This is a genomic window from Paraburkholderia sp. GAS448, assembly GCF_050435685.1.
Classification (GTDB): Bacteria; Pseudomonadota; Gammaproteobacteria; order Burkholderiales; family Burkholderiaceae; genus Paraburkholderia.
The window spans coordinates 1-56934 of record NZ_JBNDKT010000021.1; the positions used below are offsets into that span (position 1 = coordinate 1).

The window sequence follows — 56934 nt, forward strand, 5'->3', positions numbered from 1 at the left end:
CGCTGCTTCAGACGGATCGCCGCGGACAGGCCAGCCGGGCCGCCGCCGACGATCACCACGTCGTATTCCATCGACTCGCGCGGACCGTACTGCTCAATGAGACTTGCGGGGGTCATTGATGCTCCTCTTACCGTTAGAATGCTTTTTTCGGGATCGTATTGTCCGGGAAGCACCCAGACGCCGCAACCCGAGCTGTACATATTAGCACGATCGTTCTATTTCTATGATACGGTGTAACCCTTCATCGCGGCCTTTGGCGCAGCTAGCCGTCGCGACCACTGAAAACTGAACAAAGGAACGACAATGGGCCGGTCGATCAATCTGGAAGGCAAGGTTGCGCTGATCACAGGCGCATCGAGCGGGCTGGGCAAACGCTTCGCCCAGGTGCTGTCGCAGGCGGGCGCGAAAGTCGTGCTGGCGAGCCGACGTACCGAGCGCCTGAAGGAACTGCGCGCCGAAATCGAGGCCTCCGGAGGCGCTGCGCACGTCGTGTCGCTCGATGTTACCGATTATCAGAGTATCAAGTCGGCCGTGGCGCATGCAGAGACGGAAGCCGGCACGATCGATATTCTTGTGAACAATTCGGGCGTATCGACGACGCAGAAACTCTCCGAGGTTACGCCCGCCGACTTCGAATATGTGTTCGACACCAATACCCGCGGGGCATTCTTCGTCGCGCAGGAAGTGGCCAAACGCATGATGATGCGCGGCAACGGTGGCGGCCAGAAGCCGGCCTACCGGATCATCAATATCGCGTCCGTGGCGGGCCTGCGCGTGCTGCCGCAGATCGGCCTGTATTCGATGAGCAAGGCGGCAGTCGTCCACATGACGAAAGCGATGGCGCTGGAGTGGGGGCGCCACGGCATCAACGTGAACGCGATCTGTCCAGGTTACATCGATACCGAAATCAACCATCATCACTGGTCGACGGAGCAGGGGCAGAAGCTCGTGTCGATGCTGCCGCGCCATCGCGTCGGCAAACCGGAGGACCTGGACGGTCTGCTGTTGCTGCTCGCCGCCGACGAATCCCAGTTCATCAACGGCGCGGTCATTGCCGCCGACGACGGCTTCGGCCTCGCCTGAGCGGCGCCGTGTCCTGATGCCTTACCTGCGCGCCGGCCGCTGTTCGCGGCCCGGCCGGCGCGCGATCCAGTTTCAACCCGCAAAAGAAGTACGATGAGCGAATACCACGCAGTTTTTGAGATGTCCATGCCGATCCGTTGGGGCGACATGGACGCGTTTGGCCACGTCAACAACACGGTTTATTTCCGCTACATGGAGCAGGTGCGGATTTCCTGGTTCGAGAAACTCGGCATCGCGGGCGGCAATGGCGAGGGGCAGGGGCCGGTGATCGTCAACGCGTCGATGGAGTTTCTGAAGCAGTTGCACTATCCCGGCGACGTGATCGGCCGGATGACGGTTGGCACACCCGGCCGCAGCAGTTTCGATACTGGTTTCGAACTCACGCGCGCCGACGATCCCAATACGGTCTACGCGCGCGGCGCGGCGCGCTGTGTGTGGATCGACTATGCCGCCGGCAAATCGGTGCCGATTCCCGACCTGCTGCGCGCAACGATCGAGAACGCCACACTGGTGAAGGCCTGAGCATCGGGCTCGCCGCGCTGAGGACGCCCGTCGTGACCTGTCCCGCGGCGCGGCCCGTCAACTTCCTGTCGCTTCAATGGCCGAGCAGTCTCTGCAGCAGTTCGGTCGCATTCCCCGTATCGTATTTACGCATCAGCCGCGCACGGTAGACGTCGACCGTGCGCGAACTGATGTCGAGCGCCCGGCCAATCTGCTTGCTGGTCTTGCCTGTCACCAGCTGCGCTGCGATCTCGCGCTCGCGCGGCGTCAGTTCGATGGCGACCCGTCGCGTCGCGCTCAGATCTTCGAAAGTCCAGACGCCCGCCGCATGCGGGTCGGCGCGATCCAGCGAGCGTCCCGTCACGTGACACCAGAACAGCTCGCCATTTGCGCGCTTCATGATGCGGTCGTCCGCGTAGCTGCCCTGCGCGGTCATGATCGGTGGAATGCGGATGCCGATCCGCTCGAACTCGTCCGGCGACGGATACAGCACCTGAAACGACTGTCCGAGCAGCGATTCGCGCGGACAGCCGAAAATCGACGCGAGCTGATCGTTGCAGTCTTCGATGATCCGTTCGCGGGAAAGTACCAGGCCGATCGGCGCAAGGTGAAAAGCGGTTTGGTAATCCAGGGCAGGCATGGGTTGCAGTGGCAGGCGGTGGCTTGTTGTTGCGCGCGGCGGCAAATACTTATGTATTTTTGCGTATTGTGCAGTATGGGCGCAGCATCGTACCCTTTCGAACAAATCAAAGGTGGCGAAAATACAGGTGAAGGCAACGCGTGCAACGGCATTGCCGCTCGCGTATGACTAGAATGACGCATCGGGTCGCGCCCGATGCGCATCGCACCGATCCGGTTTTCGGGTTTCCAATCGAGGAAGGGACAAACTGATGAACAAGGTCTATCCAGGCGCAGCAGACGCGCTCAAGGACATCGTCAAGGACGGGCAGACATTCGCCGTCGGCGGCTTTGGCCTGTGTGGCATTCCTGAGGCGCTGATCGCAGCGCTGCGCGATTCGGGCGTGAAGGGCATCACGTGTATCAGCAACAACGCGGGCGTCGACGGTTTCGGCCTGGGTCTGCTGCTGGAAACGCGGCAGATCAAGAAGATGATTTCTTCGTACGTGGGCGAAAACAAGGAGTTCGAACGCCAGTACCTGGCCGGCGAACTCGAACTGGAATTCACGCCGCAGGGCACGCTCGCCGAGAAGCTGCGCGCAGGCGGCTCGGGTATTCCGGCCTTTTTCACGAACACGGGCTACGGCACGTTGATCGCCGAGGGCAAGGAAACCCGCCAGTTTGGCGACCGGCACTACGTGCTCGAGCCTTCGCTGACGGCTGACGTCGCGCTCGTCAAGGCGTGGAAGGCCGACAAGTCGGGCAACCTGATCTACCGCCGCACCGCGCGCAACTTCAATCCGATGTGCGCGATGGCCGGCAAGATCACGGTCGTGGAAGTCGAGGAGATCGTTGAGACAGGCGAACTCGATCCGGACGCGATCCACACACCGGGCATCTTCGTGCAGCGCATCGTGCTCAATGCCCACCCGGAAAAACGCATCGAACAACGCATCGTCCGCGCGAAAGGAGACTGATCATGGCATGGAATCGTGACCAAATGGCCGCGCGCGCGGCGCAGGAACTGCAGGACGGTTTTTACGTGAATCTCGGCATTGGCCTGCCGACGCTGGTGGCGAACCATGTCCCGGCGGGCGTCGAAGTATGGCTGCAGTCGGAAAATGGTCTGCTCGGCATCGGCCCGTCGCCGACCGAAGAGGAAGTCGACGCCGACCTGATCAACGCCGGCAAGCAAACTGTAACGACGCTGCCGGGCTCGTCGATCTTCTCGTCGGCGGACTCGTTCGCGATGATTCGCGGCGGCCATATCAATCTGGCGATCCTCGGCGCGATGCAGATCAGCAAGAAGGGCGATCTGGCCAACTGGATGATCCCGGGCAAGATGATCAAGGGGATGGGCGGCGCGATGGACCTCGTCGCGGGCGTCAAGCGTGTGGTCGTGCTGATGGAGCATGTCGCGAAGGGCGACCAGCACAAGATTCTCGAAGAGTGCACGCTGCCGCTGACGGGCGTCGGCGTGGTCAACCGGATCATCACTGACCTCGGCGTGATCGACGTGACGGATGGTGGGCTGAAGCTCGTCGAACTGGCGGACGGCGTCACCGTCGATGAAATCAAGGCGAAAACGGGCGCACCGCTTGACGTGAGCGCCGTCGGCAGATGATCGCTGGCTGAAGGAAAAGTGAGGATGTCGGTGCGATCAGGCGCCGATGCAAAAAGCGGGCGAAACGTGAGTTTCGCCCGTTTTGTTTTGGGCGCCCTCTTTGAACTCCTTTTCGAGGTGCCTTTGGCAGAGGGTGTCCGGGCTCGTCGTGCTGGCCATTCGGACGAGTCCGGCCTGAACGGCAAAGCGGTTTAAAATCGTCTGCATATCGAGTGCGTTCCATTAGCACGTCGCTTCCGTTGCCGAACAACGTCTCTGCTCAAGCAAAGGAAATCTCCGATGACTGCTACGCCTGTTGCCGCTCCTGATCCCGCCGGTAAGTCGTCGCCCCGTCAATATGATGTGCAATGCATAAGTCCGGGCGGACTGCATCGCGTCGCTTATACCGAGTGGGGCGACCCCGAGAATCCGCGTGTGCTGCTGTGTGTGCATGGATTGACGCGTTCAGGGCGCGACTTCGACCGGCTGGCCGTGGCGCTCGCGTCTACGTATCGCGTCGTGTGTCCGGATGTGGTCGGGCGGGGGTTGTCTTCATGGCTTGCCGACCCCAACTACTACGGCGTACCGCAGTACGTGGCCGACATGGTGACGTTGATCGCGCGCCTCGGCGTTCAGTCGGTCGACTGGTTCGGGACGTCGATGGGCGGCCTCATCGGGATGGCGCTGGCGGGCCTGCCGGACTCGCCGATCCGCAAGATGCTGCTCAACGACGTCGGTCCGCATCTCGAACCCGAAGCGGTGGCGCGTATCGGTGACTACCTGGGCAAGCCGGCGAGCTTCGAGACGTTGCAGCAGGGCATCGACTACGCTGCGCTGCTCGCCAGTACCTTCGGTCCGTTGACGCCTGAAGAATGGCGCGAGATCAATACACCGCTGCTTCATGAGCGGGACGGCGCCTGGCAGTTGCGCTACGACCCGCGCATCGCGCAGCCGTTCGCCGCGACAACACCGGAGCTCACCGCGCTAGGCGAGGCTGCGTTGTGGCGTTCGCTGGTTGCAACCGAGGGCCCGGTGCTCGTGGTGCGCGGCGAGCAATCGGACCTGCTGTCGCGTGAAACGGTTGCTCAAATGGTCGCGAACGGGCGGCATGTATCGAGCGTGGAAATCCCGGGCGTCGGGCATGCACCGGCTTTTCTCTCGAACGACCAGATCGACATCGCGCGACGCTTCTTCATCGGCGAGAACGCCGACGCGTCATAATATGAGATTCCGCGGCGCGCTCTGCGAGGCGCGCTGCGGGACGTTTCAACGACGAACATTTAACTTTCAACCACAGGATTCTTCATGGCAGTCATTCGTCACCACGTCGGCGCGCGCCTTTCGGAAATCGCCGTGCACAACGGCACCGTCTACCTTGCGGGCCAGATCGCCGAAGATACCAACCAGGACATCGCTGGCCAGACGCGCGAAGTGCTCGGCCACATCGACCGCCTGCTTGCCGAAGTAAACAGCGACAAGTCGCACCTGCTGTCCGTGCAGATCTATATCTCCGACATGGTGCATTTCGCAGGTATGAACGCAGTGTGGGACACGTGGGTCGCACCGGGCGCAACGCCCCCGCGCGCCACCGTCGAAGCGAAGCTGGCAAACCCGGCTTGCCTCGTCGAAGTCGTCGTCGTGGCGGCGCAACGTAGCTGATCGATCGCAACACTGTTTTCCGCCTCGCGAGGCGAGTCGCACCATGAACACCGAAACCGTCACGACCGCTCCTCAACCCGCTCCATCTATTGACGATGCGATGGCGTTCGTGCGTGAGTACGCAGGAGAGGTGCGGCTCTCATCGGGCGAACTGCTTGCCGATCACGCCGCGGGCACCGCGGCGATCATGGGCACACTCAACGTCGATCCGCCGGCAGTCCTGGCGGCGGCGCTCTTCGGGTTGACGCCGCATTTGAAGGACCCTGAACGCATCCTCGCCGACCGGTTCGGCGAAGAAGTCGCGCAACTGGTTGGCGATGTGCGCAAGCTGTTGCGTCTCGGCACCGTCAGCCTGCGCGCGGCGCAGAATGCAATCCCCGAGGCAGGGCGTGACGCACAGGCGGCGCGCCGTGCTCAGGTGGAGGCGCTGCGCAAGATGTTGCTCGCGTTTGCGCAGGACATCCGTGTCGTGCTGATCCGTCTCGCATCGCGGCTGCGGTCGCTGCGTTACTACGCAGCGGCGAAGATCACGCCGTCGCCGGACGTGGCGCGCGAGACGCTCGATATCTACGCGCCGCTCGCGAACCGGCTCGGCATCTGGCAACTGAAATGGGAACTCGAGGATCTCGCGTTTCGTTTCGAAGAGCCCGAAACCTACAAGCGCATCGCGAAGTTGCTCGACGAGAAGCGGGTCGAGCGCGAGACATACGTGTCCGAGGCGATCGCCCGGCTGCAACATGAGCTTGAGGTTGCGCAGATCCGTGCGGAAGTCAGCGGCAGGCCAAAGCACATCTATAGCATCTGGCGCAAGATGCGCGGCAAGGAACTGGACTTCGCCGAACTCTACGACGTGCGCGCGTTCCGTGTGATCGTGCCAGACATCAAGGACTGCTACACGGTGCTCGGCATCGTGCACAACCTGTGGCAACCGGTGCCGAAGGAATTCGACGATTACATTTCGCGACCCAAGCCGAATGGCTACAAATCGCTGCACACGGTTGTGATCGGCGACGATGGCCGGGCTTTCGAAGTCCAGATCCGCACGCAGGAGATGCATCAATTCGCGGAATACGGCATCGCGGCTCACTGGCGCTACAAGGAAGCAGGCGCGCGCGGCTACGGCGGCCAGTTCAGCGCCAGCGAGAAGTACGACGAGAAGATTGCGTGGCTGCGTCAGCTGCTCGCCTGGAAGGACGATGTGTCCGAAGGCGAGCATGGCGAAAAGCGTGCCGCGCAGCCGTGGGAGCAACTGCGCCAGGCAACGCTCGACGACGATCATATCTACGTGCTGACGCCCCAGGCGCGCGTGATCCCGTTGCCGCAAGGCGCAACGGCTATCGATTTTGCGTATCACCTGCATAGCGAGCTGGGGCACCGTTGCCGCGGTGCGCGCGTCGATGGCGCGATGGTGCCGCTCAACACGCCGTTGAAGAACGGGCAGACGGTCGAGATCGTCGCAGTGAAAGAGGGCGGCCCGTCCCGCGACTGGCTCAATCCGCAACTCGGCTATCTGCAAAGCCCGCGTGCGCGTCAGAAGGTGCGCGCCTGGTTCAACGCTGTGGAGTTGCAGGAGCACATCGCGACGGGCCGCGCGATGGTCGAAAAGACCTTGCAACGCGAAGGCAAGACTTCGGTCAATCTGGATCAGCTCGCTGCAAAGCTCGGCTTCAAGACCACAGACGATCTGTTCTCGGTCGTCGGCAAGGAAGAGTTCAGCCTGCGTCTGATCGAGCAGGCGTTGAACGATGCGCCGCCGCCGGAACCGGTCGTCGAGGCGCCTGAGCAATTCGAAAAACGCAGTAGCGGCGCGAGCGTGGCGCACGGGGCGTCGACCGGCGTGCTGGTTGTCGGCGTCGATGCGCTCCTTACGCAACTCGCGCGCTGCTGCCGTCCCGCGCCGCCCGACGATATCAGCGGCTTCGTTACGCGCGGCAAAGGCATGTCGATTCATCGCAGCGATTGTCCGACCTTCCTTCGTATGGCCGAGCGCGCGCCGGAGCGCGTTCTCGAGACAGCATGGTCGGCCGATGTGATGAGCGGCCACGGACACTCGGTATATCCCGTCGACCTGACGATCGAGGCGACAGATCGGCAGGGGTTGTTGCGCGACATCTCCGAAGTCTTTGCGCGTGAGAAGATGAATGTGATCGGCGTGAAGACGCAGACGCGTCGTAATGCGGCGTTCATGCAGTTCACGGTCGAAGTGTCGAGTGCGGCGCAGATTCAGCGCGCGTGCACGTTGCTCGGCGAAGTAACGGGCGTCGTGCGTGCATCGCGCAAGATATAAGGACGCGATGTCCGGCACGTCGAGATTTGGCGGACAGGATTTTTAATGCCGGCGCATAAAAGTACTTGCCAAGTTTCGGGACGCTTCATATAATCTCGTTTCTTCAGGCTCGTAGCTCAGCTGGTTAGAGCACCACCTTGACATGGTGGGGGTCGTTGGTTCGAGTCCAATCGAGCCTACCAACGAAATTGAAATTCCGATTTTCCGGGGTTTCGCAAACGTAGTAAGCGCCTCGGCGCACACAAGGCGAATACGGTTATGACACCGCGAACGTTGACCGAAACCACTTCGGATCGGCGCTAGTCGAGGACCAATTTCGCCCTTGTAGTTTGCTGAAAATGTGAATGCGGCCCCTCGAAAGCGGGGCCGCATTTTTTTTATCTCGATACTGGACGTGCCGCCGCCGGTTGGCACTACGGAGAGTGCAATGGTTTCGATTCGTCTGCCTGATGGTTCTGTTCGACAGTACGATCATCCGGTGACCGTCGCCGAAGTGGCGGCCTCGATTGGTGCGGGTCTCGCGAAAGCGGCCCTCGGCGGTAAGGTCGACGGTGAACTGGTCGACACGTCTACGGTGATCGATCGTGACGCATCGCTTGCGATCGTCACCGACAAGGACGCTGATGGCCTCGACATCATTCGCCACTCGACGGCCCACCTGCTGGCGTACGCGGTGAAGGATCTCTACCCGGAAGCACAGGTTACGATCGGACCGGTTATCGATAACGGCTTCTACTACGACTTCGCTTACAGCCGTCCTTTCACGCCCGAAGATCTTGAGAAGATCGAAAAGCGCATGCAGGAGCTCGCGAAGAAAGATGAGCCGGTGTCGCGTCGCGTGGTGTCGCGCGACGAAGCCGTCGAATACTTCAAGAGCATCGGCGAGAAGTACAAGGCCGAGATCATCGAATCGATTCCCGCCAGCGATGAAATCAAGCTGTACTCGCATGGCGGTTTTACGGATCTTTGCCGTGGCCCGCACGTGCCGTCGACGGGCAAGCTGAAGGTTTTCAAGCTGATGAAGGTCGCGGGCGCGTACTGGCGCGGCGATTCGAAGAACGAGCAGCTGCAGCGTATCTACGGTACAGCCTGGACGAAGAAGGAAGACCAGGAGGCGTATCTGCGCATGCTCGAGGAAGCGGAAAAGCGCGATCACCGCAAGCTTGGCAAGCAGCTCGACCTGTTTCACATGCAGGACGAGTCGCCGGGCATGGTGTTCTGGCACCCGCGTGGCTGGACGTTGTGGCAGCAGGTCGAGCAATACATGCGTCGCCGAGTGAATGATGCCGGCTATCTCGAAATCAAGACGCCGATGATCATGGACCGCTCGCTGTGGGAAGCGTCCGGTCACTGGCAGAACTATCGTGAAAACATGTTCACGACCGAATCGGAAAAGCGCGACTACGCGATCAAGCCGATGAATTGCCCGGGTCACGTGCAGGTGTTCAACCACGGTCTGCGTTCGTATCGCGACCTGCCGCTGCGGTACGCGGAGTTCGGTTCGTGCCACCGCAATGAGGCATCGGGCGCGTTGCATGGCCTGATGCGCGTGCGCGGCTTCGTGCAGGACGACGCGCACATTTTCTGTACCGAAGACGAGTTCATCAGCGAATCGATTGCGTTCAATACGCTGGCGATGAGCGTGTACAAGGACTTCGGCTTTGAGAACGTTGACATCAAGCTGTCGCTGCGCCCTGACGCGCGCGCCGGCACCGACGAAACATGGGATCGCGCGGAGCAGGGTTTGCGCGAAGCCCTGACGGCGTGCGGCGTGATGTGGGAAGAGCTGCCGGGCGAGGGCGCTTTTTACGGCCCAAAGGTCGAATATCACATCAAGGACGCCCTCGGTCGCTCGTGGCAATGCGGTACGCTGCAACTCGATATGGTGCTGCCGGAGCGCCTCGGCGCCGAATACGTGGCGGAAGACAACAGCCGTCGCCGGCCGATCATGCTGCACCGGGCAATCGTCGGATCAATGGAGCGTTTCCTCGGAATTCTCATCGAGCACCATGCTGGTGCAATGCCGTCGTGGCTCGCGCCGATGCAGGTTGTGGTGATGAATATCGCCGAAAGTCAGGCCGAATATGCACAATCTCTCGCCCAATCGTTGCAAAAACAAGGGGTTAGAGTGGAGGCTGATTTGCGCAACGAGAAAATTAGCTATAAAATACGGGAGCACACGCTGGAAAAGGTCCCATATTTGCTGGTTGTCGGCGACAAGGAGCGTGATGCACAAACGGTAGCCGTGCGTGCCCGTGGTGGTGTCGATCTGGGTGTAATGCCAGTCGATGCCTTCATTGAGCGTCTGCGTCAGGACGTGCAGTCGTTCAAGTAAGCCACCTGGCAGCGCGGCTCGTTTTTTTAATTTTTAGAGGAAACGTAACATCGCTACTGATAAGTCGTCGCATCGCATCAACGGTGAAATTACTGCGCCCGAGGTGCGTCTGGTCGGAGTCGAGAACGAACCGCTCGGCATCGTAAAACTCGCCGATGCTTTCCGCATGTCGGAACAGCAGGACGTGGATCTGGTTGAAATCGCCCCGCAGGCGGTCCCGCCAGTTTGCCGCTTGATGGATTACGGCAAGTTCAAGTACCAGGAAGCGAAAAAGCAGCACGAGGCCAAGCTCAAGCAGAAGGTCATCCAGGTTAAGGAAGTCAAATTCCGCCCGGGTACCGATGACGGCGATTACAACGTCAAACTGCGCAATCTGATTCGCTTCCTCGAAGACGGCGACAAGACAAAAATCACGTTGCGTTTCCGCGGCCGCGAAATGGCGCACCAGGAAATCGGTATGCGCATGCTCGAACGTCTGCGCACGGACCTGGATGAAGTCGGTGCGGTCGAGCAGATGCCGAAAATGGAAGGGCGCCAAATGATCATGGTGCTGGGCCCAAAGAAGAAGAAGTAAGCGGCAATTGCGTATCGTTCGGTGCGTGCCGTTCAGGTTGTGTCAGGAATTTGAAGTCTCCGTCGGCGCAGGGTTCTGGCTGTCGGCGGAAGTGGCAGGTTTCGGAAGCGCGTCTGCGTAGCGGGCGCGTCTCCTGAAAAAGCGGCGGCCAGCGTCATCGCGGCCGGCTGCATACCAAGTGGAATGGGTTTCGAAGGGCGGGTGAAGGGCTGTCAGGGCCGACCGCACACCCATATCCATCTAATAATGGAGTTGTTCGTCATGCCTAAGATGAAGACCAAGAAGAGTGCTGCAAAGCGCTTCGTGGTGCGTCCGGGTGGTACCGTCAAACGCGGTCAAGCCTTCAAGCGCCACATTCTTACCAAGAAGACCACCAAGAACAAGCGTCACCTGCGCGGTTCCACGGCAGTTCATGATTCCAATCTGAACTCCGTCCGTGCGATGCTGCCGTTCGCCTAACCCTTAACCGAAACTCATAGGAGCGAAACATGCCTCGAGTAAAACGTGGGGTTACCGCACGGGCCCGCCACAAGAAGATCATCAAGCTGGCCAAGGGTTACCGCGGCCGTCGCAACAACGTCTATCGTATCGCCAAGCAGGCGGTCATGCGCGCAGGCCAGTACGCCTACCGCGATCGCCGCAACAAGAAGCGTGTGTTCCGCGCATTGTGGATCACGCGTATCAACGCGGCGGTGCGTCAGCACGACATGACGTACAGCGTGTTCATCAACGGCCTGAAGAAGGCTTCGATCGAACTCGACCGCAAGGTGCTGGCCGACATGGCTGTGTTCGACAAGGCCGCTTTTGCTGCGATCGTTCAGCAGGTGAAAGCCGCCGTTGCAGCCTGATTGCGCCTTTGGCAAATCGCACTGCGTGGTTCGTTGCAGCGAAGATCCGGTAGTCTCGGTGACGCTGCAACAAAAACGGGGCTCCTCACCGAGCCCCTTTTTTGTTGGTCGAGCCACTTTTGCTCGCATTGAATACTGACGTTGAAAAGATGGGATCAATGGATCTGGACCAGATTGTCGCCGACGCGCAAAAAGCCTTCGAACACGCCTCTGACATCACGACGTTAGAAAACGAGAAAGCCCGTTTTCTCGGCAAGTCGGGTGCGCTGACCGAACTGTTGAAGGGCCTTGGCAAGCTCGATCCCGAGGCTCGCAAGACTGAAGGCGCGCGTATCAATGTCGCCAAGCAGCAGGTGGAAGCCGCACTGACGGCGCGTCGCCAGGCGCTGGCCGAGGCGCTGCTGAACCAGCGCCTCACCGCTGAAGCCATCGACGTCACGTTGCCCGGTCGCGGCATCGGTGCAGGCAGCCTGCATCCGGTCATGCGCACATGGGAACGCGTCGAACAGATTTTCCGTACGATCGGATTCGACGTGGCCGACGGCCCCGAAATCGAAACCGACTGGTACAACTTCACCGCACTGAACAGCCCGGAAAACCATCCGGCCCGTTCGATGCAGGACACCTTCTACATCGACGGTAAGGATGCGGACGGCCGCCAGCTTCTGCTGCGCACGCACACGAGCCCGATGCAGGTGCGCTACGCCCGCACCAACACGCCGCCGATCAAGGTGATCGTGCCGGGCCGCACCTACCGTGTCGACAGCGATGCTACCCACTCGCCGATGTTCAACCAGGTTGAAGGCCTGTGGATCGACGAGAACATCAGCTTCGCAGACCTGAAGGGCGTCTACACCGACTTCCTCAAGAAATTCTTCGAGCGCGACGACATACTCGTGCGCTTCCGCCCGTCTTACTTTCCATTCACGGAGCCATCGGCCGAAATCGACATGATGTTCGAGCAGGGCAAGAACGCGGGCAGATGGCTCGAGATTTCCGGCTCTGGCCAGGTTCACCCGACAGTGATCCGTAACATGGGCCTCGATCCTGAACGGTACATCGGCTTTGCATTCGGCAGCGGCCTGGAGCGGCTGACAATGCTGCGTTACGGCGTGCAGGACCTGCGTCTGTTCTTCGAAAACGACCTTCGTTTCCTGCGGCAATTCGCATAACGCACAACGTCACTCGCGACCGGAGCGGGCGCGCATGATCCACAGGACGTGCACGCCACAAGCGGCGCCGCCGGTGGACTCAAACGAAACCGCCGGACGAAGACCTAACCTGTTTAGAACGTAAAGAACCATGCTATTCCCTGAATCCTGGCTGAGAAGCTTTGCTGATCCGAAGATGACGACGGACGAGCTGTCGCACGCATTGACGATGGCGGGCCTCGAAGTCGAAGGGCTGAGCCCAGCGGCGCCGCCGACGTCGAAGATCGTGGTTGGCCGCGTGCTCGAAGTGGTCAAGCACCCTGACGCTGACAAGCTCAACGTGTGTCAGGTCGACGCGGGCACGGGCGCCACGCTCAATATCGTGTGCGGCGCGCCGAATGTCGCGCCGGGCGTCAAGGTGCCGGTCGCGCTGGTTGGCGCAAAGCTGCCGCCGGCCGAAGAGGGCGGCGCACAGTTCGAGATCAAGCTGTCGAAGCTGCGCGGCGTCGAGAGCCAGGGCATGCTGTGCTCTGCCCGCGAACTGAAGCTGTCGGAGGATCATAGCGGCCTCCTGATCCTGCCGGAAGATACGCCGATTGGCCAGGATATCCGCGAGACGCTCAATCTCGACGATACGATATTCGAAATCAAGCTGACGCCGAACAAGGCGGATTGTCTGTCGGTGTTCGGTGTCGCGCGCGAAACGTCGGCGATCACGGGCGCACCGTTGCGTCCGCTGGAGATCAAGCCGGTCGCCGTGAAGCGCAACGAAACGTTGCCCGTGAAGATCTCCGCGCCGGACCTGTGCGGCCGTTTCTCAGGCCGCGTGATTCGCGGCGTCAATGCGCACGCGAAGGCACCGCAATGGATGGTCGAGCGCCTCGAGCGTTCCGGCCAGCGCAGCATTTCCGCCCTCGTCGATATTTCGAACTATGTGATGCTCGAACTGGGTCGTCCGTCGCACGTGTTCGACCTCGACAAGATTCATGGCGGCATCGACGTCCGTTGGGGGCGTCGCGGCGAAACGCTGAAGCTGCTGAACGGCAACACAGTCCAACTCGATGAAACCGTCGGCGTCATCGCGGACGATCAACACGTCGAAAGTCTTGCCGGCATCATGGGCGGCGACAGCACGGCCGTCACGCTCGACACGACCAACATCTATCTCGAAGCCGCTTTCTGGTGGCCCGACAGCATCCGCGGCCGCGCACGCAAGTACAACTTCTCGACGGATGCAGCGCATCGCTTCGAGCGTGGCGTCGACTACTTGACCACTGTCGAGCATATCGAGCGCATCTCGCAACTGATCCTCGACATCTGCGGCGGCGAAGCCGGTCCGGTGGACGATCAGATCGTCAATATCCCACAGCGGGCGCCGGTAAAGATGCGTGTATCGCGGGCGAACCGGATCATCGGCGTCCAGATCAACACTGATGAAATCGCGGAGATCTTCACGCGTCTCGGCCTCGTATTTGAGCGCGATGGCGACGTGTTTTCGGTGACGCCGCCGTCGTACCGCTTCGATATCGAAATCGAAGAAGACCTGATCGAGGAAGTCGCACGCATTTACGGCTTCGAGCGGATTCCGGCGCGCCCGCCCGTTGCGACGAGCGAAATGCGCCGCACCAACGAAACGCAGCGGTCGATCCACGAGATCCGGCACGCGCTTGCTGCGCGTGACTACGCCGAGACCGTGAACTTCAGCTTCGTCGATGCCGAGTGGGAGCAGGACTTCGCCAGAAACGACAAGCCGGTGCGCCTGCTGAATCCGATTGCAAGCCAGATGTCAGTGATGCGCACGACGCTGTTCGGCAGTCTGATCAGCGTGTTGCGCTCCAACCTGAATCGTCGCGCGGACCGCGTTCGTGTGTTTGAGGCGGGCCGTGTGTTCCTGCACGATCCGTCGATCAAGGCCGGCGAGCTGACGGTCGAAGGATTCGCGCAGCCGAAGATGGTGGGCGGGCTGGCATACGGACCGGCTCTGGAAGAGCAGTGGGGCGCGCCGTCGCGTGCGGTCGACTTCTTCGACGTGAAGGGCGACCTGGATGCACTGTTTGCGCCGGCGGTGGCGCGGTTTGTCAAGACCGAGCATCCGGCACTGCATCCGGGGCGCAGCGCGCGCGTCGAACTGAATGGTCGGGCGGTGGGCTGGATTGGCGAATTGCATCCTCGCTGGATGCAGAAATACGATTTACCGAATGCGCCGATCCTGTTTGAAATTGAAGCTGACGCATTAATGCAGCGCGCTTTGCCGAGCCCGACAGAAGTGTCGAAGTTCCCGCCGGTGCGACGTGATATTGCGGTTGTCGTCGATCAGAAAATCGAGGTTCAGGCGCTTCTCGACGAGATGCAAAAGGCGCTTCCCGAGGATGCCTGCAAGACTGTCCAGAAGGTTGCGCTTTTCGATGAATTCCGTCCAAAATCAAATACTTCCGGTGGGTTGGCACCCAGCGAGAAAAGCCTTGCGTTCCGTGTGACCTTGCAAGATACTGGCGGGACCCTTCAGGATGAAACGGTCGATCTGGCCATTAAAACCCTGGTGGATCGTCTGGCTCGAGTATATGGCGCACGGCTGCGCGGATAACCTTAAAACGGCTGTTTCCGCATTACCCGTTTCTGGTTAGCGCGCCATTTTATAGATTATGAACGAAATGAACTCGAGTGATTTCGAAGCCCTTCTTACGGCGCAGCGTAGCGCCATGATTCGCGATATTCCGACATCACCCGCCAGTGCGTCGACCGAAACGCCGACGCTGACCAAGGCCGAGCTTGCCGAGTTGCTGTTCGACAATGTCGGACTCAACAAGCGCGAGGCGAAGGACATGGTCGAAGCGTTCTTCGAGGTGATTCGCGATGCGCTGGAGAGCGGCGACAGCGTGAAGCTGTCCGGGTTCGGCAACTTCCAGTTGCGCGACAAGCCGCAGCGTCCGGGGCGCAATCCGAAGACTGGCGAGGCGATTCCGATCGCCGCGCGTCGCGTCGTGACGTTCCATGCAAGTCAAAAGCTGAAGGCGCTGGTTGAGAGCGGCGCTGAGGCGAGCTTCGCGCGGTCCTAGCTATCTCGCGTTTCCTGCGTTTTCCTGCGCAACCCACCACGGCTAACTGACGATGACAGCGACGATCGAAAAAGTCGTCTTGCCTCCGATCCCGGCGAAGCGCTACTTCACGATCGGTGAAGTCAGCGAACTATGCGGTGTGAAACCGCATGTGCTGCGTTACTGGGAGCAGGAGTTCACGCAGTTAAGGCCGGTCAAGCGGCGCGGTAACCGACGGTATTATCAGCACCATGAAGTGCTGCTGATCCGACGGATTCGCGAGTTGCTATACGAGCAGGGCTTCACGATCAACGGCGCGCGCAACCGTCTCGACTCGCATGGTCCGGGACAGGGTGGGCCGGTGGAGATGGAGGAACAGGTGGCTGAGCCGGTGGCAGTGCAGCCGGCAACGGCGGTCGATGTCGATCAGTTGCGCAAGGAGTTGCTGCATGTGATTGATCTGCTGAGTCGCTGATGATGCTGTTTTGTTGGATGTCGGCGGTTCTAATCGGATGAAGGGTCTGTTATAATTTTGTGCTTTCGGGGCGTAGCGCAGCCTGGTAGCGTACCTGCATGGGGTGCAGGTGGTCGGAGGTTCAAATCCTCTCGCCCCGACCAATGAAATCAAGGGCTTACGGCACTGCGTCGTAAGCCCTTTTTCATTTGCCGCGCGTTCGGTCCGGTTTCGGTCCGGAAAAGTTTGAAGTCGCAGGCCTTTTGGGCTGCATGCTCCACATGAGGGCTTCATGACTCACGATGGTTCAGACGACGACTGGTCGAAATTTCTGGACGAGGACGCACTGATTGCCGACGCGGTTCCAAAAGCACAGCGCGGCGACCCGGACGCTCTACGTTTTCTCCTGGACCGCGCGCCTCACCAACTCATACGCGGTCACGTCTCTGAGCCGCTCGCATACTTTCTCGCGGATTTGATTGGCAGAGTTGTTGCCGGCTTTGACCCGCGCGAGGTGTTCGGCACCGAGAAAATGCCGAAGCCGAAGGGACGGCCCGCTTATGGCATTGAGCAGCAAAACAAAATCATCTTTCCGCTGGCTGCCGCAATCGTGCTCTTCGAACGGATCGGCGTTGCAAAAACAGAGGCCGTGAGCCTCATTGCCGATTTTTGCGGCCCGGCTGAATCCACGATATACGAGCATCTGCGTTACACGAACTACGCACCGATGCGCAATCTGCGGACGCCGGAACTTTGGCGCATCGCAAAGCCATACCGTAGAGCCCTGCTCCGAAAAAGGTCTTAGTTTTCCGCAGTGACTTTGGCGCAGCGTGTCGCCACTCTTTCTCCTGTAGCTCTTCATAGAACGCGGGAGAATGTCATGGAACAGGGCTGGTGCGATGGTCAGGCGCTTATGCGCCGTCGCGAAGTGGAGCGGGTGACGGGACTCAGCCGCGCAGGCATCTACAAAAAGATGAGGCTGGGCGACTTCCCCGAGCCCATCAAAATCGGCGCGTACGCCGTTGCTTGGCGTGTGCGTGACGTGCAGCGCTGGCTTCAGGATCCGACCGCCTGGCGCGCTGAGGGCCAGCGTATTCCGGAACCTGAGCCGGAACCGGCAAGGTGAGGTCGGCCATGAAAAAAGAGCCCAACCCACCTGACGGCGAACCGGACTCATCGTGCCTGAACAACAATCATACCGAAGTCCTGGCCGATACGCCGATGGAGCAGTACCGCGCCGTGCTCGCGCGCATGATTGTCCCGTCTGCGCCTGAGCCGTTCCGGCATGTGCTGTACTTCGTGAAGCTGGCAAGCGCCGAATTGCTGGCCGCCGCCTCATACGCGGAGGCTCATCTATGAACGGGCAGAACGTAACCCCGCACGCGTTGCGCGAACGCGTCGAAGCGCAGATAGAAAAGGAACTCGCCCGCTGCGAAGCCCGCATGACACCCGCGCAATGGGCGGAACATCGCGATTGGGTGCGTGATTACGTTGTCGTTGCCGCTCGCCAATGGCTGTGCAACAGGTCACGCGAGGGGCAGCTATGACCGCCTATCTCGACGACGACGAGTACGAACGTGCCGCCGCCCGCGATGCCTTCGTGAAGGGTGGGCGTGAACGTGCCCAGGCACGTCGCGCAAACGGACACGCTGACGGGGCAGACGACCTGTCTGGATGGCCCGATCCGCGCCCGCTGCCCGACGCGACGCTCGCGCCGGTCGAGCCGTTCGACTTCGCGCTGCTGCCCGAATCATTGCGTCCGTTTGCACAGGACATCGCGACCCGGATGCAATGCCCGCCCGACTTCGTGGGCATTACGCTCGTTGCCGCGCTCGGCATTGTGATCGGCAGGCGTGTTGGTATACGTCCGAAGCGGCGCGACGACTGGACCGAATATCCGAACCAGTGGGCATGCCTCATTGGCCGTCCCGGCACGATGAAAAGTCCTGCGATGGAGGAAGCGCTGACACCGCTGCGCTGGCTGGAAGCTCGATTTAACGAACGCTTCGCCGATGAAGTCGCCGCGCACGAAGCCCGCGCGGTGCTGCTGAAAATGCGCCGCGCCGCCGAAGACAAACGCATCGAGGGGGAACTCAAGAAAAATCCCGACGCGGCTGTACAGCGCCGCACCTTCGACGACGAAGATCCGCCCGCGCTGCGCAGGCTGCTGGTCCACGATACGAGCGTCGAGAAGCTACAGGTGATCCTTTCGGAAAATCCTGATGGTGTGGGCGTCGTGCGTGACGAATTGGTGAGCCTGTTCCGTTCGCTCGACAAGGAAGGCCAGGAAAGTTCAAGAGGTTTTTATCTGACCGGCTGGGCTGGCAAGCAAGGCTATTCGGTTGACCGCATCGGGCGTGGGCACGTGCATATCCCTGCGGTCTGTTTGTCGTTGATCGGCTCGACACAACCCGGACGCATTGCCGACTACTTGCGCGAGGCGGCGCTCGGGGGCGCGGGTGACGATGGCCTGATGCAGCGTTTCGGCCTGCTCGTATGGCCGGACGTGTCGCGTGAGCCGTGGCAGAACGTCGACGTCGAACCCGACGCGGCGATGAAGCGGCAGGCGTTCGACGTATTCGACCGCCTGATGACCGCCTCGCCCGTGCACGACTGGCGCGCGGAGTATCCGGTGAACCATGCAGGCGAACCCGACGAGACACAGCCGCCATTCCTGCGACTCGATGAAGAGGCCGTAGAGATATTTGTTGAATGGCGGCACGGGCACGAAGACGAACTGCGTTCCGGCGAACTGCCCGAAGCCATCGAGGCGCATCTGGTGAAATACCGCAAGCTGGTCCCGGCGCTCGCGCTGGTCTTCCATCTTGCGGACGGGGGACGCGGCCCGGTCAACGCGGCGTCGATGGAGCGCGCGATTGCATGGTCGCGCTATCTGCGCTCCCATGCGCAGCGGGCTTACGGCATGTGCCTTGTAACGCCGGTTGATCGTGCCCGCGCCCTGCTGGAAAAGATCACACGCGGGCGTATTGCACCCGGTGAGCAGTTCGCGTTGAAGCGAATTTACGACGCGGGCTGGTCCCGGCTGGCGACGAGGGAGCAAGCACAGGAGGCCGTAGACGTGCTGGTCGAGCATGGTTACCTCGCCGTCGATGACGCTGGCGGCAAGTCGGAATCGGGCGGCAGGCCGAAAGAGGCTCGCTATATCGTCAACCCCAAAGCGATGCAGTGACGCTAATGAAATTTCGTGGACACGCTAGGTAAGGTGCCAGCAAAACCCGCAAAACCCCTTTTGCTGGTTTTGCGGTGTCATCAGGTAGCGTATGTGCAAAAAACGCGGTGGACGTGAAGGAGTGCGGAACATGGGCTCGATGGAGCGGTGCAAAGGCGCACGCGGCGAACTGGAACTTGTCGGGTTGCTTCACGATGCGTTGGGCGTGAACGCGCAGCGTCGATGTCGGCAGCACGAAGGCGATTCCGACCTCGTAGGCATCGATGGCTGGACCGTTGAATGCAAGCGGCGCAAAGCGGCGGCGCGCGCTGACCTGATGGCGTGGTGGGCACAGACGGTCGAGCAGGCCCGCGCAAACGACGAACTGCCCGTGTTGTTCGTGCGCGTCGACCGGACGCCCTGGCGCGTTATCTGGCCGCTGGCGGTATTGCTCGACGTGCGACCGCGTGACGGCTGGTTCGATTTCGACCTGACCGTCGAAAGTTCGATTGCTGCCTGGGCAGCGGTGGCCCGCGAACATGCGGCGGCGTCATTGATGGCAGCGGAGGCGGAAACATGGTTGATGCCCTGATTGCAGGCCGCCTGCATGGCAAGCCGCAGCAGCGTACCGCGAGCAACGGCAGCGGCAAAACGTTCGTGACGGCGACGCTGCGCTGTGGCACGGGCGACGGCGAAGCGGTGTTCGTGAGCGTGATCGCGTTTTCCGACCGCGTGAAGGCCACGTTGCTGGGGCTGGACGATAACGATAGCGTGGCGTTATGCGGATCGCTGACAGTCGGTCTGTGGACGCCTGCGGACGGCGAGCCGAGGCCGCAGGTGAAGCTGACCGCGACGTCGGCGCTATCGCCCTACCATGTCACGAAGCGCCGCGCCGCCGTACAGGACGCGCGCCGGGCGGTGCGAGGCGAGCGCGCACCGGCTGCCGCTGGTGGAGGGTTTTTCGATGACGACCTTTGACCCTGAGCGCATGGTGGCGCATCGCGAACTGTTGAGGGCTGCAAACTTCAAACGGGTTTCGTTCTTTCTGTGCGATGAATCGCGCCGAATGCTGGCGGCGCAGCGACGTCGCGGCGAATCGTTATCCAACGCGCTCAACAGGCTGCTGAGCAACACCAGCGGTTGTGCACGCAACGAAAGCCCGGAGGACGCCCGCGAGTTTGCGCGTCGCGTACAGCACGCCAGAAACGAAATTCTCCACAGCTTGCGACCGAGCAACACGAACGGACCTTACACGCTTGCAGTGTGCGTTTTGCGCCCGGACGGCAGTGGCGTCCGCGTCACGCCGGACAGCATCGAACCATTCGACACGCTGCCGCCGTAAGGCGAAAGGCCGTCTCACGCGCGCGCGCGCGCGAGTGCTACACCTACCCCTCGCAAGCCGTTGCAGGGCCCGGCGTGGATCGCGTGAATTTTCAGTTTCGTATGCTCGGCCCATGAATGACCGGCAGCGGCTCCACGCCAACGCGCGCAGGCCGTCGATTACCGTGATGCTGGCAAGCGCGGCACCGGTGGATCTGCCGGCTCATCAGGGGGCAGTACTTCCCACTCTACAGGCGGGGCTGCCCGGATTTTTAGCCGCCGCCCGCGCCCGCGATGCCATGCAATAAGCGATTTAAGCCCGTGAATGGTCAACACAACCGTGCAGGTTGTGCATTGGGTCATTTGCCCGACCGTCAGTTGCGAGAATAGATAGTCCAGCACTCTGTCGCCATATAGTTGTTGATCAGAATCACCCGGTCTCGATTCTGCACCCACGCCCACGCCCCGGATGTCGGATTGACCACCATCGGGTAACTATCGACCATCGGTTATCCCCGCGTCTGTCTGTGCACTGCTCGCCGGCTGCTGGGGTGGTGACATAAGCCATAATCAGATAACCGCCCGCAGGGAGCGACACGAAGCGTGCGGCCTGACACGGCGGCAGCCCGGCTTGCTCGCCCGCGCGTTTCCCGATTGTGGCGCGCGGGCATTTTTTGCGACTGTTTGCCTTGGGCCGAGCGTCCTACGATTGCCGGGTCGCCAGCACGACCACGTTGTCGGCGTCGGTGCGGGTGAGCAGGACTAGCCGCTCGCCGAGCAGTCGCCACGCGTGGCGCATTTCCGGCTCGTAGCCGTACGTCTGGTACGTGCGCTTGATTCGATTTTCTTCGCGGTGGTTCAGGCATTTTTCGACGACGACGGGCAGCACGCCGAGGCCCTGCATCATCGTCGCCGCCGTGCGCCGCAAATCATGCAGCGTCCATTTCTCGTCGCCGAGAACGAGCGCGTTTTCGAGTTTCGTGCGCTTGCTGTGCGCCTTTCGTTCGTAGAATTTCAGTTGCCGGTCGCCAATCTGTTTCGCGAGTCCCTTGGGGTTGGCGTGCGTCTCGCTGCCGTCGCGCTTGCGGGCGGGCAGCAGCCATTCGTCGCTGTCCGAAGCGTCGAGCAGGACGCGCATATGGTCCGTTGCAAAGCCGGACAGGTAGACGACGTGTGCATCACTGTTCTTCGAATGCTCGGCTGGTATGCGCCACTCGCCCTTGTCGAGGTCGATATCGCAGCGGCGTGCCTTTGCCAGTTCGCCAACCCGCGCGCCCGTGGCGAGCAGAAGCCAGACGACATGCCGCGTGGACTGTTGCAGGCCACTGGCCGCCAGCACGCCGGGCAGCGCGCGGATTTCGCTTTCTGGCAGCGTGCGCTCGCGGGTGTCCTCGCGCCCGCCGACATGCCGCTTTTCAATTCCGGCAGTCGGGTCGGCGGTCACGATCTCGCGAACGAGCGCGAAGCCGAACATCTGGCGTAGTTCGGCCAGTATGCGGTTGGCCAGCCTTGCCGCGCCGCGCGCTTTCACGCCGTCGAGTATGGCCATGAGGTCGGCGCGTTTGACGTCGGCGGCGGCGCGCTCGCCTATGTTACTCAGGACGTCTTTTTCGAGACCGCGCACGGTTTCCGCGCCGCCATCCTTCCGGCCAGCCAGTTCGGCCAGTTTCCATTGCTCAAACAGCTTGCGCACGGTCAGGCGCTGTTCGCGTTTTGCGCGCGTGTCCGCCTCTGCCTGGCGCTCGTCTTCGAGGCGCTGCTGATAGTCGATGCCCTGTTTCCCTAGCGCTTTGATCTCGCTGGCCAGGCGTCGTGCATCTTCGAGCGACAGATGCCCCGCGTCTGTTTTCACGCCGAAAGGGCGCGGCAGGCAGTACTGACGCTCGCAACCGTTGACGTGGTATCGCACCAGCCAGGATTTGAGGCCGCTTGGTTCGATGCGTACCTGCAAGCCGCGACCGTCGGTGAGCTTGTAGCGCGCTGTGGCGGGTTTGGCGGCGACTATCGCGCGCACGGTGAGATTGCCCATCTGGTGTTACTCCATCTCTTCGGTCCGGCTAGGGTCCGGATTCGGTCCGGATTTTCCGTAGCTCGCGGTAGAACGCGGTAGAATCGTGAAGAACAGAGTTTAGACGTAAACCATTGTTTACGCTAGGTTTTTGTGTTCTACCGCGTTCTACCGGGTTCCACGCAGGATGAGGAAATACCTTTATGGGGTGCAGGTGGTCGGAGGTTCAAATCCTCTCGCCCCGACCAAGGAAATCAAGGACTTACGGTGTCATGCCGTAAGTCCTTTTTTCTTTTCTGGGGTTCGTGCCCGAACAGTGCCCGAAACGGATCGTAGTCAGGCGCATGCAGCCGATAGTCATTGAAGGTGTTACTACTTCGCCTTCGACGATTCCCGAAGGGCCTCGGCATTTGCCTGGCTGAACAACAGGTGGGCGGTTTTGCTCGTGTTCGGCCCGCTCTTCTTCGCGCGCAGCCCGCGCCCGATGCGCTGGCGGGCCTACTTCCCGAAAAACCAGAACATGTGATTGAACGAAGCCTGGACCACGCCGGTTACGCTGCCAGCCGCTCGAAATGGTGATGCAAGCCGCCAGCATCCGGGAACTCGACGACCGTGCCGCGTTCGGGCGGCTGCAGCGCCTCTGGTCACCATGGAAATCCCCTATGAAACATCGATCTCCATGAAAGCCGGGAGAAGGACTCGTTTCCCTAGAATCGCTCCATCGATGCAGACAGGCGACATTCCGCCGCCACAGACAAAAACGGAGACTATCGATGACCACGAGCTTTCGCACGCTGCGCCATATCGCCATCGCTTCCAGCCTGCTATTTGGCCTTGCCTCGCAACAAGCGATGGCGGCCGACGGCGGCAAGATCACGATCATGGTGGGCGGCATCACCAAGCTGATCTATCTGCCTGCACGCCTGACCGAACAACTCGGCTATTTCAAGGACGAAGGGCTCGACGTTGAACTGTTGTCGCAGCCGGCCGGCGTTGACGCTGAAAACGAATTGCTGGCTGGCGCTGTACAGGCTGTTGTCGGTTTCTATGACCACACGATCGATCTGCAAACCAAAGGCAAGGACGTCAAGGCGATCGTCGTGTTCGGTCAGGTACCGGGCGAGGTCGAAATGGTGTCGACCAAGGCCGCCGATACGGTCAAATCGATGGCCGATGTCAAGGGCAAGACGCTCGGCGTGACGGGCCTCGGCTCGTCGACAAGCTTCCTGACTCAATACCTTGCCGGACAGCACGGCATCCAGTCGACGGAATACACGATGCTGCCGGTGGGCGCCGACGCCAGCTTTATCGCGGCAATCAAGCAGGGCCGTATCGACGCTGGCATGACGACCGAGCCCACTGTATCCGCATTGCAGAAGTCCGGCGACGCGAAGGTGCTCGTCGATATGCGCTCGGTCGAGGGCACGAAGGCGGCGTTGGGCGGCACCTACCCGGCGTCGAGCCTCTATGTGCAAGCGGCGTGGGCTGATGCGCACAAGGCTGACGCAGCGAAGCTCGCGCATGCGTTCGTTCGCACGATGCAGTTCATCCACACGCATAGCGCCGAAGAAATCGCCGCAAAGATGCCCGACGACTACCAGAAGGACAAGCCGCTCTACGTGAGTGCACTGAAGGCGTCGCTGCCAATGTTCACGCCGGACGGCAAAATGCCGGCCGACGGTCCGGCGACCGTGTTGAAAGTGTTGTCGGCGTTCAACCCATCAGTCAAGGGCAAGCACATCGAGATGGCTAAAACCTATACCAACGAGTTTGTTGACGCGAAATAAGTCAGCACTCGCCGGTTGCGCTGCGTCTGTATCCGATGCGGCCGGATTTCGTTGCGCTTCCGGTGCCGCGTTCGCGGTACCGGCCACTTCCACGGATGTTCCTGATGAACCACGCTGTTTCCCAAGACACCCCTGTGATCGAGTTCCGCTCGGTCTCGTGCCGTTTCATTTCCCCGGACGGCAAGGCGACGATCGCGTTGCGCGATTTCAGCATGTCGGTGGCGAGAGGCGAATTCGTCGCCGTCGTCGGACCGACGGGCTGCGGCAAGTCGACGACGCTCAGCATGATCACGGGCCTCCTCAAGCCGACCACCGGTGAAGTGCGCGTAATGGGTGCGCCGGTGGATGGCATCGATCCGCGCATCGGCTTCGTGTTTCAGGCGGACGCCGTGTTTCCGTGGCGTTCGGTGCTCGATAACGTCGCGGCGGGTCCGCTGTATCGCGGGCGCTCGAAATCGGCGGCGTACGACGAGGCCGATGAATGGCTGCGCCGTGTCGGTCTCGACAAGTTCGGCAAGCACTATCCGCATCAACTGTCGGGCGGGATGCGCAAGCGCGTCGCGCTGGCGCAGACCTTCATCAACAAGCCGGAAATCCTGCTGATGGACGAGCCGTTCTCCGCGCTCGACATGCAGACCCGCACGCTGATGCAGGATGAGCTGCTGCAACTGTGGTCAGGCACGGGCTCGGTCGTGTTCGTCACGCACGATCTCGAAGAAGCGATTGCGCTCGCCGACCGTGTGTTCGTGCTGACTGCGCGGCCCGCGACGCTGAAGAAGGTCTATGAGATCGACCTGCCGCGTCCGCGCGTCACGTCGGAGATCCGCTACGACCCGCGCTTCATCGAGATCTCACGCGATATCTGGCACGACCTGCGCGAAGAAGTGCAGATCGGTTAATCAAGCAAAGCGGAGCACATCAGGCATGTCCACCCCTCAACAAACGATGCCGTCGGGCATTGACGCCACGTCGCTCGCGCAGGTCGAGCGCGTCGCACAAAAGCGTATCCGTCAGCGTCAGGCGCTGGTGATTTCGCTGCGCATTCTCGTGCTCATCGTCGTGCTCGGCGGCTGGGAACTGTCCGCGCGGCTCAAGTGGATCGATCCGTTCTTTTTCTCGATGCCCTCGGCGATCTTCAATCAGATCATCGACTGGTTCGTGAACGGCACCTCGCAAGGGCCGCTTCTCACGCAGGTCTGGGTGACGCTCGAAGAGACCGGTCTCGGTTTCATCATCGGCTCGGTGGCCGGCGTGTTTTGCGGCATCGTGCTCGGCCGCAACAAGCTGCTGTCCGACGTGTTCAGCCTCTACATCCAGATCGCGAATTCGATCCCGCGTGTCGTGCTCGGCTCGGTGTTCGTGATCGCGCTTGGCCTCGGGATGGCGTCGAAGGTCGCGCTGGCGGTCGTGATGGTGTTCTTCGTGGTGTTCGGTAACGCGTTTCAGGGCGTGCGCGAAGCCGACCGCTACATGATCGCGAACGCGCAGATCCTGGGGGCATCGCGCCGTCAGGTGACGACATCGGTGGTGATTCCGTCGGCGCTCAGCTGGATTCTGGCCAGCCTGCACGTGAGCTTTGGCTTCGCGCTGGTCGGTGCGGTGGTCGGCGAATTCCTGGGTTCGAAGCAGGGCATCGGGCTGCTGATCTCGACGGCGCAAGGCGCGTTCAACGCGAGCGGCGTGTTCGCGGCGATGATCGTGCTCGCGGTGGTGGCGCTTACTGCGGACTATCTGCTCACCGCACTGGAAAAGCGTCTGCTGAAGTGGAGACCAGCGGCATTCTGATCTTCAAGGGGGTGGAAGGATACCCCGCCGGTACGGGTGCCCTGGCATCGGGCGTTGACGTGTTGGCCTCGCCACCACAGTCCCCTTGCGCGTGTTGCGCGGTTGAGGAAAGCGATGAAGCTGCTGCTCGTGGAAGACAACGCTGAACTCGCGCACTGGATTGCTAACCTGCTGCGTTGTGAAAACTTCGCGGTTGATTGCGTGGGCGACGGAGAAAGCGCGGATAGAGTGCTGCGGACTCAACGCTACGACGTGGTCCTGCTTGACATTCGGCTGCCGGGGATGGACGGCAAGGAAGTGCTGGCGCGATTGCGCCGCCGCAGCGACAAGGTGCCGGTGTTGATGCTGACGGCCAATGGTTCGACTGACGACAAGGTCGACTGTTTCAGCGCCGGCGCCGACGACTATGTCGTTAAGCCATTTGATGCGCGAGAACTGGTGGCACGAATCAAGGCGCTGATCCGCCGGCAAGCAGGCGAAATGTCGGCCTGTCTCATGTGTGGCGACCTGCAGTACATATCCGATACGCGCGAATTCCTTCACAGTAGCCAGCTGATGGTGTTACGACCTCGTGAGCATACGATCCTCGAAACCCTGATGTTAAGACAGGGCAAGACAGTCTCGAAGACAACCTTGATGGAAAGCATGTTCAGTCTCAACGATGAACCGAGCGCGGACGCCATCGACATTTATATTCACCGCTTGCGCAGACACCTCTCCATGTCGAGCGCGCAGATCATTACATTGCGTGGGCTTGGCTACATTCTGCGCAGCAAGGATGCCACGTAGTTAATGCCGGTTCTGTGACGTATATAAGTAAATGCACTTAGTTGTACAGATGAGACAGGAAAGGTGGCTGAAGGATTGAGATAACTAGGATTACGCCCATCCGCTGACCTGGGCCGTCATGCGGGTATTTGGACTGCAGTTGCAGCGAGCAACAGAGACGAAAATTTTGTGTAGTATTCAGAGGAGACGATCTTGAAGAAAAAGTATCTGGCTCTGGCCGTTACGGCAGGGGCTTTTGCAGCAACCGGCGCGCACGCCCAGTCAAGCGTTCAGCTTTATGGCCTGATGGATCTGAGCGTACCAACCTATCAGTCGCACGCGAATGCGAACGGTGATCACGTGATCGGCATGGGTATTGGCGGCGAACCGTGGTTCAGCGGCAGCCGCTGGGGTCTGAAGGGGGTTGAGGACATCGGTGGGGGTTCGAAGATCATCTTCCGGCTGGAGAGTGAATATCGCGTGAGCGATGGCCAGATGGAAGACCCGGGCCAGCTCTTCGATCGTGACGCGTGGGTAGGCATCCAGAACGACACGTTCGGCAAGTTCACGGCGGGGTTCCAGAACACCATCGCTCGCGACGCATCGACAATTTATGGCGATCCGTATGGCACGGCCCAACTGACCACCGAAGAAGGTGGCTGGACCAATGCGAACAACTTCAAGCAGATGATTTTCTACGCGGCCAGCGCAACGGGCACGCGCTATGAAAATGGCGTCGCGTGGAAGAAACTGTTCAGCAACGGTATCTTCGCCAGTACGGGCTACGCGTTCGGCAACTCAACGAGTTTCGGTACCAACGCCAACTACCAGGCAGCGCTCGGGTACAACGGCGGCCCGTTCAATGTGTCGGGCTTCTATAGCCACGTGAACCGTCAAGGTTTCACCAACCAGTCGTTCTCGGTCGGTGGCAATTACACTTTCGGCATCTTGCGCACCAACGCCGGTTACTTCCGTTACCTGGGTAATCAGGGTACGCTCGGCCAGCGTCAGGACAACGCGTGGACAGTGTCGCTCAAGCTTTCGCCGAAGGGTCCGTTCGACTATCAACTCGGCTATCAGCAGATGCGCACGAAGAACGCCGCGTACAACATCGATGGCAATATCCCGAACGCGAACATTGGCGCTTTTGACCCGACGTCGGCCCTCCACAACGGCTGGAAGGAGACGCTGTACTGGTCGGCCTTCTATCACCTGTCGAAGCGCACGGAAGTGTATGTGGCGGGTGACTACATGAAGCTTCATGGCGGCTACACAGTCGGAACCACCTTTGGTGCGACCAACCAGCTCGAATTGACCACAGGCATCCGCACCCGTTTCTGATCCGGGAATCAGCTTCGCGCTGATCGTTTCATCGATGTGCTCCTACTTGCGGCGGCGGACTTATCCGGCCGCCGCATTTTTTCTGTCTAGCGGGTCGGGGAAAGCATGTTCAGAACTACCACTATCCGGACGGCTCTTACGATCACGATCGCCGGCTACACGGCCGCGCTGATGCTCGTGATCGCAACATCGATCGCCAGCCTGAACACGGCCAACACGGCGCTCGACAGGTTGTACAGCGAGGAGACGGCCGCGCTGCGACATCTTACCGCCAGCAGCGAAGCACTCCTGCAGGTGCGGGTCGATCTCGGTGTGTACGAAACGCTCGTCGCACAAGGAAAACCGACCGACGCCGTGCTCGCGCGAGTGCACGCCGGGCAGGCTGACAGCGATCGCGAACTGGCTGCCTATGCCGCGCAGCCGCCCTCGAATGAGGTTGAGAGGAAGCTGGGCGACGCGCTGCGCGCGAAGCGCGAGCTATTGATGAAACAGGCGCTTGCGCCTGAAATCGCGGCGCTCGACCAGAACGATTTCGCGTCGTTCCGGACGACGCAGCGGCAGGCACCCGACACATTGTTCAGTGACTACAGGAGCGCCGCGCTCGCGCTGGAGGATTTTCAGGCAGAGCAGCAAAAGTCGCGCTTTGCGTCGGCGCAACAGCATTTCCACATGCTGCTCTGGCTGTTCGGCGCAATTGGGTCCGCTGCGATCGTGCTGGGCCTGTTCGCACGCTTCATGCTGACGGCGTCGATCGTGCGGCCCATTAATCAGGCGATTTGTCATTTCGAGCGCATCGCCGCTGGAGATCTGACAAGCGCGATCGATACGCTGCGCGCCAACGAAATGGGCCGGTTGATGACTGCGCTTGCCCGGATGCAGGCAGCGCTCGCCGGTGCCGTGAACCAGGTGCGGCAAGGCACGGCGGCGATCACGCACGGCGTTCGCGAGATCGCGAGCGGCAATGCCGACCTGTCGACCCGCACCGAGCAGCAGGCGGCGACCCTGGAGGAGACCGCATCGAGCATGGAAGAGTTGACTGCCACGGTCCGGCAAAATGCCGACAACGCGCGGCAGGCCAGCGCGCTCGCGGAAAACGCGTCGGAGCTCGCGGCGCGCGGCGGCGACGTCGTCGGCCAGGTTGTCGACGTGATCGCGGACATGTCATCGAGTTCAAGCCGGATCGTCGATATCATTGGTGCGATCGAGGGCATCGCGTTCCAAACCAACATCCTCGCGTTGAATGCAGCCGTCGAAGCTGCGCGGGCCGGCGAGGAGGGACGCGGATTCGCAGTGGTCGCGAGCGAAGTGCGCGCGCTCGCGCAACGCTCGGCCGCTGCGGCGAAAGAGATCAGAGAGCTGATCGGCGATTCGGTTGCCAAGGTGCAGAACGGCAGCGAACTCGCGGCTCGCGCAGGCATGACAATGGCAGAAATCGTTGGGGCGGCACGCAACGTCACTGGCATTGTCCGCGAAATCAGCGTGGCCTCGGAGGAACAGTCGCGCGGCATCGACCAGATCAACCGTGCGGTGACGCAGATGGATAACGCGACCCAGCAGAACGCCGCATTGGTGGAGCAGGCAGCCGCGGCCGCTGCGTCGCTGGAAGAACAGGCGCGCGCTCTCGACGGCGCAGTGGCGGTTTTCCGGCTGGATGAAAAAGCAGAATCGTCTGCCGGGAAACCCGGGCAGCAGAACTGGACGGCGCTCAAGCCATCAACCGTAGACGCATGACGACAGCCGAGAGCAGCGAACACTATCTGATCAAGGGCCTCACGCACCACCGGAAGGTATTCCGCCCGGGCGACTGGGCCGAGCGTCTGATGGGCGTCATCGTTCTCTTCGTCGGGGAGCGTCGGCCCGGCATCCATATTGCCTCAACGCAGCTCGCCATGCCTCTCGTCGACGCCGGCGTTAAATGCCTGAGTGTTTCCAGTGAACTCCGGAGAGTTTGCCCTGAAGCGTTTGATTTCGTTGTCCGGTTTGCCGAAGACAATGATCTTCCGGTGGACAGTCGTTTGACGTCCAGCGACGGGGCTCGCCGGTCGGGTCCGGCGCCGGTTGACTGATTTGCGCCCTATTGGTACGGCGCTTCTTCCCGCGGGCCAGGCTATGCGATGGTCGAGTCCGCCACAGTCCAACCTGCCGCGTCGATTGGCGGTTCAGGCAATAGGGTTGCGTGCACGATGAACGCGCAAGCGGCAATGCGGCGCGTTTGCTCCGGTTTGCTCACATGCAGCCTTTTGTTCGGTCTCACCGGATGCAATGCGCTGGGCGGACCGCCGCCACCGGAATAACCAGGCCCCCGCGCCCCGTATCCTTTCCCGAACGACGTTCCACTTCGTACCGAATGAGCGATGTCCACTGGAATCAGCCGATCACTGGTGCGTACTATTTCCTGAGCAAGCGCACCCGCTTCTACGCGTCGGCGTCGTACCAGTTTGCGTCGGGCCCGCTTGTCGCGACTCAGGGTCAGGGCTTCTACAACGAGGCGTCGTCGAACAGGCGTCAGGCGTTGGCGCGCATAGCCATCATCCACAAGTTCTAACGGGAGGGTGTCGGGCGGTGACACACATCCGTGGTCAACGCCCGGCTGGTCGTGTGGAGTACGGCTGATCATTCCCTGCCGGGTGCCACCACTCACCCGACTGGTAATGTGCACGCCTTCGGTTCTGGAGCGACAATTGTCGTTCGTCGATTCCGAAGACAGAGGCTTTTCACCTCTGGGGACCTACCTGATTGAACGCCAACGGTAGCTCGCGAATCTTCACCTGCTGCGCTCGGCATGGCAGGCCTCACCGGAGCAACGCTTCTCTTTCAACTGCGCGGCGGCGTACCTGCCGCCGCCCTATGACAAGGATCATCAAGGTCATGCAGAACTTTCTCGCCGAAATCCATCCGAGCCGATGGACCTTCCTCTGGGATGCGCTCGCCGCCTTCTCGACGCAGTTGTGCGCGGCCGTATTGATACTGGCCATTGGCTGGTGGATATCGCGCCGCGTTTCGCTCTGGTTGGGCCGTCTGCTCGCACGTCAATCGCGTATGGACGCCACGTTGATCCCGATCCTCTGTGACACGAGCCTGTGGGGCCTTCGTGTCGTCGCAATCATCGGGGCGCTGTCGGAGCTGGGCATCCAGACGGCCAGCATGGTCGCGGTGCTCGGCGCCGCCGGCCTCGCGATCGGTCTCGCGTTGCAAGGCACGATGCAGAATATCGCGGCTGGCATCATGCTGCTGCTGTTAAGGCCGTTCAAGGTCGGCGACTATATCGACGGCGGAGCGGGCAATGTCGCGGGCACGGTCGAGGAAGTCAGCCTGTTCACGACGCGTCTCACCAAACCCGACGGCATCTGCGAATACGTGCCGAACAGTGCCCTGTGGAGCAATTCGATCCGCAATTACAGCCGCAATCCAACGCGCCGGCTCGATCTCGAAGTGGAGATCTCGGTGCGCGACGATGTGGATCGTGCGCTGCAGGCGCTGCGCACTCTCGCTGCAGCCGACCCGCGCGCGCTCAAAGAGCCCGCGCCACAGGTGATGGTCAGCCGCTTCGACGACAGCACGGCGGTGTTGAATATCCGCGTCTGGTCGAAGATCGACGTGTTCTGGGACATGCGCTGGGATCTCGCGCGCCAGGTGCGGCAGACACTGACCGACGCGCAATGTTCGTTGCCGTTGCGCACCCGCGAATTGCACATCGTGCAGAGCACGACGACTGGCGACGCGCCCGCCGCCGGCCAGGCAGGCCCGTCCGTCGCCGGATAACGGGGTAGAGGTTGTAAGCCTGCAGCAATGCTGGAAGTCTCTTTTGCAGGCAAAGGCAGTCTAGTCGCGATCGTTCTCGTCGCTACCCTGTCGAGGGACGACGTCCAGCCGATAGCCCACGCCGTAAATCGAGCGGATCATGTCGTGATCGGGGCGCACCGTCTGCAGCTTGCGCCGCAGATTCTTCACATGCGAGTCCACCGTGCGGTCCGCGACGACCCGATGGTCGTCGTATAGCTGGCGAAGCAGATGGTCGCGTGAATAGATCCGGCCGGGCGTCGAGTGCAACAGCGCGAGGAGCCGGATTTCGATTGGCGTGAGATTGAGATCCTTGCCGTCCAGCGACGCGGCGTGCCGCTCCAGGTCGATCGCCAGTCCGCTCGAGACCGGCTCCGCTCCCGCGCGCCCCGCGCCTCCCATGCCCGATAGCGACTCGATGCGCCGCATTATCGCCTTCACGCGCGCAACCACTTCGCGCGGACTGAACGGCTTGCACACATAGTCGTCCGCGCCCAGTTCCAGCCCGAGCAGCCGGTCGATTTCGTCGACCCGCGCCGTCAGGATGATCACGGGGATATCGGAAAACGTCCGCAGCTCGCGGCAGATCTCGAGCCCGCCTCGTCCCGGCAGCATGAGGTCGAGCAGGATCAGCGACGGCGGATTGGAGCGCACCGAGGCCATTACCTCGCGCCCGTCGGCGATTACGCGGGTTTCGAAGTTCTCGGCTCGCAGATAGTCGGTCAGCAGCGCCGACAGTTTCGGCTCGTCTTCGACGATCAGGATCGAAGCCGGAGACCGCGGAGAAGGGAAGTCAGTCATCTCTGGATTCTAGTGTGGCGAACCGGACCATGATCCACAGTCCGCCCAATGGAGAGCGCAGCGCGGCGATCGTGCCGCCATGCTCGTTCACGATGTGCTTGCACAATGCGAGCCCGAGGCCCGCGCCGCCGCTTTGACGGCTGCGCGATGCGTCAACGCGGAAGAGCCGGTCGAACAGATGCGGCAACAACGGCTCGGGCACGGCGGGGTAGGAATCCTGGACATCGATCTGGATCTCGTGTGCATTCTTCGTGACCGCGACGCGCACCGTGCCGCCTTCATCCGTGTAACGCATTGCGTTTTCGAGCAGGTTCTTCATCAGCTGCGTCAGGCGGTATGGGTCGCCGAGCATGATGACGCTTGCCTCGCCGGCTTCCGTCTGCAGCGCGATCTTCTTGTCGGCGAGACGGTCGCGGAACGATTCGGCTGCCGCCTCGACGACGGGCCCCACGTCGAGCCGCACTTTCTCGAAGGACAGTTCGCCGATGTCGGCGAGCGACAGTTCGAACAGATCGTCGATCAGCTGGCTCAGGAATGCGACTTCCGCCTGCAATGACGCCAGCGTCGCGCGGTCGGGCTTGCGCACGCCGTCTTCGATCGCTTCGAGTTCGCCGCGCAGGACGGCGAGCGGCGTGCGCAGTTCGTGCGAGATGTCGGCGATGAAATTGCGTCGCGAACGTTCAGCGGTGCCCAGCGACATGGCGAGCCGGTTGAAGTCGGACGCCAGTTCATGCAGTTCGTCGCTGCCGGAGTCGGGTACGCGAATCGTATAGTCGCCGCTCGCGAGGCGATGCGTCGCCTCGACGAGCCGGCGCACGGGCGCGAGCAGCACGCGCGCGAGCACGACCGCGACGCCGGCCGCAAGCAGCGCGGCGAAGCCGACGATGATCCACGTCGCGCGAATCTGCTGCGTCTGGAATTGCCGGTCGGCGGAATGCAGCAGCATGTCCGGGCCGCCGACGGCCAGCCAGCCGATCAGTTTGCCATCCGCGCTCAGCGCTTCACGCGGTTCATCGGGTGGTGGCGGTGGACCTTTCTGAAGCACGACCTTCAGGTTCGCGTCGTAGACCCGGAACGGCGGATGCCGGTTGCCCTGTGAACCGGGACCTGGACCGGGTGCGCCGCGCGCATCCGGTGGCGCGTCGAGGCCCGTCGGCGGCGGCCCCTGCTGTGCCGTGCTGCCGGGCGCGCCTTGCGGCGAAGGAAGACGCAGCCCGTCAGGCGGCGCGTTCATGTCGGGTGGCCCCGGCGGGCCGCCCGCGTCGTTCAGCTCGGGAATGGCCGCCGATGCAGCGGCCGTGTCTTTCGCGAAGTCCCAGCTCTTGTGTATTGCCCAGGCGGTTTCGAGTTCGCGCTTCAATTGCGCGGATTCCGAGTGCGACTGCGTCTGCAGATAGCCGATAAAACCGCGCTCGAAGCTCATGCGCACGGCAATGCCCATCGTCACGGCCACCAGGATGCAGGCGGCCGAGATCGCGACAAAAAGCTTCGACGTGATGCCGACTTTCATGGACATTCCCAACGGCCGCCACCTTTCATTCTTCGTTCCCTGATTTCCCCGCAATCGTGCCGCGTCCTGTCCGACAGGCCGATCATTCGGCGCGATCACCCGGCGCGACGCTGCCCGCCGGCGCCCGAGCCGCTATTTTGACGTGAGCGGCAACGCAGTGGACGATCGTTCGGCAATCTCCACGGATTCTCCTTTTTTTTCACCATCTTGCCTGCACAGTTGCTCTCTATGATGGGCATCGATCCGGGCGTGTCGCCACATCCGGACGGGCGTGCGGATCGTCGCGAATGCCGTCGGAAGGCAGGCGCTCTGCCCGTGCTCCAATCTTCACACCAGAGAAGGACGGGAACATCATGACAATCCATCTGCTCGTCGTCGAGCCTGATCAGGAAAGCCGCGACACGCTCCGGGCACATGTGCAGCAGCACAACATCGAGATGTCAGTCCTGTACAACACCGACTCGCTCGAGCGACGCCTCGAACAGGAAGTACCGTCGCTGATCGTCATACGCCACGGCCTGCCCGAGATGGACGGCCTGACGGCGCTGCGGCGGCTGCGTTCGCTGGGCTATGACTTGCCGGTGATCATCGTCAGTCAGTCGGACGACGTGGTGGACAAAGTTCTCGCTTTCGAACTGGGCGCGAACGACTATATCGTCGATCCGCACGACCCGCGCGAGCTGATTGTCCGCGTGCGTAACGCGTTGCGTTCGAGTCCGTCGTTCCCCGCGCCGACATGCATGGAGCAAGAGCGCATCACGTTTGACGATTTCGAACTCGATGTCGCCAACCGCGTTCTGTGCCGTGGCGGCGTCGAGGTGGGGCTACGCAACACCGAATTCGCGCTGCTCGTGGTGCTTGCGTCGCATCCGATGAAAGTGCTGTCGCGCATCCGCATTCTCAACCTGCTGCGGCGGCATTGCAGCGTCACGGAGCGCGGGCTCGATGTCGTCGTTTTCAGGCTTCGCGCCGCACTGAAAGTGTCGCCGGGTGGACGGCAATACATCAAGACGCTGCGCGGCGAGGGCTACATGTTTTCACCCGACGAGTCGCTCGCGCGCCCCGGCATCCCCGAACATCGCGATGGCGCATTCGCGCAGCCCGAGGGCATGCGCATGTCAGGCATTCCGGCGAATGTCCTGCCGGAAGAAAGCGTTCACTTCGAAGACCTGTCGAGGCGAATGCAACAGCACGCGTACTGACGACATGCCGCATCTTTTCCGGCATGCCACCCCTCCCGTGGATGACTACGACCAGGTCCGGATTTGCAACATGCTGAACCGACTCGCTGTCCATGATGGTCTCCTTGACCACTCGCGCCGCTTTCGCCTCAGCGGCCAGAATTCATCACGCGGGGCACGGCATCCTTTCGTTCGTCCGTCCGAGCGACATGATCGGCAGCATGTAAAGCGAATAAATCGGTGCGTTATGTGGGCGAGCACACATACATATGGCCGCATTCGCCAGACGAAGTGCCAACCAGAGGAGCGAGATGGACCTTGATCCCATCTCGCCCACTGAGCGCCTAGAAAGAAGTCCCAATCTGGAACTGGAACACCTGGTACTTGTCGTTCTGATGTCTGATCAGAGGGAAGCCGAGCGAGAGTTTCAACGGGCCGATTGGCGAAATCCATTCCAGACCTGCGCCATAGCTATACCTCAAGCCATTCGCGCCCGTGCTGTTGCCTTCATTGCCCCACACGTTTCCCGCGTCGAGGAATGTGAAGACGCGCAGCGTGCGGTCCCATCCGCTGCCGGGCAGCGGGAACGTCATCTCGACGTTCGCGACCACCATCTTCGACCCGCCGATTGAGTCACCCGTCGACGAATCGCGCGGACCCAGCGAACTCGTTTCATATCCCCGCACCGAGCCGATACCGCCAGCGTAGTAGTTCTTGAAAATCGGATAGGCCTTGCCCGCAAACCCATTGCCGTAGCCAGCCTGAAGATTCAGACCCAGAATGAAGCCGCGCGCGAACGAGTAGTAATACTGGCTCTGCACGTCGGCCTTGTAGTATTCGGTTTCTCCCGCCGGCGTGCCGACTTCGCCGTTCGCCTGCAGCAGATAGCCGCGGCTCGGCACGAGCACGCTGTCGCGCGCGTCGCGCGACCATCCCGCTGTGAGCGGGACGTTGTTGACCACGCGGCCAAACTCCTTCACGTAGTCGAGATAGCTTTGCGGTGTCGATGAATCGGTATTGAAGCGGTCCTGCTCGATACCCAGGCCAAAGTAGACGGTGTCGACCTCCGAGAAAGGAATGCCGAACTTCAGGTCCGCCCCGAGCGAGATAATGCGAAAGCTTTCGTCGTTGCTGTAGTAAAGCGGATAGCTGGTGCGATAGTAGACATCGGAAATCCGCTTGATGCCGTCGACGGTGAAGTACGGGTCCGTCTGCGTCACCGAAAGCGTGCGGTAGGTCTTCGCGGTGTTCACATTGAGGGCGAGGCTGGTGCCTGAGCCGAACACATTGTCCTGCGAGACGCCAGCGGAAAGCACTACCTTGTCCGATGACGAAAAGCCTGCGCCGAGCGTAATGGCGCCCGTCGGTTTTTCGTTGACCTTCACATCGATGTCGACCTGATCGTCCGAGCCTGCAACGGGAATGGTTGTCACGTCGACATCGGTGAAATAGCCCAGCCGGTTGACGCGGTCTTTCGAAAGCGCGAGGCGGTTGGAGTCGAACCACGCGCTTTCCAGCTGGCGCATCTCGCGCCGGATGACCTCATCGCGCGTGCGCGTGTTGCCCTCGACATTCACTTGCCGCACGTACACGCGACGTCCCGGATCGACCTGCAGTGTCAGCTCGACCGTGTGCTTGCCCTGATCGATCTGGGGGATCGCGTTGACGGCTGCGAACGCGTAGCCGTATTCGCCGAGCCGGTCCACGACCGCTTTCGTGACCGCTCTGAGGCGTTCTTCGGAGAAATTCTCGCCCGGCTTGATGCTGATCAGCTGCGTCAGTTCCGCTTCGCGATCGAGCAGATTGCCGCCAAGCCGGATACCCGTGATGGTGTACGGCTCGCCCTCGTGCAACACGAGCGTCAGATACATTTCCTTCCTGTCGGGCGTCAACGAAACCTGGGTCGAATCGATCCCGAACTCCAGGTAGCCGCGGTTCAGATAGTAACTACGCAGCCGGTCGAGATCGGCGCCAAGCTTCTCTTTCGAGTAGAGGTCGTTCCTGGTGTACCAGGAGAACCAGTTCGGCGTCGACAGTTCCATCTCATCGCGCAGATCGCTTTCCGAAAACACATGATTGCCGATGAAATTGATCTGCCTGATCTTTGCGTTCGGACCTTCGATCACCGAGAACAACACGGACACCCGGCCGTTATCGATCGGCGTGGTCGTGGTCCGCACTTCAGCGGCATAGAAACCGCGCGAAAGATATTGACGCTTGAGTTCCTGCTCGGCCTTGTCGATGAGCGCCTTGTCGAAAGGACGACCTCGCGAAAGACCGACCGCGCGCAATGCCTTGGTCAGATTGTCCTTCTCGAACTCGTGAATGCCCGCGAAATCGATGTCTGCAATCGCGGGCCGCTCGACCACGGCAACGACCGCGATGTCGCCGTCGAGCGAGACGCGCACATCGTTGAAGAGGCCCATATCGTAGATTGCGCGCACGGCCTGTGACGCCTTGTCGTCCGTAAAGACGTCGCCTCGCTTGATGGGCAGATTCGCGAGCACCGTACCGGCCTCGATCCGCGTGAGGCCCTCGATCCTGATGTCCTTGACGGTCACCGGCTGATCGGCATGTGCGGACATCGGCAACAGTGTCGTTGCGCATAGCGTGATCGCACTGGCGAGACAAATGGTTGATGCGCTCTGTTTCATCGAAGATCTGGTTGATTACCCGCTTGAGTGGCGACCTGGTTGCTATGCGCGCGAGAGCGAACCGGACGCGACCGACTGTGGAAAGCCGCGAGTATAGGAAGCGGCTTCTTGCATGGGGTTACGCCAAACTTTCTGAATATTCGTGACTGCAGCGGACGCAATCGCGACGATGAAGGCGGGCGTGCTGCGAGGCGCCAGAAGGCATCGATGCGCAGTTAAGAATCGGTAGGATGGTCGTAACGCGACGGGTGTGAGGGTGGCGGTATTGTGCGCACTCCACCCACCTCTATTCATTCACCATGCTCGACCATATCGCTCCGGCAGTGCTGGTTGCCGTATTGCGCGCCAGTTCCGCGCCGCTTTTTTCCGCCTGGATGGCCCGGGCATCGTCTTATGAACCGTGGGTCGAAGTCACGCGTGCGCAGCATCATGGCGAGATGGCTGGCGAACGGAAAACGGGCGTCGGAGAGGTGCGCAATGTCTGAACGCGCAGCGCTTGTCGTCGATTCGATTACCGGCCTTCAGTTGACGGAGGACGGCCTCTATCTGTTGCTGCATGGGAAGCAGCCGACCACGGCCATTCATCGATCGGTACTCAACGAACTGCTTGCCGCGCTGCCGAATGCGATTGAGCACTCGGACAGGCTGCTCAACAAGAACCCCGACACGGTCTTCGCGTTTCAGAGCTATGGATGGGAAATCGGCCGCCTGAATGGCACCGAGGTCGCCGTCATACGTTTCAGGCTGGCAGGCAATACCGGGCTGTCGTTTTCTGTGCCATGCGAGCAGATTCCTTTTCTGATCGAGGCGCTGAACGGCGTCGCTAACGTCAAGCCCGATCTCGTGACGTTGCAGTGAAGCTTGCTGGACGCACATTCGATTCGGGCCGGCGTCCGCCCGTCAATCAGACGCCACGATTTCGCTTTGATCTTTCGCAGAGTATTTCATGGGCTTGTGCTCAGGCCTATTGCCGCATTGGTGTTGTGCCTCTCGGCGCCGCTGCCGGTTTACGCGCAACTCGTCGATGCCGCAGCAAACGCCGAACGTACTTCCGATGCCTGGAGCCTGCGCCTTGCGCCGCAGCTCGCCGAAACGCCCGAAGAACCAGGTTCGAGCCCCGCGACGATTGCGCTGGGTGAATCGATGACAGGCAGCGTCGATACCGATGTTTCGTTAAAAGGCACTGCCGAGTTGCGGCGCTATGGATTCGTCGTGAAAGGCGACGCGCTGCACTATGACGGTGACCGCGACACGGCCGATGCGTACGGTCATGTCAGGATCGTTTCGAAGGGCGACGTGTTCGATGGTCCTTACGGCCAGTTGCATGTGGATGCGAACGAAGGGTTCATCGTCCAGCCGCGGTACCGCTTCTATCTGACGGGCGGCTGGGGAAGCGGCGAACGCGTGGACCTGCTCGACAACGAGCGCTCGCACATCGTCGACGGAACATACAGCACGTGTGCATGCACGGGAAATCCTGCCTGGTACATCCGGGCTGCTCAATTCTCGATGGACCAGGGTTCGGGCGAAGGCATCGCGCGCAATGGAGTCCTGTTCTTTCAGGACATACCCTTGCTGGCGAGCCCGTGGCTGTCGTTTCCGCTTGACGGCGCGCGCCGCAGCGGCCTGCTTGCCCCGACATGGTCGGTGAGTTCGAAGAACGGCGTGGACATCACGGTCCCTTACTATTTCAACATTGCGCCGAACTATGACCTGACCGTTGCGCCGCGTTACATGTCGAAGCGCGGCGAAATGCTGAGCGCTGACTATCGTTATCTGACGGACGCATCGTCGGGATCGTTGTCTTTCGCATGGCTGCCGGATGACGCGACGACCCATACGCGCCGTTATTCGATCGATCTGAATCACGTCTGGAATATCGGTTCCGGCTTCGGCGCATATGTGAACTACAACCGCGTATCGGACGCCAATGTCTCGACCGATCTCGGTTCGGGAAGCGCGTTTCCGACCAGTTCGACCACGCTTTATCAACAGGAAGCGGGCCTCACTTACCACAGCGGACCGTGGTCGGTTCTGGCACGCGAGCAGCACTGGCAATCGTTCTCGAGCGACTCGACCTACAACCGCGAACCGCAGGTCAACGTGCGATACAACCGCTATGACGTCGGCGGTTTCGACTATGGGTTCGAGGCGGATGCGGCACGCTTCACGCTGTCGTCGGCGGATGCGACGCAAGGCACGCGCTTCGTGTTCAATCCTTTCGTCAGCTATCCGATCGTGCGCCCTGGCTGGTTCTTTACGCCGACGCTCAAGTGGCACTTCGCTTCTTACAATCTCTCGTCGATCGCCTCCGATGCGCCGGCGGGGCAACCGAAGAACGTGAGTGTCAACATGCCGACATTGAGCCTCGACACCGGCACGACGTTCGAGCGCGCCGTGCGCATCTGGGGAAAGTCGTATATCCAGACGCTCGAGCCGAGGCTGTTCTACGTCTATACGCCCTATCGCAACCAGACATACATTCCGCTGTTCGACACGACGCAAGCGGATTTCGGCCTGGGCGAACTCTTCAGCGACAACACGTTTGCCGGCAACGATCGTGTGTCGGATGCAAGCCGCGTGACGGCCGCGCTCACTTCGCGCCTGATCGACGCGGCGACGGGCGACGAGCGCGCGCGCTTCGTCATTGCGCAGCGGTACGATTTTCATCAACCGCGCGTCACGCTATACGCCGACGAGGATACAGCGGACGTTGCCCGGACGGGCCTGATTGCCGGCAGTTCCGTGAAGATTGGCGCAAACGTTTCTTTCCAGAATGCGCTGGAATACAGCCAGGCGAACAACTATCTGACCCATGGCTCGATCGGTCTCGCGTGGTCGCCGGCGACGGCCCACGTGCTCAACGTCGCGTACCGGTACACGCGTGCAAACACAACGCTCGACTATGAGCCCGTCGACCAGTTCGTCGTATCCGGGCAATGGCCATTGTCGAGAACCGTGGCGAGCGTCGCGCGGGTCAACTACGACATGAGCACGCACCGTCTTATCACGGGACTTGTCGGGCTGCAATACGATGCGCAGTGCTGGTCGGTGGCGCTCGCCTTCGAGAAGTACACGAACTCGACGGGCAGCACGTCGTCGCCGAGCACGGGCACGCGCGTGTTGATGCAACTCCAGCTCAAAGGCCTGTCACGAAGCGATCGCGGCCTGCTGGAGCAGTTCAAGGCAGATGTGCCCGGTTATGCGTCGGCGCCTGCTGACGAAGCGCCGCTTTCGCTCTTCAGCGACTATCAATGACGTCGCTAAAGCCACTACATGCTCGTCCGCTCGTGCCGGAGGATTCCCTTTGGATCACGCGGCTGCGCGCCAGGCCTCGATCACTGCCGTGTCTAGCCCGAACTGGTCGAGTGCGCGGCTTACCGGGTGATCCACGATGTCATGAGATCGGTACCGGCGTCATCGGTGGCATGTTGTTCGCCACTTTCCTCGGCCTGTTGCTGTACGCTGCACCGACGCAGCGGTCCAATGGCAAAAAGGTCTCTCTCAACTACCGGTTTTGTCAAATACCAATTTCATCCAGGTCGTCATGCGGGGGTTTTATGACTTCGCCAGTCTCATCACGACTGCACTTTGGGCCATGCTCTACACACACGGTGCTTGTGCCGGTCTCTCGTCAGACGCGGCTGCAAGCGTTGCGCCGCGTCGGCAATGAGATATGCCGGGATAGCACCAGCATTGAACATCCCGAGGGTGAAAGCGTGGCACGACGCCGCCTCGTCGGTGAAGCGGTTCCCGTCCTTGCCCACTGCAATGAACCCGGGCTTGGGACGGTCAAGCATGAAGTGCCCCCACAACACCTTATCGCCAGTCTCGTTCGAAAACACTGACATTGGCACGTAGAAACCAGTGTCCTCGGAGTTGTGGTCGAGTCGCCCACCGGCCGATAGACCTGGACGAATACCCTCGCCGACGTTGCCAGGCAAGCCGAGTCCGAGCTCGACTGTGGGCTTGCGTGAGTGTTCCTGGCGCATTTCCTGGCTGCCCGTGTACCCGCCGGTCGCAATTGTCACGCGCCGACGAGCGCGGAACAATGTCAAGAAACTCCAGGGAATCCACTGGCAAATCTTGTCGGGTCCTTTTGCTGCAGGTGCACATGTTTCCCGCCCCAGCCTTGATGCGTGATTCCGTAACGTAGTCGGAGAACTTCCAGAACTTCTTGACAGAAGTCGTTCTTTAACAGATCATTCGACGTAAATCGAATATTGGTCATTGCCGATCTAGACCACCGTTGTCCGTTCACACACAAAGCCTCGATCTCGCAAGGTTGTACTTTCAGCAACGAACAGGAGAATCAATGAGCAAGCTTCAGTTGTCCGTCGCCGTAGGCAACTACGACCGGATCAGGCCGTTGGTCGACGGTGAGGTTCAAATCGAAGGCGTGGACCCGGTCTTCATGTTGCAGGATCCTGAGGAGATCTTTTTTCGCGCTTTCAGACACGCGGACTACGATATTTGCGAACTCTCGCTCAGCAGCTACTCAGTGAAGACTGCTGCGGGGACCTCACCCTACATCGCCGTGCCGGTCTTTCCGTCGAGAGCCTTTCGACACACGTCGGTTTATGTGCGCGCGGATAGGGGCATTAACAGCCCGGAAGACCTGAAAGGCAAGCGCATCGGCGTGCCGGAATATCAGCTAACGGCTAACGTATGGGTACGCCTTCTGCTGGAGGAGGAGTACGGTGTAAAGCCTTCTGATGTGACCTGGGTGCGCGGTGGATACGAAGATCCCACAAGGGTCGAGAAAATCACGCTGAACTTGCCTTCGGATGTCAAGCTGGAGAACGCTCCCGAAGGCAAGACGATCTCGAGCCTGCTGGCGGACGGGGAAATCGATGCCGTCATTGGACCGCGAGCGCCTTCATGCTTTGACCGTGGGCATCCCCAGGTCAAGTATCTGTTCGACGATCCGCACAAGGCCGCAGCAGACTGGTACGCACGTACCAAGCTGTTTCCTATCATGCACACGCTTGGAGTCAGGAAGACGCTCGCGGAGAGTCATCCCTGGCTACCGGGCGCATTGACGAAGGCATTTGAAAAGTCTAAAGCCCTTGCGTTGGCGCGGTTGAGCGATACGGCGGCTACGAAAGTTACCCTGCCGTTCGTCGAGGACCATCTGCGTGCTGCTCGCAAACTGATGGGTACGGACTTCTGGTCATACGGCTTTTCGGATAATGAGCATGCCATTGACCGTTTTCTCGCCCGCCATTATGCAGAGGGGCTGTCAAGTCGCCGGCTTGAACCGCGTGAGCTATTCCATCCGGCAAGCCTCGAAAGCTTTGCAATTTGAAGGAGAGCCCCAAGGATATGCCGGGATAAATGGACACGTGTCGTATGTTTCGTCAAGACAGAAGGACATCCTCACGGGCTACGCGCCCGATCATCAACGCGACGGCGACGACCGGCGACGGCTTCCAGGCGACACCTGTCATGCGCTGCATCTTGCCGTGCGGTGCGGTCGTCGTGCATCGGCTCTGAGCGTCAACCAGCGCTATATGCGCTGGCCAGGGCGACCCTTTGTAACTGGCAGGAGACAAACGATGAAACGTGCTTCGCTGGTTGACGTCCAGGGGTTCATCAATGAGCACCCGTTCGGCCGCTTTCAACGACTCATTTTTTTCATGTGCTTCGTGATTGTCATGCTGGATGGTTTCGACACTGCGGCAATCGGTTTCATCGCACCGTCGTTACTGACTGAGTGGCATCTCGCAAAGCCCGAGCTCGCACCAGTCCTGAGTGCCGCGCTCTTCGGCCTCGCGTTCGGCGCGCTCGTGTCCGGCCCTTTGTCCGACCGTGTCGGACGGCGGTCCCTGGTGGTCGGGTCTGTGCTCCTCTTCGGTGTTGCCTGTCTCGGGTCCGCATTCTCGACGAACATTGGTCAACTGACTGCGCTGCGCTTCATCACGGGCGTCGGTCTCGGCGCAGCGATGGCTAACGCGGTGACAATGATGGACGAGTTCTGCCCGACCCGACGCCGCGCAACTGTGACCAGCCTGATGTGCTGCGGATTCCCACTCGGCGCGGCGTTGGGCGGACTGCTTGCGGCATGGTTGGTTCCCCACGCTGGCTGGCGAAGTGTTCTGATGCTGGGCGGGGTCACACCGATACTCCACAGCGTCCTGCTATTGTTCAAGATGCCAGAATCGGTACGCTTCATGGTTGCAAATGGCAAGCCCGTAGCGCGCATTCGGGCAATACTGGTGCGTATCTCCCATGAAGCAATCAATGCACGCGGCTTCGCACTGACCGAGAGCTCGCCGGGAACGGGCGACAACGGGCTTGGCCTTGTGCTGTCGCGTTCATACATCGTCGGTTCGTTGATGCTATGGCTCGCGGCCTTCATGGGTCTCTTGATCATCTACGCGTTAATCAACTGGATGCCAATTCTGCTGAAGGATGCAGGCCTGAGCCTGAAGAGCGCGACGCTGATCTCCGCACTGTTCCCGCTTGGTGGTGTCGGAGCGGTGGTGTGCGGCGCGCTGATGGATCGTTTCAATGCAAATCTCGTGATTGCCGCGTGCTACGCGCTCGCAGCGATCAGCCTCTTTTGTATTGGAGCGACGGCAGCCAACCTGGGCCTGCTCGTGCCAATCGTACTTGTGTCCGGCGTGCTGACGAACACCGCACAAGCCTCAATGAATGCTCTGGCGGCCGCCTTCTATCCGACGGAAGGGCGTGGCACCGGTGTCGCGTGGATGCTCGGCATGGGCCGCTTTGGCGGGATCGCAGGCTCGTTTCTCGTAGCCGAACTCGTACGCTGGCATTTTACGTTTGCAAGTGTCTTCGCGACGATCGCCGTTGCCGGAGCCCTTTCGTGCATCGCTTTGCTGGTCAAGCAGCTTGCACCGCCGAACGCCTTCAGAACTGCGCCCGACGGAGTCAGATCGCTGAGTCATTGACCGGCCGGTAGTGGTGCCTCGCCATACCAGATGCAGATACCTGCCCCTGACGGGATTGAACAGGGGAAGCGTTTGAAGCCTTAAACGGTGTGCCATTCTTTCATGTGTGGGTCCGCGAATGCGCGAAGACTCTCCAATGCCATGGCCACCGCGATGCGATTGACGTTTTCGGAGTGCCAGTAGACCGAGACGGACCCGAAGCCCTCGAGTTGAACGGGCAGAATACGAAGCGCGTTCAATTGTTCGAATCGAAGGGCGGCCCGATGCGACGCGACGCCCACCAGTTCCGTGTTGTTCAGCAACGTCAGGTTGAGAATCGACGAATTGGATTCGACGCAGTGGCCTGGCAGCGCGCGCCCCTCCGCCGCAAGCGCTGCCTCCAGTGCAGTTCGCACAGGCGTGCCTTGCGGCCACACGATCCACGAATAGGCGAGGACATCATCCCAGGTGAGCGTTGAGTTCCCGGCGAGCGGGTGCTGCGGTCCTGCGACGAAGTTGATCGGCTCCGTATAGAGCGTCTCCGTCTGCAACTGCGGATCGTCGTACTGCTGACCGGACCGCCCAACGACGATATCCAGCTCGCCGCGCGCAAGCTGCGGCATCAGCTGGTTCATCGTGCTCTCCACGAGCCGTACCTGCGCGCGAGGCATGCGCTCCAGCAGCCGGGCCACAGCGAGGGGCACTGTATCGGCCGCCGATACGCCCGATGTTCCGATGTTCACGAGGCCGCTGCCGCCTTCACGCATTGCCTGCATGTCGTCGCGCGCAACATCGAGGTGTGCTTCGATGCGGCGCGCGTGTTCGATCAGCGCCTCGCCATACGACGTGGGCCGCAAGCCGCGCGCGTGCCGCTCGAATAGCGGCAGGCCGACGTCCTCTTCCAGCTCCTTGAGCCATTTCGACAGCGCCGGTTGCGTCGTATTGAGCGCCTGTGCCGATTGACTCAAATTGCCTGTGCTCGCGAGGCTCAGCAGCACCTGCAGATGCCTCAGACGAAGACGGTAAGTCCAGTCCATCGCCCAATCCTCCTGTCAGATTCCCGCTACGGCTGTGGAGATATATCCGAAACCGTATGGACTAGATGTTTTTGCCATTTTACTGGGTATAGCTTTATCGCATATAAATGATGCACAGGGTATAGGAGACCGACGCGTGATCCGCCGACGCGACCGACCCACGTGAGACCGAAAGGAGACGCGAATGACAGACAACAACCCAGGCGCATCGCGCGCGGCCTACTACGAGCAAATCGCGCGGCAGCGCATGTCGCCGCTGTGGGAATCGCTGCACAACCTCGTGCCGAAGACGCCGCAACCCAAAGCCCAGCCCGCGATCTGGAAATACGCGCGAGTGCGCGATCTCGTGATGCAGGCCGGCTCCGTCATCAGCGCCGAAGAAGCTGTGCGCCGGGTGCTGGTGCTCGAAAACCCCGGTCTGCCTGGCAAGTCCAGCATGACGCCGAACCTGTACGCTGGACTTCAGCTGATCCTGCCTGGCGAGATCGCGCCGAGTCACCGGCATACGCAGTCGGCGCTGCGTTTCATCGTTGAAGGCAAGGGCGCGTGGACGGCCGTGAACGGTGAGCGCACGACCATGCGTCCGGGCGACTTCATCATCACGCCGTCGTGGACGTGGCACGACCACGGCAACCCGTCGGTGGAAGACGGCGGCCAGCCCGTCGTGTGGCTCGATGGTCTCGATATTCCCCTCGTTGCCCAGATGGACGCCGGTTTTGCCGAGAACTACCCCGAGGCGACGCAGCCGGTTGCACGCCCCGAGGGCGACAGCTTCGCGCGCTTCGGTCACAACATGGTGCCGGTGCGGCATCGCGTGTCCGATCCCACCTCGCCGATTTTCAGCTACCCCTACGAGCGCAGCCGCGAAGCGCTCGACGCGCTGTATCGCAACGGCGAACTCGACGAGTGGGACGGCGTGAAGCTGCGTTACGTGAACCCGACGACAGGCGGCTGGCCGATGCCGACCATCGCGACCTTCATGCAATACCTGCCCGCCGGCTTTACGGGCCGCGCGTACCGCAGCACCGATGCGACCGTCTACTGCGTCGTCGAAGGCGAGGGCACCGTAAAGATCGGCAGTGACGAATTCACGTTCGAGCCGCACGACGTCTTCGTCGCGCCGTCGTGGGCGCCCGTGCAACTGTCGGCGTCGGCGGAAAGCGTGCTGTTCAGTTATTCGGACCGTCCCGTGCTTGCCGCGCTGAATCTGCTGCGCGAAGAACGCGGCTGACCAACCTGCCTTTCCAGACGCGCGTCCTGCACATGCGTATGTGCTCTCCCTTATCTGTCGACTTGAGATCATCATGACTTTTGTTTTCCCGCCCGAAGCACCCGTTGCCGTTCCCGTCGCCGGTAGCGACGCTCAATTCGCGGTGCGCCGCATCTATTGCGTGGGCCGCAACTACGCTGCGCACGCGCGCGAAATGGGCTTCGATCCCGATCGCGAGCCGCCGTTCTTTTTCTGCAAGCCGGCCGATGCCATCGTGCCCGTCGCGTACGGCGAGACGCTCGACCTGGCGTATCCGTCGCAGACGCAGAACTATCACTACGAAGCGGAACTCGTCGCGGTGATTGGCAAGGGCGGCGCGGATATTCCGGTCGAACAGGCGCTGGATCATGTCTGGGGCTACGCGGTCGGTCTCGACATGACGCGCCGCGACCTGCAGATGAAGATGCGCGAGATGGGTCGTCCGTGGGAAATCGGCAAGGCATTCGACCGTTCCGCGCCGATGGGCCCGATTCATCCCGCCAGCACGGTAGGTCACTTTGAAAGCGGCGGTCTGTGGCTGACCGTCAACGGCGAGACGAAGCAGAAGAGCGATGTGTCGCATCTGATCTGGTCAGTGGCCGAAACCGTTGCAGACCTGTCGAAGTTCTTCCGCCTCGAACCGGGTGATGTGATTTTCACGGGCACGCCTGAAGGCGTTGGCTCAGTGAAGACGGGCGACACGATGAAAGCCGGCGTCGAGCGTCTGGGCGAAGTGACGGTACGCGTGGCCTGATATACGTAATCTGTATTGGACGGAGGTCTACTCGTGCAACTCCATAGCTTCTTCAACAGCTCGGCGTCGTACCGCGTGCGTATTGCGCTCGCGCTCAAAGGTCTCGCGTACGACACGCTGCCCGTCAATATCCGCGTCGGCGAGCATCGCGCAGCGGATTACGTGGCGAACGTGAATCCATCCGCGTTGGTACCCGCGTTGATCGACGGCGATTTCAAGCTCGGCCAGTCACTCGCGATCATCGACTATCTCGACCAGACGCATCCCGAGCCGCGCCTGATTCCGCTCGAACCGGAACTGCGAGCGCGCGTGCTCGAACTTTCGACGCTGATTGCCTGCGACATCCATCCCGTCAATAACCTGCGCGTGCTGCGCTATCTTGAGACGGAACTGAAGGTTACGCCGCAGCAAAAAACCGCGTGGTATCGGCACTGGATCGCCCAAGGGATGGCGGGCGTCGAGCGCATGCTCGAACGCAGCAACGAAGGCCCGTGGTGCTTCGGCGCGCAACCGACGCTCGCCGACCTGTCTCTCGTGCCGCAGATCGCCAACGCGCTGCGCATGGACTGTGATTTGAGCGCCTATCCTCGCAGCCTCGCCGTGTATGAACACGCGTTGAAAAACCCGGCATTCGATGTCGCACAGCCGCAGCATCAGCCCGATTACATCGCTTGATCGCATGGGACCGGAGTGAGCGCTGAAGCGCTAACTCGGGTCGACATACGGTTGCATGGGACCAGAGTAAGCGCTGAAGCGCTAACTCTGGTCGACATACGGTTGCATGGGACCAGAGTAAGCGCTAAAGCGCTAACTCTGGTCGACACAGGAGACAGTTATGAGTGAGACAGACAAAGGGCGGCGCGTGCTCGTGATCGGCGGCGGCATTGGTGGCCTCGCCGCCGCGCTGGCGCTCGCGCGGCAGGGTATTCGAGTGCAACTGCTCGAGCAGGCTCCGGAAATCAAGGAGATAGGCGCGGGCATCCAGCTGGCCGCGAACGCGTTCAACGCGCTCGATGCGTTGGGTGTCGGCGAGGCGGCGCGCGGCCGGGCCGTGTTCACCGACTACCTGAGCCTGAGGGATGCGCTCGATGCGAAGGAAATCGCGCACATCGACGTCGGCGCGCCATATCGCACGCGCTTCGGCAATCCGTATGCGGTGATTCACCGCGCGGACATCCATCTGTCGATTCTCGAAGCCGTCAAGGATCATCCGTTGATCCAGTTCCGCACAAACACGCAGGTCTGCGCGCTCGATCAGGATGCCGACGGTGTGACCGTCACCGACCAGCATGGCGAGCGGTATAGCGCGGACGCGGTGATCGGTTGTGACGGCGTGAAGTCGGCGATACGCAAGGCGCTGATCGGTGACGAGCATCGCGTGACAGGGCATGTTGTGTATCGCGCGGTCGTCGATGTCGAAAACATGCCCAAGGACCTGCAAATCAATGCGCCTGTCGTGTGGGCGGGTCCGCATTGTCACCTGGTGCATTATCCATTGCGCGGCGGCCGGCAGTACAACCTCGTCGTCACGTTTCATAGCCGCGAAAAGGAAGAATGGGGCGTTCGCGAAGGCAGCAAGGAGGAAGTGCTGTCGTACTTTGAGGGCATTCATCCGCTGCCGCACCAGATGCTCGACCGGCCGACTTCATGGAAGCGCTGGGCCACGGCGGACCGCGATCCCGTAGAACGCTGGAGCGATGGGCGCGCCACCGTGCTCGGCGACGCTGCGCACCCAATGACCCAGTACCTCGCGCAGGGTGCGTGTCAGGCGCTCGAAGATGCGGTCACGCTCGGCGCGTCCGTTGCCGCGACCGATGGCGATTTCGAAGCCGCGTTCAAGCTGTACGAGTCGGCGCGTATTCCGCGCACGGCCCGCGTGTTGTATTCGGCACGCGAAATGGGCCGCATCTATCACGCGAAGGGTGTCGAGCGTCTGGTGCGTAATTCGCTTTGGGTCGGCCGCACGCAGGAACAGTTCTACGACGCGTTGGCGTGGTTGCACGGCTGGCGCGCCGAAGACTGTCTGAATGGCGCTGTCATTCGGTGATCGACTCGACGGCGCGCTACTTTGCCGCGCGCCTTTCCTCGCAGGTCAGTCCTTGCGCCACGCCGCAGCCATCGTGGCAGCAAAGTCCCGGTAGGATCTCGGCTGCCGTCCCAATAGCGTCGCCAGACGCTCGACGTCCGCGCTGGAGGCGACGGCACCATCCTGTTGATAGCGGTTCATCATGAGCCGCATGTCGTACGCCAGCCAGGCAGGGGCGACCGACTTGAGGCGGTCCTCAAGGACGTCGAGATCGTCACCACCATAGCGGATCGGACGTCCCAGCGCCTCGGTCCAGATAGAAACCACGGTCTGCGCATTGATCACGTCGGGACCGACGAGTTCGTAAGTCTCGCGTGGCAGCGGGCGCGCGGCACGCTCGCGGCGCAGCAGCTCGCGAGCGGCTGCTTCGCCGATATCGCGAACATCGACCATGGAAATGCCTTTCTCGCCGATCGGCATGCCGTACACGCCGTGCGAAAGCAGGGGCTCTTTCTGCCGGATGTCGTTCTGGATGAAATACGCAGGGCGCAGCACCGTCGCCGGCAGGTCGAGGTGTTCGATCATGCGCTCGACCGTATGTTTGCCGGTGAAGTGCGGCACGTCGACGTATTCGGCGCCCTTGAACACCGACAGATAGACCACGCCTTTCACACCGGCTTCGCGCGCGATGCTCAGGGTCTGCAGCGCCTGAGTCAGTTCGTCCGCAGCATTAGGCGCCAGCAGGAACAACGTGCTGACACCGTTCATCGCCTGGCGCACCGCATCGACGTCGGACAGATCGCCCTTGACGGCGACGTTGCCGGCCGGGAATTGCGCCCGCTCCGGTGTGCGGGTCAGTCCGCGGACCGCGGCGCCGCTGCCTCCCAGATGCTCGAGAACCTGTTTGCCGATGACGCCGGTGCTGCCTGTAACGAGGATTGCCATGACTGTTTCCTTGAAGTGGATGGGCTGGGTCAGCCCGTAAGGCAAACAATAGTCGTTCCGTGGCCAGGCTGAAAGTGACAGAATTCAGACACTTCGTCTCAAAAACGGAACGATCATGGATTTGACTTCGCTTGGTGATTTCAATGCGGTTGCACTGCACGGTGGCTTTGGGCCCGCCAGTCGGGCGCTTGACCGGCCCAAGGCCACGCTCTCGCGGCGCGTGGCCGAACTGGAGGAAAGTCTTGGCGTCCGGCTGATCGAGCGAGGTTCGCGCAGGCTACGTCTTACAGAAGAGGGCCTCGCGCTCCATGAACGCACGCGGGGGCTCATGGCGGAAATTCAGGAGGCGGGTGAAGCGATTGCCTCGAGCGCTCCGGTGGCGCGCGGGCGGTTGCGCATCAGTGCGCCAGTCGTGTTCGCGCACGTCGTGCTGTGCCGGATCGCGCTGCGCTTTGCGCTTGCCTACCCCCAGGTCGAACTCGAAGTCGTCGCGGAAGACCGCGTTGTGAATCCGGTGGAGGAGGGCTACGACCTCGTTATCCGTATCGACCCGCCGCATGATGAGCAACTCGTGGGCCGTCGCATTCTCGGCGATCAGCGCCTCGTGGTTGCGGCGCCGTCCATATCGATTCCCTCGGGCGTGACACCCGACGCAGAAGGGGGTGCGGTACCGGCAGTGATGTCGACCGGGGCATCATCGGACGCGCGATGGGACATGCGAACGGAAGACGGTGGCATCAGAGCGATCAGGCCGACGCCGGTCCTGCGGCTGTCATCTCTGCTAATGGTGCGAGAAGCGGTGCTCGAGGGCGTGGGCGCAGCGCTCCTGCCCAGACTGTTGGTTGACAACGACGTGGCGACAGGACGACTCGCCTGCTGGGGTGAGGTGGGTTCGCGCGTGGAGATCTGGGCGCTTTACAATTCGCGCCGGCTGCTGAGCGCGAAGGTGCGGGCATTCATGAACATCCTGCAGGAACTCTCGAGACGGGAGCGCAAATGAAGCGGCGTGAGCGACCACAATGAGTCTCGGCGCCGCCAGGTTTCTTCGCGGTTGCTCGCTGAACTGGCCCGCCCCGCGCCCTCATCCAAACCGAACACAATAAGCAGGCGGCAAATGCGCTGAAATCAAATGCCAGCTTTCGCCGCCATCGTCGGACGTCCATAGCGCGCCAGTGGTTGACCCCATCGCGAGGCGCGTGCCGGAGTCATCTACAGCGAGCCCGTGCCGATACACGAGGTCATAGGCCGGTGCAGGCGGCAACCCGTTCGAGAAACGCTCGAACGTGCGGCCGCCGTCGCGTGTGCGCGTGACGACGAACTGGCCGTCCACCGGGATCCGGCACTGGTCTTTCACGGCGGGCACGAACCACGCGGTGTCCGGCTCGCGCGGATGCACGGCAACCGCGAAGCCGAAGCTCGATGGCTGCGCTTCGATCCGCTGCCAGTGCGCCGCGCCGTCGGTCGAGCGGAAGATCGCGCAGTGATGCTGCGTCCACAGCGCATCCGGGTTTGCCGCACATTGCACTACGCGGTGCGGGTCTTGCACGTTGGCATCGCCGCGCCGCTCCGGTGGCATGTAGTCGGCCTCCATGCCCTCCGCACTCACGCGCCAGGTCGCGCCGCCGTCCGCGGTTTGCCAGACGCCGCCGCACGACACGCCGATCGTCACGTGCCGGCTGTCGCGCGGATCGACCATCACGGAATGGATGCCCGGCGCGTCGTAGCCGCCTCCGAACCATTCGCGACGTTCCGGGCGATCCCACAGCGCACGGTTGAGCACCCATGTGTCGCCGCCATCGTCGGAACGGAAGAGCCCGCCGGGAATCGTGCCGGCCCACAAGACGCCCGGCTCGTCCGGGCCGCCGGTTTCGAGCGACCAGATTTGCTGAAGCGTCCAGGGAGGCGGCGGGCTGGGCGCGGCGGCGCTCGCATTGTCCGCGCTGGTGTTTGCACTCGCGTTCGTGCTCGCATTCGCGCCGTCACCGATAAGCGTCTCCCCGGCAGGCTGCGGCGGGTAGACGGGAACCGCGCACTCTTCCCAATCCTGCGCGCCGGCGCGCCGGCGATGCAGCTTCACGCCGAAGTGGCCGAGATTGAGTGCGGCATACAGCGATCCGTCGCGCGGATCAGGCAGCACCATGCTCACCGGCTCGCCGACGAAATACGGCTCACCGAGCGTCCAGCCGCCCTCGCCATCGGCTTGCAGAACGAACAGTCCCTTGCGGGTTGCGACAAGTAATCGATCGCTCATGTCGAGTTTCTCCTGTCGACCAGAGTTGGCGCTTCAGCGCTTACTCTGGTCCCATGCAAAGCTCGACCAGAGTTGGCGCTTCAGCGCTTACTCTGGTCCCATGCAAAGCTCGACCAGAGTTGGCGCTTCAGCGCTTACTCCGATCCCATGCATTGCACTCTGGTCCCATGCAAAGCTCTTGTACGGATGGAACCCCCTTATCCGCCCGACAGCGCCTGTACGACGTAAACCCGGCTTTCCTCGCCGAGCGCATCGGACAGGTGTTGTCGGTCGCGCACCGGCCGGCCGTTGACAAACACGGCGAGATGCCGCCGCAGTGAGCCCTGATCGTCAAGGATGTAGCCGCGCAGTCGAGGTTGCTCGGCGAAGACGGCCTCGAGCGCTTCGCCGAGCGTGCGCGCGTCGACCTCGCGCTCGGGCGTTGCGATATGCCGCTGAATCGAAGCAGCGAAGAAGATGTGCGCCATGGCGGGGTAGCGGCGCGGGAATGGCCGTGTCCGTTGATTCTGTAGTTTAGGCGATCCGCCGTGTGCTTCGGGGCATCGCCATACAAAAGACGATAGAGCACCGCACGCCCACACGCCGCCGACCTTGCTTCGATGCACAGCGATTACATGCGATGTAATTGGCGCGCCGGGCAGCCGCTCCTACTCTTTGGCTGTCGCGCAACCAATCCGGTTACGCTCACCGCCAAGGAGATACCATGTCCCACTTTCCCGCTCACACGATCGAATCCGCTCCCGCGCAATCGAAGCCAGTTCTCGAGCAATTGCAGCAGGTTTTCGGCATGATTCCGAACATCGCGGCAAAAATGGCCGCTTCACCGGTGCTGATCAACGGGTTCATCGGGCTGTTCGAGCGCGTGCATTCGAGCAGCCTCACGGAACCACAGATCCAGACGCTGCTTCTGACCAACGCGGTCACGAACGCCAGCGAATGGGCGGTCGCATTTCATACGGCGCTCGCGTTGAAGCAAGGCGTACATCCCGCCGATGTCGATGCGATCCGGCGTGGCATCCTGCCCGATGATCCCGGACTGGCCGCGCTGTCAATGCTGGCGCGCACACTGATTGAAAAGCGCGGCCGCCTGGCCATTTCGGACCAGAATCGCTTCTTCGAAGCGGGCTACAGCTCCGAGCAAATTCTTGAGGTGATCGCGGTAGTTGCCGCATCGACCATCACAAACTACACCGGCAGCGTTACCCAGCCGGCGCTCGAAGCACCGTTCGAGGAATTCGTCTGGCATGTGCCCGCACCCTGAGTCGGTTACGTTATATTGATCTTTCTCGATCAGGGAAATCCGATGAACGCCACCCGTCCCGATTCGAACATGCCGCCGGGCGAACTTGGGGATTTGTTGCGCTATTGGCGCGACGTGCGTGGCATGAGTCAGCTCGATCTGTCGCTCGAGGCCGGTGTCTCGCAGCGGCAGATCAGCTTCATCGAAAGCGGGCGCAGTGTGCCGGGTCGGGACACGCTGCTGGTGCTTGCGCAAACGCTCGACGTGCCGCTGCGCGAGCGCAACGCACTGCTGCTCGCCGCTGGCTACGCGCCCATGTATTCGGAGGCGCCATGGAATGCACAGGAAATGCATAGTGTCGTTCGCGCGCTTGAGCGCGTCGTTCGTCAGCATGAACCGTTTCCTGCGATGGTCATGGACCGCCACTGGAATGTGCTGATGACCAACGATGCAGCGCCTCGCTTTTTCAATCACTTCATTGACCTGGCCTCGCGCGAAGCCCCGCGCAACATGCTGCATCTGATCTTCGATCCGCAGGGAATGCGTCCGTTTGTGGCGGATTGGGACAACGTCGCGCGAAGTTTGCTGCAACGGGTGCATCGCGAGTCGGTTGGCCACGTGCTTGACGGCAAAACCAGGCATCTGCTTGATGAACTACTCGCCTATCCACACGTGCCGCGCGGCTGGAAGACGCATCATGGGCCGTCCACCACGCCTACGATGCCCGTCATTCCGATGGGTTTCGTCAGCGAGGGAGTCGTGCTTCGCTATTTCTCGATGGTCACGACCGTTGGCGCACCGCAGAACGTTGCGGCGCAGGAACTACGCCTGGAATGCATGTTCCCCGCCGATGACGAAACCGAGGCGCGCCACCAGCAGTTGCTCGCCGTGCCGTCAAGGCATCACTGAGCCGCTTGCCGGTGGAACCTGCGTGCCCGGCCGGCCAGCCTCCGTCAGTCGGACCGGCACGTATGTCGCAGTACTTCAGGTGTCGGATCGACCTCCGGAAACCGCCATTCAACGGGTCGAGGATCGAACGGCAAAGAAGGGGCGGCTGCCGTCGACCGCGTCGGGCGGCAGTCGGCCAGGAAGGACCCTCGGCCGTAGTTCTCGAAAGGCGACGGTCAAGGAGCTCATGACTCCCAGTGCCAGCGCACGACAGACGAGAAGTTTCCTATTGCAGCACTGCCTGGAAAAACTGCACCACATCGGCGTTGAATTGTTCATGGAATGCCGCGCGGTCGAAGCCCGGCAGACTGGTGCAGATTTCCGGCGTCTTCCGGGACAGGCGCGCATCGCAGGGTGGCAGGAAGTCGTAGTGGCCTGCGTTGGCGACCACGTGATATTCGGGCGGTCGGGGCAGGTCGGCACGTACCGCCTCGTCATAATAGGGATGTGGCTGATGACGATCGTCGGCTGCTCGCCAGAGCTGGATCGGGGCGCGCACGCTGCTTAGCCCTGCGCGGCCAAAGGCGAAGCCGAACGCTGGCGCAGCGATGACTACGGCCTTGATGCGCGGATCGTGGACCCAGGCGCCGGCGGGAACATCCGGGCCAAAATGGGGATCGACGCCGGCGTGCTTCAGGGCCGCGCACAGGTCATGCTCCGGGTGGGCCTCGCAATACGGGGCGATCTCCGAAAGGTCCGGGATCCCGCCTGCGGCCACGAGCACGGTAAAGCCGCCGTTGGAAAAGCCGAACGCGCCGACGCGGGCCGCATCCAGCCGCCCGTGCCAACGCCACTCATCGATCATGTAGTCCACCAGCCGGTGAAGCTGGGCGGGACGGCGCCACAGTTGCAAAACCCGGCTCTGGTCATCGAAAGTGTCACCGGCGTGGCTGACGGCCGCCGCCACGAAGCCCGCGTGAGCCAAGGCGAGCGCCGTGTCGTAATGGCCGTCGTACCACCCTCCGCCGCCATGCGACATCACCACCAGCGGCAGGCGATGGCCAGCGATCGGAGCGCCCGGCGCCACAGTCTGGGTAACATTGCCCAGCGAGTGCGGTGTCGCCGGCGCGGTAGTCGGGTACCAGATCCCGGCCGTTAGCGGCGGTTCCGCGCCATTCGCTATCTTGACCTCCTCGAAGCCGACCTCGGCGGCGAGGGCAGGCGCGGCAACCAGGGCAAAAAGGGTGGTGATCACGGCCATCAATCTCACGGCGATCTCCTTTGTTGTCGTCGCTCAGCTCGACCGGTAGTGAGTGACCGTTGTGAAACGGACCGTATTAGTGCCCGGGCTTCTCGATGGACCTGGAACTCCGCTCGTCGAGCAGTCACCTGAGCC

57 protein-coding genes and 2 tRNA genes are annotated in these 56934 nt (G+C 61.4%); 47 read left to right on the forward strand and 12 right to left on the reverse strand.

Annotated elements, in window-relative coordinates; translation table 11 throughout:
• Positions 1–116, reverse strand: a 116-nt coding sequence (locus P3T23_RS30110; protein WP_429319882.1) for an FAD-binding protein, incomplete at its 3' end; no start/stop codon positions are given.
• Between the two features lie 187 nt (positions 117–303).
• Between P3T23_RS30110 and P3T23_RS30115 the strand changes: the two genes are divergently transcribed.
• Together P3T23_RS30115 and P3T23_RS30120 are read left to right on the forward strand one after the other, a co-directional pair.
• On the forward strand, positions 304–1083 hold the full coding sequence (locus P3T23_RS30115) for an SDR family oxidoreductase (protein WP_429319742.1): 780 nt from the start codon (positions 304–306) through the stop codon (positions 1081–1083).
• Between the two features lie 93 nt (positions 1084–1176).
• Complete coding sequence (locus tag P3T23_RS30120) at positions 1177–1605, forward strand: acyl-CoA thioesterase (protein ID WP_429319743.1); 429 nt, start codon at positions 1177–1179, stop codon at positions 1603–1605.
• Positions 1606–1678: 73 nt separating this feature from the next.
• Here P3T23_RS30120 and P3T23_RS30125 read toward each other — a convergent pair whose 3' ends face one another.
• On the reverse strand, positions 1679–2224 hold the full coding sequence (locus tag P3T23_RS30125; RefSeq protein WP_429319744.1) for a LuxR C-terminal-related transcriptional regulator: 546 nt from the start codon (positions 2222–2224) through the stop codon (positions 1679–1681).
• Between the two features lie 250 nt (positions 2225–2474).
• On the opposite strand from P3T23_RS30125, the gene P3T23_RS30130 reads away from it, so the two are divergent.
• The 23 genes from P3T23_RS30130 to P3T23_RS30240 all read left to right on the forward strand — a co-directional run bounded on the left by P3T23_RS30130 (position 2475) and on the right by P3T23_RS30240 (position 20659).
• On the forward strand, positions 2475–3179 hold the full coding sequence (locus P3T23_RS30130) for a CoA transferase subunit A (RefSeq protein WP_429319745.1): 705 nt from the start codon (positions 2475–2477) through the stop codon (positions 3177–3179).
• 2 nt (positions 3180–3181) lie between these two features.
• Positions 3182–3826, forward strand: coding sequence for a CoA transferase subunit B (locus P3T23_RS30135; protein WP_429319746.1), 645 nt, complete (start codon positions 3182–3184; stop codon positions 3824–3826).
• 279 nt (positions 3827–4105) lie between these two features.
• A complete protein-coding gene (locus P3T23_RS30140) occupies positions 4106–5026 on the forward strand; it encodes an alpha/beta fold hydrolase (protein ID WP_429319747.1) in 921 nt (306 codons plus the stop codon).
• A gap of 84 nt (positions 5027–5110) precedes the next feature.
• Positions 5111–5464 carry a RidA family protein gene (locus P3T23_RS30145; protein ID WP_429319748.1) on the forward strand — a complete coding sequence of 118 codons (354 nt, stop codon included), beginning with the start codon at positions 5111–5113 and terminating at the stop codon, positions 5462–5464.
• 43 nt (positions 5465–5507) lie between these two features.
• A complete protein-coding gene (locus tag P3T23_RS30150; RefSeq protein ID WP_429319749.1) occupies positions 5508–7751 on the forward strand; it encodes a RelA/SpoT family protein in 2244 nt (747 codons plus the stop codon).
• A 105-nt stretch (positions 7752–7856) separates the two neighbouring features.
• Positions 7857–7933 (forward strand) — tRNA-Val (locus P3T23_RS30155).
• Between the two features lie 245 nt (positions 7934–8178).
• Positions 8179–10086, forward strand: coding sequence for a threonine--tRNA ligase (gene thrS / locus P3T23_RS30160; RefSeq protein ID WP_429319750.1), 1908 nt, complete (start codon positions 8179–8181; stop codon positions 10084–10086).
• Positions 10087–10135: 49 nt separating this feature from the next.
• Positions 10136–10660 carry a translation initiation factor IF-3 gene (infC, locus tag P3T23_RS30165; protein ID WP_133662423.1) on the forward strand — a complete coding sequence of 175 codons (525 nt, stop codon included), beginning with the start codon at positions 10136–10138 and terminating at the stop codon, positions 10658–10660.
• A 261-nt stretch (positions 10661–10921) separates the two neighbouring features.
• Complete coding sequence (rpmI, locus tag P3T23_RS30170) at positions 10922–11119, forward strand: 50S ribosomal protein L35 (RefSeq protein ID WP_167043545.1); 198 nt, start codon at positions 10922–10924, stop codon at positions 11117–11119.
• A gap of 29 nt (positions 11120–11148) precedes the next feature.
• Positions 11149–11508, forward strand: a complete 360-nt coding sequence (rplT, locus tag P3T23_RS30175; RefSeq protein WP_006052502.1) for a 50S ribosomal protein L20 — start codon at positions 11149–11151, stop codon at positions 11506–11508.
• 158 nt (positions 11509–11666) lie between these two features.
• Entirely contained in the window at positions 11667–12680 is a 1014-nt protein-coding gene (gene pheS, locus P3T23_RS30180) for a phenylalanine--tRNA ligase subunit alpha (RefSeq protein WP_429319751.1), read from the forward strand.
• Positions 12681–12810: 130 nt separating this feature from the next.
• Positions 12811–15243, forward strand: coding sequence for a phenylalanine--tRNA ligase subunit beta (pheT, locus tag P3T23_RS30185; protein ID WP_429319752.1), 2433 nt, complete (start codon positions 12811–12813; stop codon positions 15241–15243).
• Between the two features lie 58 nt (positions 15244–15301).
• Positions 15302–15715 carry an integration host factor subunit alpha gene (locus tag P3T23_RS30190; RefSeq protein WP_429319753.1) on the forward strand — a complete coding sequence of 138 codons (414 nt, stop codon included), beginning with the start codon at positions 15302–15304 and terminating at the stop codon, positions 15713–15715.
• 52 nt (positions 15716–15767) lie between these two features.
• The gene (locus tag P3T23_RS30195) at positions 15768–16169 is read left to right on the forward strand and encodes a MerR family transcriptional regulator (protein WP_429319754.1); all 402 of its coding nucleotides are present in this window, start codon (positions 15768–15770) and stop codon (positions 16167–16169) included.
• A gap of 66 nt (positions 16170–16235) precedes the next feature.
• Positions 16236–16312, forward strand: a tRNA-Pro gene (locus P3T23_RS30200).
• Between the two features lie 128 nt (positions 16313–16440).
• Positions 16441–16953: a hypothetical protein gene (locus tag P3T23_RS30205; protein WP_429319755.1), complete on the forward strand. Its 513-nt coding sequence runs from the start codon at positions 16441–16443 to the stop codon at positions 16951–16953.
• 75 nt (positions 16954–17028) lie between these two features.
• Positions 17029–17274 carry a helix-turn-helix transcriptional regulator gene (locus tag P3T23_RS30210; RefSeq protein WP_429319756.1) on the forward strand — a complete coding sequence of 82 codons (246 nt, stop codon included), beginning with the start codon at positions 17029–17031 and terminating at the stop codon, positions 17272–17274.
• Positions 17275–17282: 8 nt separating this feature from the next.
• The gene (locus P3T23_RS30215; protein WP_429319757.1) at positions 17283–17507 is read left to right on the forward strand and encodes a hypothetical protein; all 225 of its coding nucleotides are present in this window, start codon (positions 17283–17285) and stop codon (positions 17505–17507) included.
• The gene (locus P3T23_RS30220) at positions 17504–17695 is read left to right on the forward strand and encodes a hypothetical protein (protein ID WP_429319758.1); all 192 of its coding nucleotides are present in this window, start codon (positions 17504–17506) and stop codon (positions 17693–17695) included. Before P3T23_RS30215 ends, P3T23_RS30220 begins: the two co-directional genes overlap by 4 nt.
• Entirely contained in the window at positions 17692–19338 is a 1647-nt protein-coding gene (locus P3T23_RS30225) for a YfjI family protein (protein ID WP_429319759.1), read from the forward strand. Before P3T23_RS30220 ends, P3T23_RS30225 begins: the two co-directional genes overlap by 4 nt.
• A 130-nt stretch (positions 19339–19468) precedes the next feature.
• A complete protein-coding gene (locus P3T23_RS30230) occupies positions 19469–19909 on the forward strand; it encodes a putative PDDEXK endonuclease (protein ID WP_429319760.1) in 441 nt (146 codons plus the stop codon).
• Complete coding sequence (locus tag P3T23_RS30235; protein ID WP_429319761.1) at positions 19894–20295, forward strand: single-stranded DNA-binding protein; 402 nt, start codon at positions 19894–19896, stop codon at positions 20293–20295. The genes P3T23_RS30230 and P3T23_RS30235 overlap by 16 nt, the downstream gene beginning before the upstream one ends.
• The gene (locus P3T23_RS30240) at positions 20282–20659 is read left to right on the forward strand and encodes a hypothetical protein (RefSeq protein ID WP_429319762.1); all 378 of its coding nucleotides are present in this window, start codon (positions 20282–20284) and stop codon (positions 20657–20659) included. The genes P3T23_RS30235 and P3T23_RS30240 overlap by 14 nt, the downstream gene beginning before the upstream one ends.
• Before the next feature lie 681 nt (positions 20660–21340).
• Here the strand turns inward: P3T23_RS30240 and P3T23_RS30245 are convergent.
• Entirely contained in the window at positions 21341–22666 is a 1326-nt protein-coding gene (locus P3T23_RS30245; RefSeq protein WP_429319763.1) for a tyrosine-type recombinase/integrase, read from the reverse strand.
• 752 nt (positions 22667–23418) lie between these two features.
• Here P3T23_RS30245 and P3T23_RS30250 point away from each other — a divergent pair.
• The 9 genes from P3T23_RS30250 to P3T23_RS30290 all read left to right on the forward strand — a co-directional run bounded on the left by P3T23_RS30250 (position 23419) and on the right by P3T23_RS30290 (position 32088).
• Entirely contained in the window at positions 23419–24432 is a 1014-nt protein-coding gene (locus P3T23_RS30250) for an ABC transporter substrate-binding protein (RefSeq protein ID WP_429319764.1), read from the forward strand.
• 104 nt (positions 24433–24536) lie between these two features.
• Positions 24537–25331, forward strand: a complete 795-nt coding sequence (locus P3T23_RS30255) for an ABC transporter ATP-binding protein (RefSeq protein ID WP_429319765.1) — start codon at positions 24537–24539, stop codon at positions 25329–25331.
• A gap of 25 nt (positions 25332–25356) precedes the next feature.
• Entirely contained in the window at positions 25357–26217 is an 861-nt protein-coding gene (locus P3T23_RS30260; protein WP_429319766.1) for an ABC transporter permease, read from the forward strand.
• Positions 26218–26331: 114 nt separating this feature from the next.
• Entirely contained in the window at positions 26332–27006 is a 675-nt protein-coding gene (locus P3T23_RS30265; protein WP_429319767.1) for a response regulator, read from the forward strand.
• Between the two features lie 192 nt (positions 27007–27198).
• The gene (locus P3T23_RS30270) at positions 27199–28326 is read left to right on the forward strand and encodes a porin (protein ID WP_429319768.1); all 1128 of its coding nucleotides are present in this window, start codon (positions 27199–27201) and stop codon (positions 28324–28326) included.
• Between the two features lie 105 nt (positions 28327–28431).
• Positions 28432–30057 (forward strand): methyl-accepting chemotaxis protein, encoded by a 1626-nt coding sequence (locus P3T23_RS30275; RefSeq protein WP_429319769.1) that lies wholly within the window; start codon positions 28432–28434, stop codon positions 30055–30057.
• Positions 30054–30392 (forward strand): DUF3579 domain-containing protein, encoded by a 339-nt coding sequence (locus tag P3T23_RS30280; RefSeq protein WP_429319770.1) that lies wholly within the window; start codon positions 30054–30056, stop codon positions 30390–30392. The genes P3T23_RS30275 and P3T23_RS30280 overlap by 4 nt, the downstream gene beginning before the upstream one ends.
• Before the next feature lie 281 nt (positions 30393–30673).
• Positions 30674–30871, forward strand: a complete 198-nt coding sequence (locus P3T23_RS30285; protein ID WP_429319771.1) for a hypothetical protein — start codon at positions 30674–30676, stop codon at positions 30869–30871.
• A 323-nt stretch (positions 30872–31194) separates the two neighbouring features.
• Positions 31195–32088 carry a mechanosensitive ion channel family protein gene (locus P3T23_RS30290; RefSeq protein ID WP_429319883.1) on the forward strand — a complete coding sequence of 298 codons (894 nt, stop codon included), beginning with the start codon at positions 31195–31197 and terminating at the stop codon, positions 32086–32088.
• A gap of 60 nt (positions 32089–32148) precedes the next feature.
• On the opposite strand, the gene P3T23_RS30295 is transcribed toward P3T23_RS30290, so the two are convergent.
• Positions 32149–32907 (reverse strand): response regulator, encoded by a 759-nt coding sequence (locus P3T23_RS30295; RefSeq protein WP_429319772.1) that lies wholly within the window; start codon positions 32905–32907, stop codon positions 32149–32151.
• Positions 32900–34417, reverse strand: a complete 1518-nt coding sequence (locus P3T23_RS30300) for an ATP-binding protein (protein ID WP_429319773.1) — start codon at positions 34415–34417, stop codon at positions 32900–32902. The genes P3T23_RS30295 and P3T23_RS30300 overlap by 8 nt, the downstream gene beginning before the upstream one ends.
• A 353-nt stretch (positions 34418–34770) precedes the next feature.
• Between P3T23_RS30300 and P3T23_RS30305 the strand changes: the two genes are divergently transcribed.
• Complete coding sequence (locus P3T23_RS30305; protein WP_429319774.1) at positions 34771–35619, forward strand: response regulator; 849 nt, start codon at positions 34771–34773, stop codon at positions 35617–35619.
• Between the two features lie 323 nt (positions 35620–35942).
• On the opposite strand, the gene bamA is transcribed toward P3T23_RS30305, so the two are convergent.
• Positions 35943–38183 (reverse strand): outer membrane protein assembly factor BamA, encoded by a 2241-nt coding sequence (gene bamA, locus P3T23_RS30310; RefSeq protein ID WP_429319884.1) that lies wholly within the window; start codon positions 38181–38183, stop codon positions 35943–35945.
• Between the two features lie 368 nt (positions 38184–38551).
• Between bamA and P3T23_RS30315 the strand changes: the two genes are divergently transcribed.
• The 3 genes from P3T23_RS30315 to P3T23_RS30325 all read left to right on the forward strand — a co-directional run bounded on the left by P3T23_RS30315 (position 38552) and on the right by P3T23_RS30325 (position 41510).
• Positions 38552–38737, forward strand: coding sequence for a hypothetical protein (locus P3T23_RS30315; protein ID WP_429319775.1), 186 nt, complete (start codon positions 38552–38554; stop codon positions 38735–38737).
• The gene (locus tag P3T23_RS30320; RefSeq protein WP_429319776.1) at positions 38730–39110 is read left to right on the forward strand and encodes a hypothetical protein; all 381 of its coding nucleotides are present in this window, start codon (positions 38730–38732) and stop codon (positions 39108–39110) included. Before P3T23_RS30315 ends, P3T23_RS30320 begins: the two co-directional genes overlap by 8 nt.
• Positions 39111–39227: 117 nt before the next feature.
• A complete protein-coding gene (locus tag P3T23_RS30325) occupies positions 39228–41510 on the forward strand; it encodes an LPS-assembly protein LptD (protein ID WP_429319885.1) in 2283 nt (760 codons plus the stop codon).
• Between the two features lie 320 nt (positions 41511–41830).
• Here P3T23_RS30325 and P3T23_RS30330 read toward each other — a convergent pair whose 3' ends face one another.
• Positions 41831–42310, reverse strand: a complete 480-nt coding sequence (locus P3T23_RS30330; RefSeq protein ID WP_429319777.1) for an FAD-binding protein — start codon at positions 42308–42310, stop codon at positions 41831–41833.
• Positions 42311–42567: 257 nt separating this feature from the next.
• Here P3T23_RS30330 and P3T23_RS30335 point away from each other — a divergent pair, with 257 nt between their 5' ends.
• On the forward strand, positions 42568–43560 hold the full coding sequence (locus P3T23_RS30335) for an ABC transporter substrate-binding protein (protein ID WP_429319778.1): 993 nt from the start codon (positions 42568–42570) through the stop codon (positions 43558–43560).
• Between the two features lie 250 nt (positions 43561–43810).
• Entirely contained in the window at positions 43811–45169 is a 1359-nt protein-coding gene (locus P3T23_RS30340; RefSeq protein WP_429319779.1) for an MFS transporter, read from the forward strand.
• Between the two features lie 80 nt (positions 45170–45249).
• Here P3T23_RS30340 and P3T23_RS30345 read toward each other — a convergent pair whose 3' ends face one another.
• A complete protein-coding gene (locus tag P3T23_RS30345) occupies positions 45250–46185 on the reverse strand; it encodes a LysR family transcriptional regulator (protein WP_429319780.1) in 936 nt (311 codons plus the stop codon).
• A 184-nt stretch (positions 46186–46369) separates the two neighbouring features.
• Here P3T23_RS30345 and gtdA point away from each other — a divergent pair, with 184 nt between their 5' ends.
• From gtdA to P3T23_RS30365, 4 genes are all read left to right on the forward strand, one after another.
• On the forward strand, positions 46370–47416 hold the full coding sequence (gene gtdA, locus P3T23_RS30350; RefSeq protein WP_429319781.1) for a gentisate 1,2-dioxygenase: 1047 nt from the start codon (positions 46370–46372) through the stop codon (positions 47414–47416).
• Positions 47417–47489: 73 nt separating this feature from the next.
• Positions 47490–48188, forward strand: a complete 699-nt coding sequence (locus P3T23_RS30355; RefSeq protein ID WP_429319782.1) for a fumarylacetoacetate hydrolase family protein — start codon at positions 47490–47492, stop codon at positions 48186–48188.
• A 33-nt stretch (positions 48189–48221) separates the two neighbouring features.
• Positions 48222–48863: a maleylacetoacetate isomerase gene (gene maiA, locus P3T23_RS30360; RefSeq protein WP_429319783.1), complete on the forward strand. Its 642-nt coding sequence runs from the start codon at positions 48222–48224 to the stop codon at positions 48861–48863.
• Between the two features lie 160 nt (positions 48864–49023).
• Positions 49024–50235 (forward strand): 3-hydroxybenzoate 6-monooxygenase, encoded by a 1212-nt coding sequence (locus P3T23_RS30365; protein ID WP_429319784.1) that lies wholly within the window; start codon positions 49024–49026, stop codon positions 50233–50235.
• A gap of 45 nt (positions 50236–50280) precedes the next feature.
• Here P3T23_RS30365 and P3T23_RS30370 read toward each other — a convergent pair whose 3' ends face one another.
• A complete protein-coding gene (locus tag P3T23_RS30370; protein WP_429319785.1) occupies positions 50281–51159 on the reverse strand; it encodes an NmrA family NAD(P)-binding protein in 879 nt (292 codons plus the stop codon).
• A gap of 115 nt (positions 51160–51274) precedes the next feature.
• On the opposite strand from P3T23_RS30370, the gene P3T23_RS30375 reads away from it, so the two are divergent.
• Positions 51275–52159: a LysR family transcriptional regulator gene (locus P3T23_RS30375; protein WP_429319786.1), complete on the forward strand. Its 885-nt coding sequence runs from the start codon at positions 51275–51277 to the stop codon at positions 52157–52159.
• Positions 52160–52240: 81 nt separating this feature from the next.
• Here P3T23_RS30375 and P3T23_RS30380 read toward each other — a convergent pair whose 3' ends face one another.
• Together P3T23_RS30380 and P3T23_RS30385 are read right to left on the reverse strand one after the other, a co-directional pair.
• Entirely contained in the window at positions 52241–53410 is a 1170-nt protein-coding gene (locus tag P3T23_RS30380) for a WD40/YVTN/BNR-like repeat-containing protein (protein WP_429319787.1), read from the reverse strand.
• A gap of 197 nt (positions 53411–53607) precedes the next feature.
• Positions 53608–53877, reverse strand: coding sequence for a MoaD/ThiS family protein (locus P3T23_RS30385; RefSeq protein WP_429319788.1), 270 nt, complete (start codon positions 53875–53877; stop codon positions 53608–53610).
• Between the two features lie 236 nt (positions 53878–54113).
• Here P3T23_RS30385 and P3T23_RS30390 point away from each other — a divergent pair, with 236 nt between their 5' ends.
• Both P3T23_RS30390 and P3T23_RS30395 read left to right on the forward strand, forming a co-directional pair.
• Entirely contained in the window at positions 54114–54671 is a 558-nt protein-coding gene (locus P3T23_RS30390) for a carboxymuconolactone decarboxylase family protein (RefSeq protein WP_429319789.1), read from the forward strand.
• 42 nt (positions 54672–54713) lie between these two features.
• A complete protein-coding gene (locus P3T23_RS30395; protein ID WP_429319790.1) occupies positions 54714–55559 on the forward strand; it encodes a helix-turn-helix domain-containing protein in 846 nt (281 codons plus the stop codon).
• A 265-nt stretch (positions 55560–55824) separates the two neighbouring features.
• On the opposite strand, the gene P3T23_RS30400 is transcribed toward P3T23_RS30395, so the two are convergent.
• Positions 55825–56799, reverse strand: a complete 975-nt coding sequence (locus P3T23_RS30400) for an alpha/beta hydrolase family protein (RefSeq protein ID WP_429319791.1) — start codon at positions 56797–56799, stop codon at positions 55825–55827.
• Positions 56800–56934 lie beyond the last annotated feature (135 nt).

Coding starts and splice junctions, on each gene's coding strand:
- P3T23_RS30115 (WP_429319742.1), top strand. CDS start 304: ATGGGCCGGTCGATCAATCTGGAAGGCAAGGTTGCGCTGATCACAGGC.
- P3T23_RS30120 (WP_429319743.1), top strand. CDS start 1,177: ATGAGCGAATACCACGCAGTTTTTGAGATGTCCATGCCGATCCGTTGG.
- P3T23_RS30125 (WP_429319744.1), bottom strand. CDS start 2,224: ATGCCTGCCCTGGATTACCAAACCGCTTTTCACCTTGCGCCGATCGGC.
- P3T23_RS30130 (WP_429319745.1), top strand. CDS start 2,475: ATGAACAAGGTCTATCCAGGCGCAGCAGACGCGCTCAAGGACATCGTC.
- P3T23_RS30135 (WP_429319746.1), top strand. CDS start 3,182: ATGGCATGGAATCGTGACCAAATGGCCGCGCGCGCGGCGCAGGAACTG.
- P3T23_RS30140 (WP_429319747.1), top strand. CDS start 4,106: ATGACTGCTACGCCTGTTGCCGCTCCTGATCCCGCCGGTAAGTCGTCG.
- P3T23_RS30145 (WP_429319748.1), top strand. CDS start 5,111: ATGGCAGTCATTCGTCACCACGTCGGCGCGCGCCTTTCGGAAATCGCC.
- P3T23_RS30150 (WP_429319749.1), top strand. CDS start 5,508: ATGAACACCGAAACCGTCACGACCGCTCCTCAACCCGCTCCATCTATT.
- thrS (WP_429319750.1), top strand. CDS start 8,179: ATGGTTTCGATTCGTCTGCCTGATGGTTCTGTTCGACAGTACGATCAT.
- rpmI (WP_167043545.1), top strand. CDS start 10,922: ATGCCTAAGATGAAGACCAAGAAGAGTGCTGCAAAGCGCTTCGTGGTG.
- rplT (WP_006052502.1), top strand. CDS start 11,149: ATGCCTCGAGTAAAACGTGGGGTTACCGCACGGGCCCGCCACAAGAAG.
- pheS (WP_429319751.1), top strand. CDS start 11,667: ATGGATCTGGACCAGATTGTCGCCGACGCGCAAAAAGCCTTCGAACAC.
- pheT (WP_429319752.1), top strand. CDS start 12,811: ATGCTATTCCCTGAATCCTGGCTGAGAAGCTTTGCTGATCCGAAGATG.
- P3T23_RS30190 (WP_429319753.1), top strand. CDS start 15,302: ATGAACGAAATGAACTCGAGTGATTTCGAAGCCCTTCTTACGGCGCAG.
- P3T23_RS30195 (WP_429319754.1), top strand. CDS start 15,768: ATGACAGCGACGATCGAAAAAGTCGTCTTGCCTCCGATCCCGGCGAAG.
- P3T23_RS30205 (WP_429319755.1), top strand. CDS start 16,441: ATGACTCACGATGGTTCAGACGACGACTGGTCGAAATTTCTGGACGAG.
- P3T23_RS30210 (WP_429319756.1), top strand. CDS start 17,029: ATGGAACAGGGCTGGTGCGATGGTCAGGCGCTTATGCGCCGTCGCGAA.
- P3T23_RS30215 (WP_429319757.1), top strand. CDS start 17,283: ATGAAAAAAGAGCCCAACCCACCTGACGGCGAACCGGACTCATCGTGC.
- P3T23_RS30220 (WP_429319758.1), top strand. CDS start 17,504: ATGAACGGGCAGAACGTAACCCCGCACGCGTTGCGCGAACGCGTCGAA.
- P3T23_RS30225 (WP_429319759.1), top strand. CDS start 17,692: ATGACCGCCTATCTCGACGACGACGAGTACGAACGTGCCGCCGCCCGC.
- P3T23_RS30230 (WP_429319760.1), top strand. CDS start 19,469: ATGGGCTCGATGGAGCGGTGCAAAGGCGCACGCGGCGAACTGGAACTT.
- P3T23_RS30235 (WP_429319761.1), top strand. CDS start 19,894: ATGGTTGATGCCCTGATTGCAGGCCGCCTGCATGGCAAGCCGCAGCAG.
- P3T23_RS30240 (WP_429319762.1), top strand. CDS start 20,282: ATGACGACCTTTGACCCTGAGCGCATGGTGGCGCATCGCGAACTGTTG.
- P3T23_RS30245 (WP_429319763.1), bottom strand. CDS start 22,666: ATGGGCAATCTCACCGTGCGCGCGATAGTCGCCGCCAAACCCGCCACA.
- P3T23_RS30250 (WP_429319764.1), top strand. CDS start 23,419: ATGACCACGAGCTTTCGCACGCTGCGCCATATCGCCATCGCTTCCAGC.
- P3T23_RS30255 (WP_429319765.1), top strand. CDS start 24,537: ATGAACCACGCTGTTTCCCAAGACACCCCTGTGATCGAGTTCCGCTCG.
- P3T23_RS30260 (WP_429319766.1), top strand. CDS start 25,357: ATGTCCACCCCTCAACAAACGATGCCGTCGGGCATTGACGCCACGTCG.
- P3T23_RS30265 (WP_429319767.1), top strand. CDS start 26,332: ATGAAGCTGCTGCTCGTGGAAGACAACGCTGAACTCGCGCACTGGATT.
- P3T23_RS30275 (WP_429319769.1), top strand. CDS start 28,432: ATGTTCAGAACTACCACTATCCGGACGGCTCTTACGATCACGATCGCC.
- P3T23_RS30280 (WP_429319770.1), top strand. CDS start 30,054: ATGACGACAGCCGAGAGCAGCGAACACTATCTGATCAAGGGCCTCACG.
- P3T23_RS30285 (WP_429319771.1), top strand. CDS start 30,674: ATGAGCGATGTCCACTGGAATCAGCCGATCACTGGTGCGTACTATTTC.
- P3T23_RS30290 (WP_429319883.1), top strand. CDS start 31,195: ATGCAGAACTTTCTCGCCGAAATCCATCCGAGCCGATGGACCTTCCTC.
- P3T23_RS30295 (WP_429319772.1), bottom strand. CDS start 32,907: ATGACTGACTTCCCTTCTCCGCGGTCTCCGGCTTCGATCCTGATCGTC.
- P3T23_RS30300 (WP_429319773.1), bottom strand. CDS start 34,417: ATGAAAGTCGGCATCACGTCGAAGCTTTTTGTCGCGATCTCGGCCGCC.
- P3T23_RS30305 (WP_429319774.1), top strand. CDS start 34,771: ATGACAATCCATCTGCTCGTCGTCGAGCCTGATCAGGAAAGCCGCGAC.
- bamA (WP_429319884.1), bottom strand. CDS start 38,183: ATGTCCGCACATGCCGATCAGCCGGTGACCGTCAAGGACATCAGGATC.
- P3T23_RS30315 (WP_429319775.1), top strand. CDS start 38,552: ATGCTCGACCATATCGCTCCGGCAGTGCTGGTTGCCGTATTGCGCGCC.
- P3T23_RS30320 (WP_429319776.1), top strand. CDS start 38,730: ATGTCTGAACGCGCAGCGCTTGTCGTCGATTCGATTACCGGCCTTCAG.
- P3T23_RS30335 (WP_429319778.1), top strand. CDS start 42,568: ATGAGCAAGCTTCAGTTGTCCGTCGCCGTAGGCAACTACGACCGGATC.
- P3T23_RS30340 (WP_429319779.1), top strand. CDS start 43,811: ATGAAACGTGCTTCGCTGGTTGACGTCCAGGGGTTCATCAATGAGCAC.
- P3T23_RS30345 (WP_429319780.1), bottom strand. CDS start 46,185: ATGGACTGGACTTACCGTCTTCGTCTGAGGCATCTGCAGGTGCTGCTG.
- gtdA (WP_429319781.1), top strand. CDS start 46,370: ATGACAGACAACAACCCAGGCGCATCGCGCGCGGCCTACTACGAGCAA.
- P3T23_RS30355 (WP_429319782.1), top strand. CDS start 47,490: ATGACTTTTGTTTTCCCGCCCGAAGCACCCGTTGCCGTTCCCGTCGCC.
- P3T23_RS30365 (WP_429319784.1), top strand. CDS start 49,024: ATGAGTGAGACAGACAAAGGGCGGCGCGTGCTCGTGATCGGCGGCGGC.
- P3T23_RS30370 (WP_429319785.1), bottom strand. CDS start 51,159: ATGGCAATCCTCGTTACAGGCAGCACCGGCGTCATCGGCAAACAGGTT.
- P3T23_RS30375 (WP_429319786.1), top strand. CDS start 51,275: ATGGATTTGACTTCGCTTGGTGATTTCAATGCGGTTGCACTGCACGGT.
- P3T23_RS30380 (WP_429319787.1), bottom strand. CDS start 53,410: ATGAGCGATCGATTACTTGTCGCAACCCGCAAGGGACTGTTCGTTCTG.
- P3T23_RS30385 (WP_429319788.1), bottom strand. CDS start 53,877: ATGGCGCACATCTTCTTCGCTGCTTCGATTCAGCGGCATATCGCAACG.
- P3T23_RS30390 (WP_429319789.1), top strand. CDS start 54,114: ATGTCCCACTTTCCCGCTCACACGATCGAATCCGCTCCCGCGCAATCG.
- P3T23_RS30395 (WP_429319790.1), top strand. CDS start 54,714: ATGAACGCCACCCGTCCCGATTCGAACATGCCGCCGGGCGAACTTGGG.
- P3T23_RS30400 (WP_429319791.1), bottom strand. CDS start 56,799: ATGGCCGTGATCACCACCCTTTTTGCCCTGGTTGCCGCGCCTGCCCTC.